The organism is Shewanella schlegeliana (assembly GCF_016765635.1).
Taxonomy (GTDB): Bacteria; Pseudomonadota; Gammaproteobacteria; order Enterobacterales; family Shewanellaceae; genus Shewanella; species Shewanella schlegeliana.
This window is the reverse complement of sequence record NZ_JAESVD010000001.1, coordinates 576,714-634,384: the sequence shown is the minus strand read 5'-3', so window position 1 is coordinate 634,384 and position 57,671 is coordinate 576,714. Positions and strand designations below refer to the sequence as shown.

Here is a 57,671-nt window from a genome sequence, read left to right as displayed (position 1 = left end):
GCCCAAACCCAATGGCAAGCACGACTAATAGTGATTTGTCTTGACTAACTAACACTTCATCAACAACCCATTGCATATAATAAGGCGCAGACAAAGCAAACAGTTGAAGTAAAATAGATAAAATAAATAGCGCGCTTAAGGTTTTTCCTAATCCTGATATTTTGCTCCAAAGTTGAGATAATCTCATTTGTTGGCGTTCGTCTTTCTTTATAAAGCCCTTAGTTGGTGTAAGCTCTAGAGCTATTCCTGTAAAATGCTTAGCAAACTCTTTTAGAGTCAATTTTCTTTTTCCTAAAGCAGGGTCATTTATGGTTACCCCTGATTTAGTCACTCCAGTCAGCACTACAAAATGGTTCATATCCCAATGAAGTACACAAGGAAGAGAAAGCATACCCACTTGCTCAATTGGACACTTTAGTGCTCGGCTAGCCAAACCTAGGTTATCGCTGACTGTAATGACTTGCTGTAAGTTCATCCCTTTTAAGTTGGCAGTAAAACGCCTTCTTAATACGGCCAGATCAAGCTTGTTACCATGAAAACTCGCGATCATTGCAATGCAAGCTAATCCGCACTCTGCCATCTCAGCTTGCAAAATCAATGGCACCCGCTTTCTACCTGAAAACTCTAATAGCTCTATAGGGTTAGTAAGTTGGTTTGCAGTTGAGTTTGTCATTAACCAACCCTCCCTCGTAAGCTATAAATTGGGTCTAACAACCAATCTAATAAGCTTCGCCTATCAAGAACAATGTCAGCTTCTAGCAACATGCCACTTTTAAGGGGGAACTTATCACCATAAGCCAACATGTCTTGTTTTGATAATTGAGTTCTAATTCGATACACCGGCTCAGATAAAGCAATAGGTAATTTAGCTTCTCCATCCAAGAGTAAAGCGTTATCAACTCTGGAAACTTGGCTTTTTAAAAAACCAAAACGCTGATAAGGAAAAGCATCAAAACGTAATCGAGCTTCATCTCCCAGCTTAACAAAACCAGCACTTCGAGTGGGTAACAACAATTCCGCAACTAATTCAGCTCCTTTAGGAATAAGGCTCATTAAGGGCCGATTTGTTATAATAAACTCCCCCTCTACCACTTGAATTGAAGTAACGGTTCCATCTTCTGCAGCACGAAGCACATAGCGATAATTATTTTCCGTTTCGTCTATCTGGCGTCTAACCTCAGAGCGTTGCCTTTTAATATCACTATCTTTAAGAGCATATTGATTAGGTAAAATTTCAAGCTCCGACTGCGCTGCGTTTAATTGACTTTTAATCTGCACTTGCTTTGCTTTAGCGTTCTGAATTTCCTGCCTCACTATGATCAACTTCTCCATTTGCTTTTGATAATCTTGAGTCGATAAAAATCCATCATCGAGTAATGCTTGATGTTGAGTTTGCTGTTTAAGTTGAAGTTCCAGTTTATCTGTTAGTAAAGAGGCTAAGCTTCGTGATATCAATAATGCATGACGGCTATCATTGATTGATGCTTCTAAACGCCGAATATCCTTCATTAATAAGGCACTATTTACCTCTTGTTCAGTATCGAGTAGTAACAGTTGCTGATTAAGTTCACTAATTAACGACTCACTCAGTTCCTCACCAGAAAGCATGCTACGGTTTAAAACTATTGTTGCTAAAGGTGAGCCTTTCTTAATCGTGTCCCCCTCTGAAACATGTAATGTTTCTACACTACCAGTACGATTAGCATAGGTCTTTATTAACCCTTTATCTGGAACCAGATAACCACGAACAGTCTCTTTACGGGCATAATGAGAAAAGGAAAGAAAAATGAGGATACTGCTAACGATTACCAGCAAAGTGAAGGCCGAGGTATAAACACTGAATGGCTGTGCTAGTGAAACATCCCCGTGTAGCCTCTGCTTTTGAGCCGCTACAGCTTCTTGGCGAAATAATGCTTTCATATAACTTCCATGTTATAAAAATGAATAACAACTCAGTAATCACGTTTTAATTTAAACCAGTGAAAAGGACGCATTCAAAATAGCCGTTTACAATTTAAATAAAGCACAACAAGTATTAAACTGCAAACAAAGTAAGCTTAAACAAACATTATAAAAATAGTGCCAAAGTTTTGACTCAACACCAACAAATAAACACCATCACTTAACTTAGACATTTATTCGACATTAACCTATTGAGAAAAACCAACTTATTTAAAGAAGGCGCAAATTTTAGTGGACATACATTAATCTTAATAATCAATTCTTTGACAGTTTTCGATTTCAGTTTCCATTCGAATAATTTTTTAATAAACCTATTGAAAGTGAATAGCTAGAAACTCTGAAAACTCCTTTACTCCTTTACTCCTTTACTCCTTTACTCCTTTACTCCTGCCTATTGAAATAAGCTAACGACTGCTTAGCAACAGAAAACAGCAAGATTGCAATACCTTATAACCGCTCAAAACATCTTATCTCCTCCGTATAAAGCCTGTTAACCTAGCCCTTATCTAGAATATTTTACTGCAGTTTAACTGGAATATACTCCAATAAACTCACTTAATACTTCCAATAAAAGCAAGATAACAATTGACAACATAGAAACCCTAACCCATATTTCCGGAAAAATGTAATCATAGGTGTTAGATTATGTATAACATTCAACAACTAGTGCGGTAATCAATGCAACCGAACGGAACCAAGCCCGAGGTAAGCATTAAAAATAAAGCCTTTTTAGCAAATGACACTGTATTTGGTTTTTCGCCGACGCCCACTCGCAAATGGGAGATTGGCATCTTCACCGTGCATATTGATGGCGATGATGCGATAGAAGACCAAAATCACGAGAAGCACAGTTATGCAGGATATTTTAGCCGCAGCAAATCCTCCCACACTATCGAAAGCGGCGTACGCAGCGGAATGGGGGTTCTGGATTCGCAGATATCTAATATTGATGTCTAATGTATTACTGAACAGCAAGGCCTAGAACGTTCTCTCTAGGGCTGTTCGCATAGACTCCTAAATATAACTTAGCTTTGTCATTTAAAATATTGCTTACTGCGTTTTGAGTTATGCTTCCAGCTCTTAGCCTCTTTATCCAAATAGGAAGGATAATCATCCCAAGGATCTGCTAATCCTGTTCCTCTCACGACTCTGAGCTTAATTGGGTAGCCTCTGCATTCAATTATGTGTAAAAAGTAACAACTCCTTTCTTGCTTAGTAGAAAAGCACTTGTGTAAACCACTGCGAAGCAGTGGATAAACCACCCGACTATGGCTATAGCCACTAACGCCATGAATTTGAATGCGTATTCGATATTGCTGCTTTAGTTTTTTCATTTCCCCTCCAGGTGACATTACCTAGAAAGGATCCTGTTCAAAATAATTCATAATCCTCTCGCTTCTCTGTCGTCATGAGTAGAAAGCTCTACCGCGTTTAAAAAGACAATATTTAAGCAATTGACAAAACATTATCACGACACTAGTATCTGACACAGGAACTGTCGAGATAAGCTGTCATGAAAAAATTAACCCAATATTCTTTAAATGAACTCTGCCAACTGGTCGAGCTGACACCTCGAACCGTTCGGTTTTATGTCCAGAAAACCTTGCTTCAGCCCCCAGAAGGTTCCGGTAGAGGCTCGCACTATACCCAGCAACATGTCGAGCGCCTGCTCGAGATCCGCAAGTGGCAAGATGCTGGCTTATCCCTTGAACGCATTAAAGAACTGCTATTCGACAATGACGAACACAAAACACTCCCTCCCCTAAAGCGCTTACAGCCTGGGGATATAGAAGTCTGTAGTCATATCCATATTGATGAAGGCATAACGCTAACACTCAATCCAATGAAAGCGGGTCTCACGCCCGAACAAGCAAAACAACTAACACAAGAAGTTATCTCTTTATATCAGCAGCTTAAATTGAGCTGTAAGGAATAAAAATGAACGACGAGATAGGTTTAAAAACATCCGGTGGTGAAGATGTAGCTTTAAAAGCGGTTGATGTAAAAGCAGTACTAAACGGCGTGTTATCACAAGTTAATATCGAGCAGACCTACATCAATACAGAACAGAGCAACATTGAGGCGGTTTATACGTTCCCGCTACCGTTGGATGCAGTGTTATTAGAGTTAGTTGTAGAAATAAACGGCGAGAAAATCTCGGGCCAAGTTAAACCCAAAATGATCGCAGAAACGCAATATGAGCAGGCAATTACTGATGGAGATACCGCATTATTACTGACAAAAATCAAAGAGGGTCTATATTGTGTCAATTTAGGTAATTTACTTGCGAACGAGACCGCCATAATCAAATTTAAATATGCGCAGCTCCATCAATGGCAAGGCGATTCACTACGTTTTTATCTGCCAACCACCCTCACCCCTCGATACGGAAATCCGACAAGTAGCGGCTTAGAACCCCATCAAGTACCGGAGCATAGCTTATCAACAGCTTATACTCTGAATTTTGAGTTAACCATTCAAGGCCAGCTGGCTAGCGCAGCAGTAAACAGTCCTACTCATGCAATAGCCAAGCACTATGACAATGAGGCCTTAAAAATCAGCCTCAAAAATCAAACTACAGCAATGGATCGTGACTTAATTGTCGAGTTCACCCAGCCAGAGCACTGTGTGGGCGAAGGACTGTGGAGCAAAGATGACGATAAAATTGTCGCGCTGACCTCATTCTATCCACAAATTGACTCATACGATGAAACCACGCCTAAATCAATAATAATGGTTGTCGATTGCTCAGGCTCAATGTCTGGTGATTCAATCGCCCAAGCAGGTATAGCACTAAAGCAGATCCTTGAATTGTTAGATGAAGATGATTGGTTCAACATCATACTGTTTGGTAGTCATCATAGGAGTTTGTTCTCCGAGTCTGTAAAGGCCAGCAGAACGAATCTTGACATTGCAGCCAAAGAACTTGCTAACTTAAAAGCAGATCTTGGTGGCACCGAGATGTTAACGGCACTGAATGCCGCCTATGACTCAGCCGCACCAGCCGAGCTTACATCAAACATATTGTTGATAACCGATGGTGAAATTTGGGGGGAGGAGCAACTGCTTCTTAAAGCGCAGCAGTCAAATCATCGCCATTTTGTTGTTGGTGTGGGCTGCGCCGTAAGTGAAGCTTTCTTAAGGCAGTTAGCCGATAAAACTGGTGGTGCTAGCGAGTTTGTCACCCCCAACGAAAATATGAGCAATAGAATTGTTCAGCATTTCTGCCGCATTAAACAGCCCAAATTGACCCAGAGTATTATTCGCTTTGGTGACGAATCGAATGACGACACTACCCTGTCGCAAACGTTAAGCCATCAAGCGACGATTTTTGCAGGAGATACAGTAAACAGTTTTGCGCAATTAAAGCTGCTTACAACTAAGCAAGCGACATTATCTTATGCGTATATTCGTGCTTCAAACACTGATCAAGGCAAGAGCAAAAAGCCAAGCCAAACCTACGAACAAAACATCGAATTACATCCATATTCCGATAGCATTAACACCTTAGCGCGACTGGCAGCCTACGCCAGACTCGCATCGCTCCCAAAAGAACAGGCTATCGAACTGGCTTTAAAGTATCAGCTTATTACCGATGAGACTCACTGTATCTTGGTCAAGACTAACCATAATGCAGTCGAACTCGGTTTGCCTGAAATGCGATCGGTTCCCCATCAAATACCAGCAGGTTATATGGGACTAGGAAGCGTTGTTTGTGAGGGGGACATCTCATTGTGTACTAACGAGCTCCCCGCTCAAATGCATCGTGAGCGTGACTACCTCGACATTCCTGCATTTTTAAGCTGTGACAGACCTATTTACAACAGTAGTGACGCGACTTCAGAGTCTATTGCAGAGCCGATTGAAGAATTATTCAAGGAGTCGATTGAGGAATTAGTCGCTGCCAGCACCAGCATCGCAGAAAAATTAAATGAAGAGTTCACACCAAGTAATCATATGGGACTCAGCGAATTTGATATTGTCGATCTTGAAGAGATGGGTGAAGATGAGGCTATTATCAATATCCTCACACAGCTTGAGCTACTCGGCTTTGATGAAATCGAACTGGTTGCAGCTTGGTTAAGTCTCTATAACGAATTTAATCCAACCAAGCCGTTATCCAGACATGTTACGCGGCTTGCACGAATGCTAGTGAAGGAGCTCGATATCAAACCGCTCCTGATACAAACCGTTAGAGAAGCGTTACAGGCAGAGCTGACTATGTCATAGCATAAGCTTATATATGAAACAGGCCGAGCATTGATAAATCTCTATGCTTGGCCTTTTTACCAAAAATAGGTTCAGCAGTTTATCGTTAACGAACGCTATATCGGTTGACGAAATGGTAAGAGGCATTCATGATGAATTTGAACAGGAAGTGAACTTACTCATCAAGCTGAATGAAAAACTAGCCAAGCTAATTCAATCGCTTATGGTAGAAAATTGAAAGCAAAACTAACGTAGGAGTCAATAATGACTGATTTATGCCAAGAAGAGCTCAAAGAAAATTTCGACCATTTCGATACTGACGGTGACGGGAGAATTGTACTTTCTGAGTTCAAACTCCTACTACTTGCTCTAGAAACAATTGAACCCGATGAAAGTGCCGAGATAGGTTTTGACGCAATAGATCTCGATGGAAATGGAAGTATTGATTTCGAAGAGTTTAGTCAGTGGTTTAACAGCCAATAGAATGCTTACAGCGCTTAAAACAAAGCGCTGTTCCCCAAACTCAAATGTAGTAGCTCAACTAGGCCATTATCTCGATGCAGAGCCATTCAAAATTAAGCAAATATTTTACTTTAGAAGATCTGCTTTATTGTAGCCAAACTTATGCAACACAAACTTACGCAACGCAAAAGCTAGCTAACATTCCAAGACAACGTTCATCTATCGAAGCCTTGAAGCGACTATCTGTTAACTTACTCGATCCTATTGTTGAGCAGTTTGGTCCAATCACCCTTACCTATGGCTTTTGTTCACCAGAGTTAGCCAGAGCGATTAAGAAGAATGATAACCCTCATATTGCGCCAAACCTAGACCAACACGCCAGCCACGAGCTCAATAGGAAAGGCAAATTGATCTGCCCTCGCCTTGGAGCGGCAGTCGACTTTTTTGTTGATGCCATGCCAAATCAAATGGATGAAGTCGCACTGTGGATTGCAGAAAACCTTAAGTTCGACCGTATCTACTATTATGGAAAATCACGACCACTGCATATCAGCTACGGGCCAGAGATGAACCAATTTGTTCAACTGATGAATACCAATGAAATCACGGGACGGCGAACGCCAGGTAAACGTGCTAACGGTAAACAAGCATGTGACTTATTTAAGCAAATTATATTTTAACAACTTAAAAACTAACCCAAATAAGATTGCAGGTTACACTAATTGTAACGATGAATATGAATCTGTTAACTCAATATTCCAATAAATAATACAGATCGCGATATAGCCGTAATGAATGATATCATTACAAACTAATAGAGCTATTACAGTGTGTTAACTAAAAAGGTACCACCGTTTGTGAATAACAATACAACCATTTCATTCTATAATGACAACGCAGACTCTTTCATAAACAATACATTAAACGTTGATATGACCAGTTTATATCAACGATTTCTACCTTTGTTGCCTCTTAATGCCCATATCCTTGATGCCGGCTGTGGCTCAGGCCGAGACAGTAAATATTTTATCGATAATGGCTATCAAGTTACTGCAATAGATGCGAGTAAGGCGTTAGCTGCAGCGGCAAGCAACTTAATAGGCCAACCTGTAACTACTTGCTTATTCCAAGAGTTTAATAGTTCTCAGCCGTTGGATGCGATCTGGGCTTGCGCCTCTTTATTGCATGTGCCAAGTGCAGAGTTGCCTTCTGTTTTTGCTAATTTGTCAAAACAGTTAACACACAAAGGCCATTTCTATTGCTCATTTAAATACGGTACTAACGATGTCGAACGCGACGGCCGTTATTTTACCAACGCAGATGAAAATCGAGTCCAGTTATTCATCAAAAATACCGATTTAAAGATCGCTGAGAGTTGGCTAACGGGTGATTTACGGCCTGAGAGAGAAAGTGAACAATGGCTCAACTTAATTTTGACTAAGTGATTCTATATGCATGACGTAAGTATGTTATCAAAAAATGAACTGTATACAGGGTTGAAGCTCACTACAGGAGGCAGTGAAGACCCTCTGCTACCGAAGCTTTTACACGCTATTAATAATGCCGATGAAATTGAAATTTCAGTATCATTTTTGCAGTTTTCTGGAATGTACTTGTTATTGCCAGCTTTGGAAGATGCTTTAGCAAGAACAAGTCGTATCAACATACTGACTTCTGATTATTTGTGTATAACCGATCCTCGAGCATTAAAGCAGCTGATGTTACTGCAGGAGCGCGGCGCTAATACTAAAATATTTCAATGCCGTCACGGCGAAAGTTTTCACATGAAGACTTACATTTTCATTAAAAATAAAAATGGTAGTTTGCATGATGGCTGTGCTTTTATCGGCTCAAACAATATTAGCGCCACAGCGTTACAGTACGCTCATGAGTGGTGTATTCGTTATGATTTTAACCCTGATGAAGCAAATATTGATAACGAATTTAGCCATATAAGATCTCAGTTCAATGCTATTTTCACCCACCAGCAATCACATGATTTAACTCATAACTGGATTAATGACTACCAGTCACGCCATGCAAAATTGAGAAAAGCGCCTTTAGCACTAGTCAGTAACGATGACCGTATCGAACAATTTGAGCCAGCGACTCCGAATGAAGTGCAACAACTTGCGTTAACGGCTTTATGTGACAGTCGTAATGCAGGTTTTAAACGTGGTCTAGTAGTATTAGCTACGGGGATGGGTAAAACTTGGTTAGCAGCGTTTGATGCACAGCAGTTTCAAGCTAAGAGAATATTATTTGTAGCTCATCGTGAAGAGATTTTATTGCAAGCGCAAAATACCTTCGTCACTCTAATGAATGAAACCTCTACAGGTTTATACAACGGAAAAGAAACAAATAAAGAAGCAAAATTTATCTTCGCTTCAGTGCAAACCCTCGGTAGAAAAGCACATCTTATGCATTTTAAGCCTGAGCATTTTGATTACATTATTATTGACGAGTTTCATCATGCAAGTGCACCGACATATAAGCATCTGTTAGCACATTTTCAACCGCAGTTTCTATTAGGTTTAACCGCAACTCCTGAGCGTACGGACCAAGCAGATATATTGTCATTAGTAGATAATAACTTAGTTTTTGAACGTAATTTAGTCCACGGTATCGAAGCAGGGATCATAGTACCTTTTGATTATCATGGGATTTTTGATGATAGTGTCGATTATCAGACTATTCCTTGGCGGAACGGAAAATTTGATCCTCATAGTCTAGATAATGCCTTTGCAACTCTCCAACGCGCTAACCATGTATTTGACCATTGGCAGCGTTTAAAGCAGACACGAACCCTTGCCTTCTGTATGTCTATACGACATGCAAATTTTATGGTGAAGCATTTTACCGCTAAAGGAGTAAAGGCAGCAGCCGTTTATAACGATTCACAGGTTAAACGTAATGAAGCTCTACTGAGTTTAAAAAACGGTGAGCTAGATATTATCTTCTCTGTCGATTTGTTTAATGAAGGTACTGACTTACCCTCGATTGATACCATTTTAATGATCCGCCCTAGTGAATCTAAGATTCTATTTTTACAGCAGCTAGGCCGTGGGTTACGTACATCTGCTACCACTAACAAAAATAAGCTAACTGTGGTCGATTACATAGGCAATCATCACTCCTTCCTAAATAAGCCGTTTGCTCTTCTTGGCGAGGAGGGAGCAGGCAGAGTTCTCAGTGGTAAAGAGGCCCCTACATTACCCGATGGTTGCTATGTTAATTTACCAATTGAATTAATTAATTTATGGCAAACGTTAAAAGACAAATTGAAATATAGCGCTGTAGAAGAGTTTAACACCCTGTACGAACAGCTCGGCCACCGACCTACCGCGACGGAGTTTTTCCAACACGGCTACGACTTAACAAAAGTCCGCAAGCAACATAAAAGTTGGTTTAACTTAGTGAAAAACAATTTACTTGATAGCGCTAGCGATGTACCGATGATGCCGATCATCGAAAAGTATCACGATTTTATGCTCGAAAGCATTGAAATGACATCAATGACTAAATGCTTTAAACCGATTTTATTAGCGGCTTTTTTAGAGCTTAATGGATTCAATAATTCGCCTACGACTCAAGCTTTATCCAAACGAAGTTGGTTGGTTCTTAACCGTCGACCTGATTTATTTAATTCCGAATTGCCCGAAAAGCAGCGTGGTTTAACGGCTGAAAGTGAAGCATGGCATAAATACTGGCTAGGCAATCCAATTAAGGCCTTTACCAATACTATCAAGTCCAATTCGCAGCAATGGTTCTCTGTTATAGATGGTTTCTTTGTTGCCAATATTAAACCTACAGCCCAAGAATTAGAGCTCTTACACGAACTGGTGCAGGAGTTAGTTGATTATCGGTTAGCTAAATATATCAATTCAAAACAACTTAATTTGCAAAGTTCAGCGATCCCGATTGAACAGAGTGTCACTAAGCCAATTGACAGTCTATCTACTGGCGACTCAGTATCTTTACCTTATTATCCAGACTTAAGGATCGCCTGCGGCAACTTTAAAACAGGAACTTATACCCATGTAGAGCAACTGTCGCTGCCTGCTTACTATGATAAATACGATCCAAAAAGATATTTTGTCGCCCCTGCATGCGGCAATTCTATGCACGGTGGAAAAAACCCCATTGCTAACGGAGACTTATTACTACTCGAATGGATAACCCCTGTTAACGCAGGCTCGATTTCTAGCCTCACATTGGCTATAGAACGAATCGATGATGCCGGAGATAGCGAATATTTATTGCGAGTAGTGAAAAAACAGCCTGATGGTCGCTACTTGCTAAAAGCAAATAACCCAGAATATGAAGATAAAGTCGCTACCGACAACATGAAAACTTTCGCTCGGTTGATTAAGGTAATTAAAAAATGACGCCCCTCCCTACAGTTTTATAGGAATGTATATAGTTCGACGTCAGTATAAGTAGTAGGTAACGAGTCTTGGCTTTCCCAATCCTCAATTATTCGGCTTGAATTTCTCATATCGAAGTTAGCGGTTCTATACCCAAACCGCTAGCTTCAGCTTAATTTTAAACAGGTTCTTCTGGCACTCTCACCCAGCCTTCCATTAAGATGCGGGCGCTGCGGCTCATGACCGCTTTATTCACCTGCCACTGACCATCGACTTGACTGGCCTCGGCGCCGACTTTTAAGGTGCCAGATGGGTGACCAAAGGTAACGAAGCCTTTGTTTACAGGCTGACGTTTTCCCTCGCCTGCCGCCAAGCTGACTAAGGTGCCGGGGATCGCTGCCGCAGTGCCGATGGCGACAGCAGCAGTGCCCATCATGGCGTGATGTAATTTGCCCATAGACAGTGCGCGCACATTTAGATCTATGCTGTTTTTATCAATCGCTTTGCCGCTAGATGATGTGTAGTCAATTGGCGCAGCTACTATCGCCACTTTTGGTGTGTGCTGACGGCTTGCGGCTTCTTCGATATGGTTAATCAGCCCCATCTGCACTGCGCCGTAAGCGCGGATAGTCTCAAACATCGCAAGCGCCTTTGCATCACCATTAATGGCTTCTTGCAGCTCCGCTCCGGTATAGCCCAGTTCTGCGGCATTGATAAACACGGTAGGAATACCTGCGTTGATCATGGTGGCCTGCAATACGCCACTTGGCACAATCTCTGTTGGTACTTTTAAATCATCGATTAAGTTGCCTGTTGGGAACATAGCCCCTTCACCATCGGCTGGGTCTAAAAACTCAACTTGTACCTCTGCTGCTGGAAAGGTCACACCGTCAAGTTCAAAATCACCTGTCTCTTGTACTTCGCCATTAGTAATAGGCACGTGGGCGATGATGGTTTTGCCAATATTTTTTTGCCAAATCCGCACCACCGCAATACCGTTTTCAGAAATGCGGCTACTATCGACTAAGCCGCTACTGATGGCGAACGAGCCGACTGCTGCAGACAGGTTACCGCAGTTACCGCTCCAATCCACAAAGGGTTTGTCGATAGCGACTTGGCCAAATAGGTAGTCGACATCGTGATCGGCCTTATCGCTTTTAGCAATAATCACGGTTTTGCTAGTGCTTGAGGTCGCGCCGCCCATGCCATCGGTTTGTTTACCGTAAGGATCTGGGCTGCCAATAACCCTAAGCAGCAGTGCATCCCGTGCAGCCCCTGTGACCTGCGCCTCAATTGGCAAGTCGGTTAAATTGAAAAACACCCCTTTACTGGTGCCGCCACGCATATAAGTAGCAGGCACTTTGATTTGTGGTGAAAATACTGGTTTTGAATCCGTTGTAGTGGTCATAATTAACACCGTTTTAATGCTGTTTGAGCCATTTATTAATATGTAAAATCAAACAACCTGTGCGTGAGGTTTTATATCGTTATAACGATGAGCTTTGGTGGCATGGATGCCACCGCAGAGCCTACAAGGATGTACTTGCGGCGTCTCATCAGGATAACGATATAAAAGTATCGACTTACAGCTGCTAGAGAAAAGAGTAAAGCTCTACTCTTTATCCGCTGAAGCCTTCCTTATTCGCTGAAGGCTCTCGTTGAAGACTCCTAGCCAGCTGAAGACTCTAAAAAATCTTGGGCGAAGCGCTGTAAAATGCCGCCTGCTTCATAGATAGATACCTCTTCTGCGGTATCGAGTCGGCACTTAACCGGGATCTCAACGGTTTCGCCATTACGACGCGTCATGATAACGGTAAGCAATGCGCCCGGCGTTCGCTCACCCAGTACATCATAGGTCTCGGTGCCATCAATCTGATAGGTGTGGCGGTTATCACCCTTGATAAATTCAAGCGGTAATACGCCCATGCCAACCAGATTAGTGCGGTGAATACGCTCAAATCCTTCGGCAACAATCACTTCAACACCTGCAAGGCGTACCCCTTTTGCTGCCCAGTCTCGGCTAGAGCCTTGACCATAATCGGCACCAGCAATAATGATCAGTGGTTGTTTACGCTCCATGTAGGTCTCAATCGCTTCCCACATGCGTGACTCAACGCCTTCTGGTTCGATACGAGCGTACGAGCCCTGCTTCACTTCAACTTCGCCGTTACTGTCAAGCTTAGTCACCATCTCGTTAAAGAGCTTAGGGTTGGCAAAGGTCGCTCGCTGGGCGGTTAAATGGTCGCCTCGGTGAGTCGCATAGGAGTTAAAGTCGACTTCGGGCAAGCCCATCTTGTACAGGTATGCCCCTGCTGCGCTGTCGAGCATAATCGCGTTTGACGGCGAAAGGTGGTCGGTAGTGATGTTATCACCCAGTACCGCTAACGGGCGCATCCCTTTCATGGTGCGCTCACCGGCTAATGCGCCTTCCCAATAAGGTGGGCGGCGAATATAGGTGCTCTGTGGACGCCAATCGTATTGAGGCTTATTTTGCAGTTGGTTATCTGTGCCATAGTCGACTTTGATGTCGAACATCGGCTCATACACTTGACGGAACTGCTCAGGCTTAACGCTCTGGCTGATCACGGCATCGATCTCTTCATCACTTGGCCACAGATCTTTAAGTAAGATATCGTTGCCCTTGCTGTCTTGGCCCAGTGCATCCTTTTCAATATCGAAGCGGATGGTACCTGCAATTGCATAGGCAACCACTAATGGCGGTGATGCCAAGAAGGCTTGCTTAGCATAGGGGTGAATGCGGCCATCGAAGTTACGGTTACCGCTGAGTACCGCCGTGGAATAAAGATCGCGGTCGATCACCTCTTGCTGAATTTTAGGATCCAGTGCGCCGCTCATGCCATTACAGGTGGTACAGGCAAAGCCGACAATACCAAAGCCAAGGGCTTCAAGCTCAGGCAGTAACTTGGCCTCCTCTAAGTAGAGCTGCACCGCTTTAGAGCCTGGTGCTAAGGATGTTTTAACCCAAGGTTTACGGGACAAGCCTTTAGCATTGGCGTTGCGAGCCAGTAGGCCTGCTGCAATCACGTTACGTGGATTAGAGGTATTGGTGCAGCTGGTAATTGCGGCGATGATACAAGCACCATCGGGCATTAATCCCGCTTTATCACCGCTCATATCCTCAAGTTCACCACTTATGCCTTTTGCCGCAAGATCGCTGGTTGCAACGCGGCGATGAGGATTGGATGGCCCCGCAATGTTACGGCCAACGCTTGATAGATCGAAGCGCAGCACGCGCTCGTACTCAGCCTCTTTTAATGTATCAGCCCATAGGCCTGCTTGCTTAGCGTAAGTTTCGACCAGCTTAACTTGCTTGTCGTCACGGCCAGTGAGCTTTAAGTAATCGATAGTTTTATCATCGATATAGAACATGGCGGCGGTTGCACCAAACTCTGGCGTCATGTTTGAAATTGTCGCGCGATCGCCAAGGGTTAAGTTACTCGCCCCTTCGCCAAAGAACTCTAGGTAAGTCGAGACGACTTTTTCATTGCGCAAAAACTCTGTAATAGCCAGTACGATATCGGTTGCGGTAATGCCGCTTTGACGCTCGCCCACCAGCTCAACACCAACAATATCGGGGAGTCGCATATACGAGGGGCGACCTAGCATCACGCTTTCGGCTTCGAGTCCACCTACACCGATGGCAATTACGCCCAGTGCATCAACATGAGGGGTGTGGCTGTCGGTGCCTACTAATGTGTCTGGAAAGGCAATGCCGTCACGGACTTGAATAACGGGCGACATCTTCTCTAAATTGATCTGATGCATGATGCCGTTACCCGGCTGGATCACATCAATATTTTTAAAGGCCGTTTTAGTCCAGTTGATAAAGTGAAACCTGTCTTCATTGCGTCTGTCTTCGATGGCGCGATTTTTCTCAAAGGCATCTTTTTCAAAACCTGCGTGCTCCACCGCTAACGAGTGATCCACAATCAGCTGGGTCGGTACCACAGGGTTTACTTTTGATGGGTCACCGCCCTTTTCTGCAATGGCGTCACGTAGGCCTGCTAAGTCAACCAGTGCTGTTTGACCAAGAATATCGTGACACACCACGCGCGCAGGATACCAGGGGAAGTCTAAATCACGTTTACGATAGATAATTTGGCTTAGGCAATCGTTAAGTGATTCTGGGCTACAACGACGTACAAGGTTTTCAGCATACACACGAGAGCTGTATGGCAGTTTGGCATAGGCGCCGGGACTGATGGCATTGACGGCCGCTTCGGTATCGAAAAAGTCTAACTCTGTGCCGGACAAGGGTTTACGGTATTGGGTGTTTACAGGACTCATAATGCATTCCAATTTAATTCGTACAGGTTCGAGGGCGCTTCGCTTCTAGGTACTAGCTACTAGGTTCTAGAGCGTTCGCAGCCTCACTGCTAGGACGCTTCGCGACTAGAGCGGGCTAATACCTCTTAAAAGAAGCCCTGCTATACAGTCAAAAGATAAGAGCTGTACTCATTTAAGCTTTTGACTGTATAGGATCTAGCAGGAGCGCAGCGACGCTCTCGCCGCGACCTTATCTATGTTTTAGTCGCGTTCTAGCTTCTATCTCTCACTAATAGGTGTGACCGTACGTGGCTCAGCGCCAGTATAATCTGCACTTGGGCGAATAATACGGTTGTTAGAACGCTGCTCCATCACGTGTGCTGCCCAGCCTGTAAGGCGAGAACAGACAAAGATAGGCGTAAATAACTTAGTTGGAATTCCCATAAAATGGTAAGCCGAGGCGTGGAAGAAATCGGCGTTACAGAACAGCTTCTTGCTGTCCCACATAAACTCTTCGCAAGCAACAGAGATATCGTAAAGTGAGCTATCACCAAACTCGTTAGCGAGCTTCTTAGACCATGCTTTAATGATGACGTTACGTGGATCTGACTCGCGATATATCGCATGACCAAAGCCCATGATCTTCTCTTTACGCTCAAGCATGCCAGCCATCTGTGCTTTGGCATCTTGTGGTGAAGTGAACTTTTGGATCATATCCATTGCCGCTTCGTTTGCTCCACCATGCAGTGGGCCGCGTAGGGTACCAATTGCGCCTGTAATACAGGAGAACATATCAGATAGGGTTGATGCACAAACACGGGCAGTAAAGGTTGAAGCGTTAAATTCATGCTCTGCATACAAAATTAGCGATACATCCATTACGCGGCGATGCTGCTCAGATGGCACCTTGCCATTAAGCAGGTGCAAGAAGTGGCCACCAATTGAGTCTTCATCGGTTACGCAGTCAATCTCTACACCTTCGTGAGAGAACTTATACCAGTAGCACATGATGGCTGGGAACGCTGCGAGTAAGCGGTTTGCTGCACGGTTTTGCTCGCTAAAATCATTTTCAGGCTCTAGGTTACCTAAGAATGAACAACCGGTACGCATTACGTCCATTGGATGTGCGTCCGCAGGAATGCGCTGCAGCACCTCTTTCAGCGCTTGAGGAAGATCGCGAAGGGCGAAAAGTTCAGTTTTATAGTGATCAAGCTGGGTTTGATTAGGTAGTTCGCCGTTAAACAGCAAATACGCCACCTCTTCAAAAGTGGCATTATCGGCTAAGTCTGATACGTCGTAACCGCAATAAGTCAAGCCTGAACCTGATTTACCTACTGTACATAAAGCCGTCTCACCTGCACTTTGACCACGAAGGCCTGCGCCGCCTAATTTCTTGTCAACCATAGCTCTCTTCCTTCTTGTTTTATACCCAGTCGCACTAGGGCGCAGGGCTTTTTATCGTTATACGTCAGCGCTATTCCGTCACGCTGACGCTTTTGTTATCGTCTTTTTTGTAAGGTACTGTTTTAACTCTTTTACTTAGCTTTTTACTTCTCTGTTTACTAACATCTTACTTAAGATTTGACTTAACTTGTGTGCTGAGCCATTTAAGCCTAATTACAAGTTCTTGCCTTCAGAAAACAGCTTATCTAGCTTCTGCTCGTAGTCGTGGTAACCAAGATAATCGTAAAGATCCATACGTGTTTGCATCGAATCGACCACGGCTTTTTGGTCACCATTCTCCAAGATAGAGGTGTACACCATCTCAGCGGCTTTATTCATGGCTCTAAAGGCGCTCAGTGGATAAAGCACCATAGATATCCCCCACTCTGCGAGTTGCTCTTTATTCCACAGTTCTGTTTGGCCAAACTCTGTAATATTGGCAAGAATAGGCACATCAAGGGCATCGGCAAATGCGCAATAATGCTCTTTAGTTTTTACCGCTTCGGCAAAAATACCGTCAGCACCTGCAGCCACATAGGCTTTAGCCCGGGCAATTGCAGCCTCTAAGCCTTCCTGCGCGAAAGAGTCGGTACGGGCCATGATGAAAAAATCAGGATCGGTACGGGCATCAACCGCCGCTTTAATGCGATCCACCATCTCTTCGGTCGAGACAATCTCTTTGTTAGGACGATGGCCACAACGCTTTTGCGCCACTTGATCTTCCATATGCACCGCTGCTGCACCGGCCTTTTCCATATCACGAATGGTTTTAGCGATATTAAACGCGCCGCCCCAACCGGTATCGATATCGACCATTAGCGGCAGATCGCAAGCAGAAGTAATGCGCTGCACATCAACAAGCACATCGTTTAGGGATGTCATGCCCAGATCCGGTAAGCCGTAAGAGGCGTTTGCGACACCGCCGCCAGAAAGGTAAATAGCTTGATGACCGATCTTCTTTGCCATCATGGCTGAGTAGGCGTTAATGGTGCCCACTATCTGTAGGGGTTTGTTATCGGCTAACGCCTCGCGAAACTTCTTACCTGCGCTCATGTGTTATTCCTTATGTTTATCTATTCATTTTCTGTGAGCATGCCGACTTCAAATTAGTTGCTGCTCAAATTGTTTTAGCTGTTTATTTCCAATAGTTTGTTTTCGATACTGTTCTTCGAGTACAAGATATGGCGACGCATCAACATTTCGGCTAGCTCGGCGTCACGGTTACAGATGGCTTGTACAATGTGCTTATGTTCATCAAAGGCAGTTGTGACTCGAGGGCCACTCATACCAAGCTGTACCCGATACATGCGCACTAAGTGATAAATGCCATCGAGCAACATAGAGATAAGGTGTTTGTTTTTACTGCCTAGAATAATGCGGTAGTGAAAATCGACATCACCCGCCTCTTGGTAATAGGACTGACCGGATCTGACCTCGTTGAAGTGGCTATTGAGCAAGTCTTGCAGATCCGATATTTCTTGATCGGACATATTTATCGCAGCCAATCTCGCCGCCATGCCCTCAAGGGACTCCCGCACTTGATAAAGTTCAAGTAAACCTTCAGCGGTTAAGCTAACGACTCTCGCGCCCACATTCGCTTTACGTTCAACCAAATGACTTGCTTCGAGGCGATTTATGGCTTCACGAACAACGGCGCGGCTAACGGCATACTTTGTCGACAACTCGGTTTCACTTAGCTTTGAGCCCTGCAACACCTCGCCCTCTACGATCGCTTTACGTAGTTGGAAAAAGGTCTTATCTGCTGTTGTTACTGGCTGTTCGCTAAAAAAAGTCATCTCTGAGCACAATATTAGTTTTCAATTGATTGTCGACAATCTAGCCAGATAAATATCAACAGTCAACATTTAACCAACAAATTGTCGACAAAGTAGGAGTAAAGTCTAAGGGACACTCGCGGACTAAATTGGCTAGCAAGGATGGAAATCTTTACGCTTTTATGTATCGGTTTGACCAACGATATAGACGGCTTAGCAAAATTTTAATGGGGTAAAGGCTCAATAATTCGAGGGTTAAATCCCATGATGAATAAAAATTAAGGCAATCATTTCGTCGATATAGAGAGTTTATTACTAATCACAATCAGCACACCAACTTCACTTATTAAGTCTGTTACACTCTAAAGTTGATAACAAATTTAAACGTATTTGAGATCATTAAAAACGACTATAAGCAATCACAGCTAAGTTCTACCCTATTTTATTTGCTTTTTTAAGCACTTAATTAAGAGCGGCAAACTATAAACTTATTCTCTCATTGCTAAAATTTTATTTTGTACTAACTAGGCATGTTCGCCGAAGTAACTTTACGAACTTGCCATGTTGTTAAAAAATATAATGTTTTACACTCTGTCATTGGTACATTCTACCGACTGATTGGCTGGTGTTCGCATGATAAATGAAAGAGTAACAGGACTTTATTTCAATGAAACCATTCATAGCGTGTGGATCATGTATACCGAGTTATACCCCGAGCGCATTGATAACATTGATAAAGCACAATATATGGGACTATTAACACAATTAAGTAAAACCAATGGAACGCGTTATGACCTTTACCAATTACTCTTACTCAAAAGGCAAGCAAAACCACGTCTTTTCAACATTCCTAAAAACTCTGCGCTTGAATAACTATTTATCCCAGGAACAGCTGTGTTTGCACCTAAGACAACATAGCAGTCTGTTTTACAATTTAGACTCAATAACTGTGAGCCGTTGGGAACGTGGAGTTAATATCCCCTCTCTTGCAAAACAAGCTGAGATTGTAGAACTGTATGATAAAGAACTGACTAACATTTACAGGAGCGATGAACAATTTCTAGAAGAGTGTAGCCATCTCGTCACAGCAAGTGATTCAGATAAACTTAAATCGAATCACCCATATTACAAAAATGATGATTACAAGATCGAAAGCATCGATATCAACGATGATAGCTTTTATTTAGTATTAAAAATGATCTTGCGTTACGAAGGGAATCCCAGTTTAAAGCTTAGGCCTCCTTTAGGGGAGTTTAACGGCCTATGTGATGTGAGAATTTCCATTGCAACGGCGTACAACGGTCAAATTATCGGTCATAGCCTTTATATTGAGACAACCGCTCAAAATGTACTTGAGTTAGTTAACATCAATAATAACTTAAGCCAAATTATCACCAGATGCGATAAAGATGGTCACGATGCAATGTTGATCCTGTCATCGGCTGGTGCTACTAAACAAGTCGAAAATAGCATTATGTCGACTTATATCAACAAGTTCTCACAGCAAAAACATCTGCGACATCTTTGCTTCAGTATCTGCGATGAAAATTTCATTAAGAAGCTTAATACAGCCAAACTAGAACCCTTTAAGATAAGAAACATGCAGGTAAACGACGACACCATCAAGATCCATTCATTCTTGCTCAGTCGCTCTGAATTAATGGCTAATCGCTTCCTATTACAACTGGCAGTGATCACGCCACAACAACTTGTGAACTTCCTAGCCTCTGATGAAAAAGGTGATAATTCATGAATGTTCTGATTGTTGATGATCAAACTTTTATAAGAGAAATAATCAAGCGTGAATTTTGTCAGGTTGCACCTGATACCGAATTTCATTTTCAAGAAGCAGATTGTGGTAATACCGCAATTAAAATACTCAGTGAAGCCCCGCTCAATGTATCCTACCAATTCGATCTGGTTATTGCCGATTTAAAAATGGAAAATGGTGATGGACTTGCCATTATCAACCACATGGCAACAACCCGGAGTCGTGAGATCCCTTTAGTGATAGTCAGCTCCTCTGATAAGCGTACCCTTGAGCTTATCGGAAATATTACTAACAGTTTTAGTTTAAACTTAGTGGGTGTGTTTCAAAAACCACTGGATATTCCTGAGATCTACGCTTCAGTAGCTGCGAAGAAAAAACGCACTCATTGCAGCCCAAATAAGCACATTGAAGTGCCCCTATGCAACTCTGGTAATATCACATCATTGCTGAACGAAGATAATCTATTTCTTTGTTATCAACCAAAAATTGAGATCGCAACAGGTAAGCTCATTGGTTTTGAGGTTCTTTCTAGGCTATGTATTCAAGGGGATGGTTTTATTTACCCGGATAAGTTCATACCTTTAGTGGAAGATGCAGGTCTCAATTGCCAATTAACGAAATTGGTTCTCAGTCAAGCCTTATCTCAGTGGCACCTGTTTGAATCTTTAAAAGATTATCGACTCTCGATTAATATCAGCGCCAGTGACCTTTTATCAGATGAGTTTATCAATTACGTTATTGATAAACACCTCGCCAATGCTGATATTAAACTCATGCTCGAATTGACCGAATCTCAGCAAACTATCAATGAAGATAGGTCGCTACAGGCCATAGCTAAATTTATTATTAATGATATTCCAATTTCGTTGGACGACTTTGGAAAAAGCTACTCAACTCTGGATCGCTTAGATTCCATTCCTTTTGACGAGATAAAAATCGATAAAGACTTCGTGTCAGACCTTGATAAAAATCATCAACACCAAGCTATCGTAGAATCAATTATAGCCTTAGCACAAAAGCTAAATGTAAAGGTTGTTGCAGAGGGTGTTGAAACCTTATCTATTCAAAACCACCTCCTTAAAATGGGCTGCCACAGTGCACAAGGCTACTTTATCAGCCCTCCTATAGAAGGCCGCTATCTAATGTCTTGGATCAATAGTTATAACCACAAAAGGGAGCAAAAATATGCGAACGGCTAGTCAATGTATTAGTGATAAGCTAACGCTTTTCTTTAACCAGTTCGATCCAAGCACCAAGTCTCATTTACACCAAGTGTTATCAGATGAGCTTAAAGCTTTACAACATGATACCTGCCAGCTATCGAGTAATGACTTCAATAGTATTAATGCATTACACCATAAGTACAAAGGGATCTGTCGCTATTTAAGAATAGAAAATGAGATCCTTTCAGAGCATACTGATAATAAAATCGTACTATTAGTAAATATTCAGGCTTTACAGCAATCACTTGAGGATGTGTAATTTGAAATTTAGTCATCTAACGTATATTGCTTTTACTTTCGGCCTGTTAATGACCATATTGATCAATATTGTTCTTTGGCAAAACTCACAAGATAAATTCAATCAGTTTTATGAAGATAAGGCAAATACAGTATTTAATTCATCAAGTGAAATGCTTCTACAGCATCGCATTATGATGGACGCATTACGTTCTTTTTTCAATGCATCGGAAGAGGTCACTAATTCTGAGTTTATTCTTTTTTCTAAAGATCTTTTAAAAATAAAATCGGCTATTGCATTCACTCTAGATCCAAATTTAAAGCCTAGATACTTATCTGATCTTGCTTTTAAAGAAGCAATAGAAAATGGCGAAGTGAGTCGCTCTGCATCCAGCGGTATCACATACCAAATGGATAATTTTGCGACGATTGTCATTCAAATCGATGAACCTAAACATCCCTATCTTGTATACGCAGTTTCTCATCAACGGGTTCAGGAACGGATTAACGAAATGGTGGGGATCTGTGAAAGATTTACCTTAGGGTCTAGTACGTTAATTAATCAAGAGTGCCAGAATATGAGTACTCGTCAGTTCAAATCTATCTTTGGCCATCACTCAGAGGTTTTTATCAATTTACCTGAATATAACACCAGTTATAACTTAACTGTTGATTATATTCCCACAGAAAAAGAGATATTCACTACAGTTAAAATATTATTTTCCTTTAGTCTACTCGGTATTATGTTCTCTTTCTTGCTCGCAATGATAATCCAGAGCCGAGTCGACAAAGAAAAACAAAAAATTGAAAGTAATTCAAAACTCGCTTTGCTTTCAACACTTAATCATGAGATCCGCACACCAATTAACGCCGTATTAGGCTACGCCAATATGCTCAAACAGCATGCGTGTTGCTCGAAAGATGAACTTAAAATCTTAGATAAAATGATCTGGTCAGCGAATTTGCTTAGTAACGTTGCTCAAAATACCCTTACGTACAGTAAAGCTAGCTCTGGTACACTATCATTACATTATGAAGAGGTTAACCTTGTCAGCTTCCTCGCTAAAATTAATGACTACTATCAAACATTTGACGATACACATAAAAAGCAATTGGTAATGCAACAATCTGGGCCATTTCCAGAATCTATTCAATTAGACAGCACTAAGTTTTTTCAACTATCCACAAATTTTATCAACAATGCGTTTAAATATAGCTCTGGTGATAAAGTCATTTATGATATAAAAATTTTACCTCGCATTGAACAAGCTCCTCGTATTTCAGGCTTTATCCGTGTCGCGATAAAAGACTTTGGTAAAGGCATGTCTAAACACTCGATGGACGCGATAAAAAGGCCTTTCACCATAGATAAAAACTCAACTACAGCGCTCAAGTCCGGCATTGGAATTGGGTTATACACCTGTAAATGTGTGATTGAAAGTGTTGGCGGAAGTATCAAAATCCGTAGTAAAAAAGGACGGGGCACGCTGGTGATTTTTCGCTTTCCCTATAAAGAATCAAACACGCATGTTGAAAACGCACCAACGCAAAATGAAATTAACGATTATATAGCTGAAACTAACCTTTCTATTACTTCTTCGCCAATGTTGTCGTCTAATGTTAATTCACTAGACCAATACCAACGATTTGCACTACTTGTCGATGATAATAGCTTCAACCTAGAAGTGTGTAAATCAATGCTAGAGAGGGTCGGCTATCAGGTTTTGACTGCAAAAAACGAAGCTCAAACATTTGCAGCTTTAAATTCTTATTATCAGTCGCTTAACGCTAATAACTCATCACTAATTGTGCTTATGGATTACATGTTAGATGATACTAATGGCTTAGCCCTAATCTCAAAGCTAAAAGAGGAAGATTTCACAAATGTGACTTACTTCATTTTATCTGCAAATTCTGAGGATGAAATTCCAGAAGCCAAAACTTATCACGACATAACCTATCTTCAAAAACCTTTCGAGATTGAACAGTTACAGCAATATGTATAACTATTATAAAACTTTGACCATCATATCGATTCATTACAATTTATATCAAAGGATTGCGCTATAAAGACTCACTTAAGCATAGATAACTGACTTACAGATGTGGTGCTTCTACTCTTTGAGTACATCTTTTCGACCATTATCCTATGGTAAAACCCTTGCGCTCATGTACACTCATAACATACTGACTTATAGGATAAGTTCATGAGCCAACGCACCCTTCATACCCTCTTCAAACCTAAATCAGTTGCTATTATTGGCGCCTCTAATAAGCCAAAACGTGCTGGTAATGTGCTGATGAAAAACCTGCTCTCTGGAGGGTTTTCTGGTCCTATCATGCCTGTGAGCCCCAAATATGAAGCGGTTATGGGGGTGTTAGCTTATCCGAGTATTCAAGCGTTACCGTTAAAACCCGATCTGGCTATTATCTGTACAGCTGCTAGCAGTGTGCCAGGGATCATCGAAACCTTGGCGCAGTTTGGCTGTAAAGTCGCTATCGTGATGGCGTCAGGCCTCGCCGATGAGTTTAATGAAGACGGGGTGAGTCTGTTAGCGCAAATGCAGCAGTTTGCAGACAGATATGGCATGCGAATTTTAGGTCCAAATAGTTTAGGGATGATCCTGCCAAACCTTGGCCTTAATGCCAGCCTTGCCCATACCAGTGCCCTGCCCGGCAAAATCGCTTTTGTTTCTCAGTCAGCCGCTATCTGTACCACGGTACTGGACTGGGCCAATAACAAAGGGATCGGTTTCTCCTCCTTTATCTCTTTGGGCGATGCCAACGATGTTGATTTTGATGAGTTGCTTGACTATTTGGGCCGAGATTCAAAAACCGATGCCATATTGCTCTATATCGATTCGGTTAACGAGAAGCGCCATTTCCTGTCTGCAGCACGAGCGGCATCGCGTAATAAACCTATCTTGGTGATTAAGTCGGGTCGCAGTATTGAAGGTGGCAGCGCTGCCAAACTGCACACAGGCGGGATCTCCGGCAGTGATGCGGTGTACGAGGCGGCTTTCAGGCGCGCGGGTATGCTACGAGTTAACGATCTTATCGAGCTGTTCGCCGCAGTTGAAACCTTAGCGCACTCAAGGCCATTACAAGGTGAACGCCTCGGGATTATCAGTAATGGTGGTGGCCCAGCCGTACTAGCATTAGATGAACTGATCTTAGGTGGCGGTAAGCTGCCCACACTATCGAATGAGATTTATCAGCGGCTTAATGCGCTACTGCCCAAAAGTTGGTCAGGCCAAAACCCAGTGGATATTGGCGGAGACTCGGATGCTAAGCGCTATGCTAAATCTCTCGAGATCTTAATGGATAGCGATGATTTAGATGCGATTTTAATATTGCACTCGCCATCGGCGCTCGGTGAAAGCGTCGAGGTGGCCCAAGCGATTGCAGACACCATTAATCAGCACCCCAATCGACACAAAATTAATATCTTAACCAACTGGAGTGGTGAGGACTCGGCCTATGAGGCCCGTAAACTGTTTTCTAAATCTCGTATTCCGACCTATCGTACCCCCGAAGGCGCAGTTGGGGCATTTATGCATATGGTCGAGTATCGCCGTAACCAAAAACTGCTACAAGAAGTACCGCAGTCAATTCCGGTTAATATCCCAGCCAATTCAGCCTTAGCGAGAGAGAAGCTACAACAGGCCATAGAACAAGGTAAGTCGGTATTAGAAACCCATGAGTCAAGCGCCATTCTCAATGCTTACGGACTCAAAACCATCGATACTTGGTTTGCAAGTACGCCTGAGCAAGCGGTAGAGTTTGCCACCGAGGCGGGTTATCCAGTGGCATTAAAAGTCCAGTCTCCAAATATTTTGCATAAGTCCGATGTCCATGGTGTGATGCTCAACCTAACCTCAGACATCGAGGTCAGCCAAGCAGCAAACGCCATGATTGAACGGGTGATCTCACTTAACCCAGATGCAAAAATTGAGGGTTTAATCGTACAAAAGATGGCGTTAACGGCTGGGGCACAAGAGATCCGTGTCGCCGTTGCCAACGATCCCGTGTTTGGCCCTGCAATATTGCTCGGTGAAGGTGGCTCAGAGTGGCAGCCGACTAAAGATGCAGCTGTTGCCCTACCACCACTGAATATGACGCTTGCACGTTATATGGTGATCCAGGCGCTTAAAACCCAGAAGCTGCGAGATAGGCATCTACCACGGGGGTTAAATATGCATGCCCTGTGTGTGTTATTAACACAGATCTCCCACCTCATTATTGATTGTCCCGAAATTGCCACTCTCGATTTAAACCCTGTGCTCTGCGCGGGTGAAGAGATCACACTTCTGGATGTGAATATTGGACTACAACAAGAGCCTGTCGACAACGCTTCAAGACTCGCTATCTTGCCCTACCCAAAGGAGTTAGAGCAGCTAGCAAGCCTTAAAAATGGCAGTAAAGTGATGCTAAGGCCAATTCTACCTGAAGACGAGCCCAAACATTTAGCCTTCGATAACTCGCTTTCGGATGAAGATCGATATAAACGCTATTTTGGTGTCCGTTCTAAGATGACACATGAGGAGATGGCTGTATTAACTCAGATTGACTACGCCAGAGAGATGGCCTTTATTGCCACGGCCATAGGTGAGGACGGTGAAGAAACCACCTTAGGTGCGATTAGAGCCTCAATTGATCCCGATAATACTGAGGCAGAATTTGCCATGGCGGTGCGCAGTAACTATCAAGGCCAAGGCATTGGAAAGTTGCTACTCGAGAAGTTAATACGTTACTACAAAGACAATGACACTTTAGTGCTTACCGGCTTTACCATGTTCGAGAACCGTAATATGGCAAGTCTGGCCAAGCACTTAGGCTTTACAGTGACCTTTGACATGGAGGAGCGTTTGATCAATATGCATATGGACTTAAAAGTGGATAAATAACCTTTTGGCATTTCCAAAGGTATTAACTAAAAAGCCATTCAGAAAAAAGCCATTAACATCATTCGTTAATGGCTTTTTCTTAGACTAAAACGGCACGTCATTCTAAATCGGTGTTTCAAAAACTCTTTCACCAACAACACAGTTGCGTCCAGATGACTTCGCACGATAGAGCGCTTCATCGGCGCGAATAAAGTAGCTGTCTTTATCATCACTTACCTTTAGCGATGCCACCCCAACCGATACGGTGATATTTCCAAGGGGCAGCTTCTTCTCTTTGCCAATGGTTAAATTACGGGCAGCGATCTTAACTCGCAGGTTCTCAGCAACTTTTTGGGCATCCTCTTGAGAAGTATTAGGCAGTAAGATCACAAACTCCTCACCACCATAACGCGCGACGAAATCATCACCTTTTACGGCATTCTTTAATGCTTGCGCCACATAAGTCAGCACCTTATCCCCTATCAGGTGCCCATGGACATCATTAAATTGTTTAAAGTAATCGATATCAACCACCAACAGGCTACTTTCAAAATTCGACTGATTAAAACTATTAATGTGGCTGATCACCTCTTTGTCAAAGGCGCGTCGGTTGTTTAATGATGTGAGCTGATCTGTCATCACAACGGACCTAAGGTCGTCCATCTCGGTCTTTAGGGCATCCACCTCTTTGTTCATACTGCTAAGGCTCTTGTCCATCTCAATATTCGCATTGATGATCTCATCGAGTTCAGAGGTGATGCCGTCAACGAGCTTCTGCAGTACGATGGGGTCGGACTCACCTTTTAATGCTGAGTCAAACTCAGTTAAGGAGTCTGAAAAACGGGATGTGCCTTTACTCATACTGGCAATTTTAGTCAATAAACCATTAATAAGTACTTGGGTTTCAACCTGGACTTTCTCTATCACTTCTGGCGAGTGTACCTGGATATAGGTCTTATAAAGATCTTTATTGACACTAGGGATAAAGCTGACGTTATTGGCAAGTAAGCCATCTATCGCCCGCTTTAGATCTAGGTTAATACCCTTATAATATTCATACCAAACCGCATAGTTTTCGGGAGTAACAGGAATGTTCAATTCTGACATTTTAGGTACCGCGTGGCGCAGTATTTTTGCCGACAACTCGGTATCTGACAAATGTTGTGCCATATCCATAAATTAACCCCCTTCCGTTCGATATCCCTAATTATCAATACTTTAAACAAAAAAGGGCATGTTGCCACCCCCTTTTGTTAATAAATTGCTCTATAAAGGCTATTTATTTTCTACAACCAGAAAAAATATCTGCATCTTGCCGATAAATACTGGTCTTAACGTTCATCAGTCCAAGCAAGCTATCAAATAAGTTGTCATGGGAAAATCCTCCTTTTTGAGCTTCTTTAGCCAAACAGGTTAAACTGAGATGATTTTGCTCAGCAAAGCCAGCAGAGAACCAGCCCAAGAAAGGCACCTTGGTTTGCTCATCCGGCGCTAATGAGTAAGGTGCACCATGTAAGTACATACCATTTTCACCCAATGACTCACCGTGATCGGATATGTAGAGCATTGCGGTATCGAATTCAGTATGCTCGGCTTTAAGTTTTTCCACTACTTGAGACAAAATGTAGTCAGTATATAAAATTGTGTTGTCGTAAGTATTAATCAGTTCTTCATGGCTACAGTTTTGGATATCACTTCGTTGGCAATCTGGCTTAAAGTGACGGTGCTGCTCAGGGTAACGCAGGTAATAGGTTGGCCCGTGAGAACCGATAATATGTAGCACCAGTAAGGTGTCTTGCTGCTTAATGGATTTTAAGCGTTTATCAAGCTCATTCAACAGAACCTGATCATAACAATATTCACCATTACAAAGCTTAGGATCACTGTCATGATCTATCGTGATGCTCTCAATATTTTGGCAAACCCCTTTGCAGCCACTATCGTTATCAAGCCAGTCGAGTTGAATTCCTGCGTGATTTAGTACATCGATAGCACTGTCTTGGAATTTTTCACGTCGAGCGTCGTAGTTGTCACGCCCCATTCTTGAGAACATACAAGGCAGAGATACCGCAGTGGCAGTACCGCATGAGCTAGTGTCTTTAAATACGATAAGATCTTGCTTGCTAGTGTACGCGTTGGTGTCTCGGTTATAACCGTAGTAGTGATAGTTTTGAGCTCTGGCGGTTTCACCTACCACTAATACCACTAAATTAGGCTTAGCTTTCTCTGTCGTTACTTTTGCATCTAAGCCTATCTGTTTATAAGCGAGAGGCTCTTGCAGGTAATTAACGTCTACATACTTAACGGTAGAGCCAATAAAGTAAGTAGGAATTATATAGCGCTTCATAATATCGTTATTACGGCCAAAAGAGACGTAATTCTGGTAATAAAACAGCCCAATAATCACAACACCAGCAAGCATAGAAAGCATAAATAGCGCTTTATGTAGCAGCTCTTTAGGGAGAGGCTTATATTGAATATTGACCTTGTAAATTAACAGAGCCGGTAGCGCACCAGTCATGGCAAAGTTAACCATCGATGCCCAATTTAGGTAGGTTGCCGCTTCAGATTGATTGGTCTGAAAGGTGTTTTCTATCATGCCATAGTCAAACACGACACCGTATTGTAAAGCAGCAAAAAACACACTCGATGACACCAAGGTTAGCAAGATAAAAAACGGTTTAGTCAGATACTTGAAACTGAAAATACTAAATAGAAAACACAGAGCAAACAGCAAAAAGAAAGGCATGGTTGCAATAAAGACCATGTTTACATCACTTTGTTTATCGACCCCCTGCTTAACAATTTGAAAAAGCGGAATATTAAACACGCAAACATAGTAAAGCGAAAGAATGAACGTAAATTGAATACTGTTTAAATTTTTAAGACGTGTTAACACTAGCTTACTCACTTAACTGATTGTTTATGGCTCTCCCTGCCTATAGTCCGTAATCGGAGGATACGCCGTATAATAGCACCTTAATAAAACGGCTAATACTGAATTAGGTCAATGAATGATACATTTTTGACAAAAACGTATCAATTGTATCTCACAAGCGAGGGCGAGTAGCAACACTTAAATAAGCTGTTGTAAATTGGTTAGCTCAATCAGAAAGTGGGTCATATTAGATAAGCTAACCTCAATAAACGAGATTAACGAATTAGCTTAAGAAGGTTTACAGCATTAGGCTAACGCGACATATTTTCATGCCGCCTTTAGCCTATCGAACTAATTAAAACTCGCGGTTAATTCTTTCAAAGAAATCTAATAACTGAGCGCGCTCTTGCTCATCAAACTTAGCGGTAAGATCTTGCGTCAACTGCATATGTAATTTGTCATGCTCTTCAAACATGCTGCGGCCGCTATCGGTAAGTTCGACTAAAATAGAGCGCCTATCATTGGCGTGGGGAATACGGATCACGAGACCGGCATCAACCATCTTATCGACTTGAACCGTTAAGGTACCAGTGGTAATACCGATCTTTTGCGCCAACTCTTTCATACGCATAGGGCCGTTTAGCCCCAAGATTTCGACAGTATGCACCTGGGGCAGACTAAAGCCTTTGTCTTTAACAACAGCCATCTCCCAAGACGACAATTTCTCGTAAAACTCGATCATCGCATGATTTAAATTCTCGTCTTGTTTTGCCATTAAATAAGTTCCTAGTCTGTATCGACTTATTGTGCCTGAGTAACAGGATTCACTTCAATAGTGACATGAGATAAGCGCTCAAAATCTGCTAGTTTCCCTCTAAAATATCCTGCGTCCTTGGGGCTTTCAACGTTAATAACCATACTTGCAGCATAATGGTCTGCACTGATTTTCCAAACATGTAGATCGATAAGCTGAGCACTCTCTTGATCTATCGTCTGTTTAATCTGTTGCATGTAGGTTTGCTCGATACTCGCATCTAGCAATACCGGGCCAGTTTGTTTTAAAAGCCCCCACGCCCAACGACTAATAATCAATGCACCTACGATTCCCATAACAGGATCAAGCCAAGTCAAACCAAAGTATTTACCCATTAACAACGCACCAATTGCCAGTAGCGACGTCAACGCATCTGCTAACACATGGAAATATGCCGCTTTTAGATTATGGTCTTCGCCGTGATGTCCGTTATGACAGTGATCGTGACTGTGGTTTTCATCAGAGTGATGGCAATGTTCGTGTGAATGACCATGGTCATGGCTATGGTGATCCTTCAATAAAAATACACTGACGACGTTCACAACAAGGCCAATAATCGCAACCAATATTGCCTGATCAAAATAGATCTCATGGGGGTTAAATATACGTACGCCTGACTCACCCAACATCACTAATGCAACTAAGCCTAATGCTATCGCACTCGTGTAGCCTCCAAGGACACTTACCTTTCCTGTCCCGTAGGAAAATTCCGCCGAATTTGCATGTTTACGCGCATATCGGTAGGCGAATAAAGTAATCATAAATGCGGCGGCGTGTGTGCCCATATGCCAACCATCGGCGAGTAAGGCCATAGAGCCATAAACAGTACCAGCAATAATCTCTGCCAGCATGGTTACTATCGTCAACACTAATACATAGGCAGTGTTACGCTCTCCTGCACTATTTTGAGTCGAAAACTTCTGCTTATGGGCACAGTTCGCTGCCGCCTGTTCACCATGGATCATAAATAACACCCTTGAATCATTTTAATTTTAACGTTTAGCCATCAATACCACGGCTATTGTTTGATACTTTGCAATCTTTCTATTTATTACTAAGCCTAGTCAACACGGAGTCGGTGGCTAGCAAGGTAAAATCAAAGTTTGACAATCAACTTACTCGTGTAACGAATAATTTGATTATCAAACTAAGTTTGCGCTTTTGAAGCTGGTAACACAAGGGAGGGAAAGTATTATGTGATCTTACGCAGTCTCTCGTTGATACAAACTGATACCGAACGGCGTATGAAGTTTTGCTTACTTGCTGTAAGTCAGGCGAACTTTAGCCAAACCTCACAGTCATAATGGGATAGCAATTCCTGAGAGCTAAAACAACACACTTTATATGTGTTGTCATCATCAGCGTTGTGCCTAGTTTAGGCCATATTATTTTTTTTTTTACTTTTTTAACCCTTTTTGAAAACGGCCACGTTTATAGAGGTATTGAACACAGACAATACCTTTTTATTTTGGAGATTTTATGACTTTATTCAATACTGGTAACACGCGTTTTGCTCGTACACTTTTGGCTTCTTCTTTGATTCTTTCAGCCTTTTCATTCAATGCCAGTGCCACTAGCCCTGCTCACCCATCTGGAGTTAATCAAAATATGATCAGTGCGCAAATGTATACCGTTAATGACTACAGTGCGACAGAAGAGACCAAGATGTTTCCTGCGCCACAAGCAGGTCAAGTCCAGCACATATTGACCCTACCTAAACTAGATAATGAAGCTGACTACAAGGTAGAGATCCAGATCGGACAAACAAAGATGGTCGACTGTAACAAGCATGGATTAAATGGTGAGCTCAAACAGCACTCAGTGAAAGGATGGGGCTATAACTATTATCAAGTGGACACGATTAGCGAAGGTCCTAGCACTATGATGGCCTGCTTCGATCAAGCTAAGACAGAAAAGTTCTTGCCGATCCGTGATGATCTGATGCTGAAATACGATAGCCGCTTACCTAAAGTATTCTATCTACCGGAAAATACTCAGGTGCGTTACCGCGTATGGAAAGTCGAGTCGCCATTTAGCTACTCAGGTGAAGCGGCTAAATAATCATTTTGCCCTAATGGCTTATTAGGACTTAGATATAAAAAAAGCTACCTTAGGGTAGCTTTTTTATGCGAGTGATTTGCTTTAGTAAATTAAGATAATTAAGACTTCAGTGCCCCAATCGCTTCTTTACATAAAGCGGTAATGCGGTCCCAATCGCCCTGCTCCATCGCATCTGTTGGCGCAATCCAGCTACCACCAATACAATCGACATTCTTAAGTGCCAAGTAATCTTTATAGCTACTTGGGGTAATGCCGCCTGTTGGACAGAAACGAATATCAGCAAGTGGGCCAGAGAAGGCTTTAAGCGCATTCACACCACCTGAAGCTTCAGCTGGGAAAAACTTAAAGTTTGTGTAGCCCAGTGCCATTCCTTTCATCACTTCTGAGATGCTAGCTACGCCAGGAATGAGCGGTGTTGTGCCTTGCATTGCGGCCTCTAGCAGCTCAGTGGTTGCACCAGGGGTAATAACAAACTGGGCACCGGCATTAATTGCCTGCTCAAGTTGCGCCTTATTTAAAATGGTACCCGCACCAACTAATGCTTCAGGCACTTCTTGAGCAATCTTAGTGATCGCTTCAAGCGCGCAATCGGTACGCAGTGTAACCTCTAATACCGAGATCCCACCCGCTACCAGCGCCTTAGCAAGCGGCACTGCATGTTCAATCTTATTGATCACCATGACAGGAACAATAGGGCTGCGTTTAAAAATATCTTGTGGCTGTATCGACCAGTTATTCTCAAGCATTGCGTTACTCTTCCTTAAACTCTAATAGTGTTCATCAATTGCACTAGTGCTTCGGGCACCAGTTTCAGGACTGCTTAAACTGGCGCGTAGTGCACCAAAAAGCTCTCGTCCCATTCCATAACTTGTTTTTTGCAGATCGACTTTATCAGCGACTCTTGCATTTAGCTCAGCTTCATCGACTAACAGTGATAGCTCACCCGTTGTCGCATTGACTCTAACTAAATCGCCACTATGGATCTTAGCAATCAAACCGCCATCTAGCGCTTCTGGTGTTAAATGAATCGCTGCAGGCACTTTACCCGATGCGCCAGACATACGGCCATCGGTTAGCAAGGCAACCTTGAAGCCTCTATCTTGAAGCGTACCCAGAATTGGCGTGAGCTTATGTAGCTCAGGCATGCCAATCGCTTTAGGGCCTTGGCCTTTAACCACTACTACACAGTCTTTATCTAGCTCGCCGGCTTTAAATAACGCTTCAAGCTTGTTCTGATCATCGATAACAACAGCGGGTGCTTCTACGATGCGATGCTGCTCTTGTACCGCTGAAACCTTAATAACGGCGCGGCCAAGATTACCTTTAAGTAACTTTAAACCACCATTATTTTGGAACGGTGCATTAAGCCCAGTAAGCACTTCGGTGTCTAAACTTGTGTGTGGTCCATCGACCCATTTTAGCTCACCATCACGAATTTGTGGCTCTTGGGTATAACGCTTAAGACCAAAGCCTGCGACGGTATCGACATCTTCATGTAGCAAACCACCATCAAGCAGTTCTTTTATTAAGAACGCCATGCCACCAGCGGCGTGGAAGTGGTTGATATCGGCATGACCATTAGGGTAAACACGTGCAAGCAGTGGTACCGCATCAGACAGCTCAGAGAAGTCGTCCCAGTTGACAATGATGCCAGCGGCGCGCGCCGCAGCGACAATGTGCATAGTCAGGTTTGTCGAGCCGCCCGTTGCCAATAGTGCAACAATGCCGTTAACAACAGATTTCTCTGATACGACTTTACCGATAGGCGTATATTGGGTGCCCATCTCGGTTAAACGGCAAACCTGTTTAGCCGCAGTCTTACTCAATACATCACGCAGAGGATCATCAGGGTTTACAAAAGAGGAACCCGGTAATTGAAGCCCCATGACCTCAAGCATCAACTGATTGCTGTTAGCCGTGCCGTAGAAGGTACATGTACCCGCACTGTGATAAGACTTAGACTCGGCCTCCAAAAGTGCAGCTCTGTCAACTTCACCTTGAGCGTATTGCTGACGAATACGTGCCTTCTCTTTGTTTGGAATGCCCGACTTCATCGGGCCTGCAGGCACGAAAAGCATAGGCAGGTGACCAAAACTTAACGCACCAATCAATAGACCCGGCACAATCTTGTCGCATATACCAAGTAGCAATGCACCGTCGAACATATTGTGTGATAAGCCTACTGCGGTACTCATAGCAATCACTTCACGGCTTAATAGACTCAGCTCCATTCCTGGCTGTCCTTGAGTCACACCGTCACACATTGCAGGCACGCCACCGGCAACTTGAGCCACACTGCCCACTTCATTACAGGCTTGCTTCAACATGTCTGGGTATTCACCATATGGCTGGTGAGCAGACAACATGTCGTTAAATGAGGTGACAATGCCGATGTTGGCCTTATTCAATTGCTTGATTGAAGACTTGTCACTTGGATTACAAGCGGCAAAGCCGTGAGCCAAGTTTCCGCAACTTAGCGCACTACGGTGAACCCCTTGGTTTTTAGCATCATCGAGCGCCGCTAAATATTTAGCGCGGGAATCTTTGCTTCGTTCAATAATTCTGTCGGTAACAGATTGTACAACGCTGTGCATAATTACTCCTTAAGCGCTCCAGTAAACATCAACAGGTGTTTTATGCTGTCCGAGTACGGCTCGGATCGGCATTTCACGACAGTCATCGTTTGCTAGTGCTTGTCGGTAAACATCAAGTTTTTGCTCACCAACGATATGTAGATAAATTTGACGGCTAGCTAAGATCGCAGATTTTGACAAAGAGATCCTCGAATGCGGTGCGTTGCCCGGTTTTACCGCAACACACAGATCACTTGTCGTTAATGCGTTATCGAGTTCAGCTTGTGCTGCGCAAGGAAACCAAGAGCAGGTATGGCCATCATTTCCCATGCCTAGTACAACGACATCAAATGGCTTTGGAAAACTGCCAAGTTGTTCAATGGTCATGTCACAGCCCTCTTCTGGCGAAGAGTACATATTCTTTAAACCGCGAAACTTTGCACTGGCAGCTCTGTTTTTAAGCAGATGATTTCTCACCAAGCGCTCATTTGAGTCGCTATGTTCAGGGCTTACCCAACGTTCATCGGCAAGAGTGATAAACACATCACTCCAGTCGATCGCTTTTTTGCTCAGTAGTTCAAACAACTTAAGCGGCGTTGAGCCACCGGATACAATCAGGCTAGCCTTACCGCGAGAATCCACCGCTTCTTGCAGTTGATTGGCGATACGCTCAGCCAGCTGAGCCTCCAGTGCTTCTTTATTATCAAATGATTTGAAAACCGTTTCTTTAATCATTGGATCCCCTTATTCGTCCCAAGAACGACCGTCTTTAGTGATAAGCGCAACAGAGGCTACTGGGCCCCAAGTACCAGCTGGATAAGGTTTTGGCTTTTCATCAGTCTCTTCCCATGCCTGAATAATGCCATCTACCCAGCTCCACGCTTGCTCAACTTCATCACGGCGCACGAATAACGCCTGATTACCAAGCATAGCTTCGAGCAACAAACGTTCGTAGGCATCAGCAATGCGCTCGTTCTTGAAAGTCTCAGAGAAACTTAAGTCGAGCTTGGTCGTTTGTAGACGCTGTTTTTCGCCAAGACCTGGCACCTTGTTTAACATCTGGATTTCAACCCCTTCATGAGGCTGTAATCGAATAGTCAATTTGTTTGGTGGCAGGTTACGGTAGTTCGAGCTGTACAAGTTATGTGGTGGGTTCTTAAAGTACACCACAATTTCAGAACTCTTAAACGGCATACGTTTACCACTACGAAGATAGAAAGGCACGCCAGCCCAGCGCCAATTATCGATGTCTACACGCAGTGCAACAAAGGTTTCAGCGTTTGACTGAACATTCGCGCCCTCTTCCTCTAGGTAACCCGGAACCGGTGCACCTTTTAGGAAGCCTGAACTATACTGGCCACGAACCGTATTTTCGTAGATATTGTCGGCATTAATTGGACGCAGTGACTTAAGTACTTTTACTTTTTCATCACGGATATTGTCAGCGTCTAAGTTAACTGGCGGATCCATTGCAACTAAGGTCAATACCTGTAGTAGATGGTTTTGGATCATATCGCGCATCTGACCCGCTTTGTCGAAATAACCCCAACGGCCTTCGATACCCACCTCTTCGGCAACAGTAAGCTGTACGTGATCGATAGTACGGTTATCCCATTTAGAGGCGAAGAGTGAATTAGCGAAGCGCAGTGCAAGGAGGTTTTGTACCGTCTCTTTACCTAAGTAATGGTCGATACGATAAACTTGGCTTTCTTCGAAATAGGCTGAGACTTGATCGTTAATGATGCGAGAGCTTGCGAGATCGGAACCGATAGGTTTTTCTAAAACGACACGAGAGTCTGGGAAAATGAGGTTTTGTTCGTGAAGGCAACGACAGATATCACCGAAAATAGCGGGCGGTGTGGCGAAATAGCTCACCATGACACGTTTTTCTGGCTCGAGAATATCATGGAAAGCTTGATAGCCTTCAGACTCGGTAAAGTTAGTGCCTACATAATGACAACGGTCTAAGAAACGATTCATCGTCTCTTCACAAAGCTCGTCTTTAACAAAAGTCGTTAAGGCGTTTACCACCAGTTCACGGTATTGTTCTTGACTAAACTCATCTTTTGCAACGCCTAGTATTTTTGTATCAACATTCAGCAAATTAGCTTTATCAAGCTGATATAAAGAAGGAAGTAACTTACGCTTGGCAAGATCTCCCTTGGTACCAAATAGAACAAAATCACAAGCTTTGGCTTTAGGTGTCGTAATGCCCATCGCTTCAAAATCTCCTTTTGACACTGTGCCCCATCATTTTTGATGAGTATTCACACGTTTGTTGTAATATAACAACACAAATCACTAATTGCATCTAAATTTTATAATAAACTTCAAGTTAGGCTATTAGGTATGTTACGCCATAATCTGATATGCTTTCGTGATAAAATTACTAAAAATTATCGTGTTTGTACCTGTTGTCATTATAAATTAATGTAGGCCATAGCGCTCTGTAATTAACGGTAATCAAACGACAAATTCAAAACTTCAGTAAAATATAATAAAGCTACATTACTATTGAGTGGACGTACGCATATGAATACCCTAGAAAAGGTGCAGAAAAGCCTTACCCATTTTAGTAAATCTGAACGTAAAGTTGCAGAAGTAATTTTATCCTCGCCGCAAACCGCGATTCACTCGAGTATTGCGACGCTGGCTAAGATGGCAGATGTGAGTGAACCGACTGTTAACCGTTTCTGCCGTCGCCTTGATACCAAAGGCTTTCCAGACTTTAAACTCCACTTGGCGCAAAGCCTAGCTAACGGTACCCCATACGTTAGCCGTCATGTTGAAGAAGATGATAGCCCTGATTCGTACACCACTAAGATTTTCGAATCTTCAATGGCCTCTTTAGATACCGCCAGACAAAGTATTGACACTGCTGCAATCAATAAAGCCGTCGATGTGTTAACTCAGGCTAAGAAAATCTCCTTCTTCGGCTTAGGGGCTTCAGCATCAGTGGCTCATGATGCACAAAACAAATTCTTCCGCTTTAATGTACCTGTCATCAGTTTCGACGATGTTCTTATGCAGCGCATGAGCTGTATAAACAGTAATGAAGGCGATGTCGTGGTATTGATCTCTCATACAGGTCGTACTAAATCGCTTATCGACATTGCTAAACTTGCTCGAGAAAACGGGGCAGCGGTTATTGGTATTACCGCGCGTAACTCACCACTATCAACCGTCTGTACACTTCCGGTAACAATGGAAGTACCAGAAGATACCGATATGTACTTACCTATGGCTTCACGTTTAGCACAATTAGTTATAATTGATGTGCTAGCGACAGGATTTACACTCAGACGAGGTCCTCGTTTCCGTGAGAATTTGAAGCGAGTAAAGGAAGTGTTAAAAGAATCAAGAATAGACAAAGATCCAGTTCTGTAACTGACTTTCTACATGATTTTAGGCAATTCAGCTTAGATTGAATTGCCTGTTTTCAGATTTATGTTGGAATAGGTCACAAAATTAAAAACTTGAGTTAGATCATTTTGTTCGTAATTTTACTACATTAAAGGGTATTGTCTGTTAATATAGGGTCAGAATTTTTTAAACTTAACGGAGTATGTCATGTTCCGCAGAACCAAAATTGTAACAACTTTGGGTCCAGCCACCGACCGTGATGACAACTTACGCCGCATTATTGCTGCCGGCGCTAACGTTGTTCGCTTAAACTTCTCTCACGGTGCACCAGAAGATCATAAAAAACGTGCAGACGATACACGAGCGATTGCAAAAGAGCTTGGTGTTCATGTTGCTGTTTTAGGCGATCTACAGGGTCCTAAAATCCGTATCTCAACTTTCAAAGACAACAAAAAGGTCATGCTAGAGCTTGGTCAAGCTTATACCCTTGATGGTGATCTTGCGAAAGGTGAAGGTGATGAGAACCAAGTCGGTATCGATTATAAAGAGTTGCCACAGGACGTGAGTCTTGGTGACATCTTAATGCTCGATGATGGCCGCGTTCAATTGCGCGTAGAAAGTGTTGAAGGTAACAAGGTTCACACTACTGTGACTGTTGCCGGCCCTTTATCAAACAATAAAGGCATCAACAAGCAAGGCGGTGGCCTTTCAGCTGCAGCGCTAACTGAAAAAGATAAGCAAGACATCATTACCGCAGCAGCGATTAATGTTGACTACCTTGCTGTTTCTTTCCCAAGAAGCGGTGCAGATCTTAACTACGCACGTGATTTAGCCCGTAAAGCTGGCAGCAATGCATTAATTGTTTCTAAGGTAGAGCGTGCTGAAGCCGTGGCTACTGATGAAGCGATGGATGATGTGATCATGGCATCTGATGCTGTGATGGTTGCTCGTGGTGATTTAGGCGTTGAAATCGGCGACCCAGCACTTGTAGCGGTTCAAAAGAGACTCATTAGCCGTTCTCGTCAATTGAACAAGCCTGTTATCACGGCGACTCAAATGATGGAATCAATGATCTCTAGCCCAATGCCAACACGTGCAGAGGTGATGGACGTTGCTAACGCAGTACTTGATGGTACAGATGCTGTCATGCTTAGCGCTGAGACCGCTGCCGGTGACTTCCCTGAAGAAACTGTGAAAGCAATGGCTCAGGTTTGTTTAGGTGCAGAGTCTCACCCAAGTGTTCAAGTATCTAAGCACAGATTGGATCAGCAGTTTACAACTATCGAAGAAACCATTGCGTTATCGACAATGTATGCTGCTAACCATCTTGAAGGTATTAAGGCGATCATTGCACTGACTGAATCTGGTGCAACCCCGCAGATGATGTCACGCATCAGCTCTGCCCTGCCAATTTTTGCCTTGTCTCGCCATGAGTCTACTTTGGCTAAGATGGCGCTGTACCGTGGTGTACAGCCTGTGTACTTTGATTCAACAACCCATGCTCCTGAAGCGGTTGCACAAAAGGCACTCGATACCCTATCACAAGCTGGTTACCTACAAAAAGGTGATATGGCGATGATGACTAAGGGTGATGCGATGGAAACCGTTGGTGGCACTAACACCAGTAAGGTTGTTGTCGTTTAAGCGACGACTCTAATGCCATAAACGATTATGGCTTTAGCTAAAACAAAAAAGGTACGCAATGCGTACCTTTTTTATTATCATTAAAATCTGCTAAAGTTTATCGAACTCATCAACGGCGATGGCCGCTAACCTTAACTCATCGGCTTTCACCAGCTTTTGATGCTCTTCATCGGTGATCAATGAGATCTCTAACGCAGCATCAAATAAGGCCAGAGGCTGCAACTTAGCAGACAAACTGCCCTCTTTCTGTGCACTCTTAAGCTTTTTATACAAGCTTTTACAAGCGTGCTTTGCGATAAATGCATTTTCGACTTCGGCGATACCACCGGTATCTCCCTCAAAATCTGGACAAAGAAATGTCAGTCTGTCACGAGCAGGACCTGGCTGACTCATCGCTTCAGCAAGCTCAATCGAAAGCTTATCACTGGCATCTTTAAAGCGATTACCCAGTGGAAAGATTAATGCTCGAAGCAGTAATGCCACGCCGCGATTAGGGAAGTTACGAATCGCTTCATCGAGCGCTTTGGCTGCTAAATGCAAGCGAGTCGCCATAACATGGCGCACCGCAGGCAAGTCATCAAACTGACGACCGTTATCTTCAAATAGCTTCAAGGTCGCAGAGGCTAAGTAGAGCTGACTTAGCACATCGCCCATGCGAGCGCTGAGCATCTCTTTACGTTTTAGGTCACCACCTAAGATCAACATAGACACATCTGTTATCAGGGCTAAACCTGCTGATAGTCGTGTCATATCTTTATAGTACTGCTTAGTTTCACCACTAACAGGTGATTGAGCGAAACGACTTCCGGTCAAAGCATTACCCAATGCACTAAAGGCATTTCGGCTTGCGTATCCAATATGGCCAAGCAACAAGGCATCGAAACGCTCAAGACCTGCACTGGTATCTTCCATGCCCGCCGCTTCCATCTCTGCCAATACATATGGGTGACAACGCGTTGCCCCTTGGCCAAAGATCATCAGGCTTCGAGTCAGAATATTCGCCCCTTCTACCGTAATAGAGATTGGCAGCGCCATATAACCGTGGCCCAAATAGTTCTTCGGCCCCAATTGGATCCCTTTACCCGACTGAATATCCATCGCATCATCGATCACTTTTCTACCAAGCTCTGTCATATGATACTTAGCAATCGCGGTCACCACAGAAGGTTTAACCTTTAAGTCGATTCCGGTTGCGGTGAGGCGCCTAGCCGCTTCAAGCTGGTAGGTATTGGCGATCACGCGAGCTAACGCTTCTTGTACGCCTTCAAATTTACCTATGTCTAAGCCAAACTGCTGACGAACGGCACTGTATGCGGTCGTTGTCTTGGTTGCCATATGGCCAGAAGCCGTCGATAGAGCTGGCAATGAAATCCCGCGCCCCGCTGATAAGCACTCTACCAACATTCTCCAGCCACGCCCCGCATATTGCGAGCCACCAATAATCCAATCCAGCGGGATAAACACATCTCTACCGCGAGTTGTCCCGTTCATAAACGCCATATTGAGCGGGTTATGACGGCTACCAATCTCAACGCCGTCATGATCGGTTGGGATCAAGGCGCAGGTAATACCGATATGTTTAATGTCACCAAGAAGGCCGTCTGGATCGTACATTTGAAATGCAAGACCCAATACATTAGCCACTGGCGCGAGGGTAATATAACGCTTGTCCCAGTTAAGCTTTAAACCTAGAGTGTCTACACCATTAAACTCTTGGCGACAGACAATACCGGCATCGGGAATGGCGCCCGCATCACTGCCCGCTTCAGGGCCTGTTAACGCAAAACATGGAATTGCACGGCCATCGGCAAGTTGCGGTAACCAGTAATCTTTCTGCTCGCTGGTGCCGTAATGAGTGAGTAGCTCACCAGGACCTAATGAGTTAGGCACCATAACCGTAACGGCTGCACTGACGCTGCGGCTGGCAATTTTACTGACGATGGTAGAGTTAGCGTAGGCGGAAAAAGCCTTACCGCCGTACTTTTTAGGGATGATTAACGCGAAGAAACCTTCTTTCTTGAAGTATTCCCAAAGCTCTGGCGGTAAGTCTTTTCTGTCATTAACGATGTTGTAATCATCAATCATAGTTAATGCGGTCATGACTTGGTTGTCGATAAACTCCTGCTCTTCAGAGCTCAGAGTCGGCTTACCGTAACTGTGCAGTACTTGCCAGTTAGGCTTGCCTCTAAATAGCTCACCCTCCCACCAAACATCACCCGCTTCCATCGCCTCTTTCTCCGTATTGGAGAGCGGTGGCAGCACTTTTTTGAAAAAACTGAAAACAGGACGCGTGATTAACTGCATCCTGATATTTTTAACACTGAATACAACCACTATTGCGATAAGCAATAGTACTAGTAATGTCGTAGCCATAAGTTTTACATTACATCCTTAGTAAGTGGAACGGACACTCCGGCAGACAAATACGGAATGACTTTTCTAATAACAGCTTCAATATCATTGTGCTCCCCAAAGTCAGCTTCTGCAATTTCAGTTAATGCATCGGCTGAGGCCATGGTGAAAACAATCGTACCTAAGGTAAAGTGTAGTCGCCAGAACATCTCCGCAGGCGGAATATGCGGTGCGCTTTGGGCGACAGCCTTCACAAATAGCCCCAAATACTCGCCATAATGGGTGGTGATAAACCAGCGAAGGTGACCTTGGCTTTCTATATAACCACGACCGAGTAACTGCAGGAAGGTTGTGGTACCTTCTGCTCTTAAACTATTAAGATCGAGCAGTGGTGCCACTAAACTTGAGAATATATCGTTTAACGATGCATCGGCATTATTTTTTTGAACTGAAATAATAGCTTCTGCAGCAGCAGGCATAAACACATCGAGGTAACGGGCCAATACCGCTCTAATTAGCTCTTTCTTAGAGCCAAAGTGGTAATTTACAGATGCAAGGTTTACCTCTGCTTTGCTAGTAATTAGTCTTAGAGAGGTCTCAGAGAAACCTCTTTCTGCAAATAATTTTTCCGCAGCATCGAGTATTCTTGTTTTTGTATCGGAGCGATTTGCCATTCCGTTGCCTTTATATCTATTTTAAACACTCGTTTAAATTAAACATTCGCTTGCCCATTGTCAAACAAAATCCCGATATCAGCCAAAACAGCCCCTTAGTTGACATGCCTGTTTTAATCCTCTGTTAATCAGCAACAAAATAAGTAAAATAAACAACACAATAATAACAATGGATGAAAACGATGAATAAAGGCCTAGTTCAGGTTTCTAAACTTTCAGCAGTCATAGCGCTAACACTTGGTGTTGCAGCCTGTAGTAATACCGACGTCGAGAGTACAGAATCAGCCAAGGATAAAACCGTAGAAGCACAGCAGTTTATCAAGGATGCAGAAGCTAAGATGGCCGATCTCTCCATTGAGATTAACCGCTCAGAGTGGATCTACAGTAACTTTATTACTCAGGACACCGCAGCACTTGCTGCCAGCGTCTCTGAAAAGTATACCGCGACCTCGGTCGAGCTCGCGACAAAGTCGGCTCAGTACGCCAACCTGCCCTTAAATGAGTCAGAAAGACGTAAACTCAATATCCTGCGAAGCTCGATCGTTCTCCCCGCTCCGCTTGATCCGGCTAAAAACGCAGAGTTAGCTAAGATCAGTGCTGAGTTAAATGGTTTATACGGTAAAGGCAAATATTGCTTCGAAGATGGCCGCTGCCTAACTCAACCTGAGCTGTCTGCCATTATGGGCGAGTCTAAAAATCCCGATGAGTTATTAGAAGTGTGGCAAGGCTGGCGTGAGATAGCCAAACCTATGCGTCCACTGTTTGAAAGAGAAATCGAGCTTGCTAACGAGGGCGCCAAAGATCTTGGCTACGCTAACCTCTCTGAACTGTGGCGTAGCAATTACGATATGAAGCCTGACGAGTTTTCAACTGAACTTGACCGACTCTGGAGCCAAGTCAAACCGCTATATGACTCACTGCACTGCTATGTTCGTGGTGAGCTTAATGAGCAATATGGAGATGAGGTTGCCCCTGCATCGGGCCCCATCCCCGCTCACCTGCTGGGTAACATGTGGGCTCAAAGTTGGGGCAATATATACAACCAAGTTGCACCACAAGATGCCGACCCAGGATATGATGTCACCGAACTGTTAGCTAAACATAATTTTGATGAGATAAAGATGGTTGAGCAAGCCGAAGGCTTCTTTACTTCTCTGGGATTCGAGCCGCTACCAGACTCTTTCTGGGAGCGTTCTTTATTTGTTCAGCCTGAAGATCGTGATGTGGTTTGCCACGCCTCAGCCTGGGATCTGGATAACCGTGATGATATCCGCATCAAGATGTGTATTCAAAAGACCGCCGAAGACTTTACCGTGATCCATCATGAGCTCGGCCACAACTTCTATCAACGCGCCTATAAAGAACAGCCATTTATCTTTAAAAATAGCGCCAACGATGGTTTCCATGAAGCGATTGGCGATACGGTTGCTCTATCGATTACCCCAAACTACCTAAAGCAAATTGGTTTGCTTGATGAGGTGCCTGATGCGTCTAAAGATATCGGCCTGCTTCTGAAACAAGCGCTTGATAAAGTCGCATTCTTACCCTTTGGCCTAATGATCGACCAATGGCGTTGGAAGGTGTTTAGCGGTGAAATCACCCCAGAGCAATATAACCAAGCATGGTGGGATTTGCGTGAGAAATATCAAGGTGTTAAAGCCCCTATCCCTCGTAGCGAAGCAGACTTTGACCCAGGAGCTAAATATCACGTGCCGGGGAATGTGCCTTATACGCGCTATTTCTTAGCTCATATCTTGCAGTTCCAGTTCCATAAATCTTTGTGTGAAATCGCTGGCGATAATGGCCCAGTCCATAGATGTAGTATCTACGGCAATAAAGAAGCCGGTGCCAAACTTAACACCATGTTAGAGATGGGCCAAAGTAAGCCATGGCCTGAAGCTTTAGAAGTCGTGACAGGCACCAAAGAGATGGATGCCAATGCGGTACTCGATTACTTTGCGCCGCTACAGACTTGGTTAGATGAGCAAAACAAAACGGCCAATCGACAGTGTGGCTGGTAAAGTCGCCAACTAGGCTGGTTATTTTTTGCTAATTGATTCTGAACAAAAATGCCATTTTACTCTCGGGTAAAATGGCATTTTTACATCTTAAAAGATTAGCGAATATTTACGCCTTTATGGTTGGCCTCTTTGGTTTCAATGCGTTTCTGCTCCGATTTTGCCAGCATCACATATAAGGCTCCCGCACCGCCGTGATGGGTCTGGGCACTATGAAATGCCAGCACTTCATCTATCTGTTCAAGCCAACTTGCCACAAAGGATTTCATCAGCGCTGGGATAGGTTTACTATTAGCCCCCTTGCCATGAATAACCAGAATACTTCTTTCGCCCTTTTGCCGACTCTTTTGGATCTCGTTATAGAGTACTTCCCGCGCCTGCTGTACTTTTAGCTGGTGTAGTAGGATCTCATGCTTAATCGGATAACCACCGCGACTGAAGCGATGAAAAACGGCGTCTTGTACCCCATCACGCTTAAATTCAATCATTGCATCTGGCTCAACGGATTCAATCATGTTGACGTCCGTCACTAACTTCGCCAACTGCTCGCTCATTTGCAACTGAGCTCTGCGTAAGTTTTGTGCCTGAGTCGAGACTTTCTGCTCCCCTATCGTGGAAGTCGTATTATTTTTTAGTGGCCGAACATTGGCCATCTCTTCGAGAAAAAGCGTCATTTCCTCTTCGCCCATAAGTACTCCCATCGGCTTAATGGCCAAACTACCTAGAATAACCAATCATTGGCCAATTACAGTTCTAAAAGAAGATTTCTACACATCTTGTAAAGATCTAGTACTTTAGTTGACCTTAACCATCTATTATAGTGATACTTAATATATTCTCGGTTTACCCTAATTAAATGCTCAAAAAAGTTGCTACAGCGCTTACATTAGTAAGCACATTATACTTCAGCCTCATTCAAGTCGCTTTCGCTAATGATAACGACGCGCTCAATGCCGTCTATAGCCATTTTAGCGCCGCCTTTAATGAGCTAGATGCTAATATTATGAAGTCTATTTACTCTGAAGATGCCTGCTATATCCCAGAGGGGCAAGATGAAGAGATCACCTTAGGTCGAGACAATATTGTTGCCCTATACGAGACCTTTTTCGGCAAAATCAAACATAAGAATGCCCGAATTGAGGTCGACTTTCGGGTCATTGAGCGCAATATTGAGGGCAATAGCGCAACCGATATCGGCTATTACCTTATCCGTTTCCATCCCCCCGTCGATGACGGAGAACCAAGCAGCGAATTTGCCGGAAAATTTGTCGGCGTTTCCAAAAAGAAAAGTGACGGCAAATGGTACTTAACGGTCGACACCAATAATCGAGCCGAAGCCTCTTTTTATTATAATGCCAAACCCAGCCCAAACCTTTATTATGGGCGTCAATTTCCAGCATTAAGCCAAAATACATTACCGAATAATCATGACAAACAATAAGTTTTCAGCTGATTCACTTTGCCCTTGTTGTTCAGGGGCAAATTACCAAGATTGTTGCCAACCACTTCACCAGCAAAAACAGATCGCGCAAACACCTGAGCAGCTAATGCGCTCAAGGTTTTGTGCTTTCTTTTTAAAAGAGTACCGCTACTTAATTGAAACTCATCATAGTGATCATTTAGATGGGCTTAACGAGCAAGCCTTAGCTCAAGATCCACTGCCACAATGGCTGAGTTTAGATATCATATCGAGTGAGCAAGATGGCGATACGGGGCAAGTGTGCTTTCAGGCGTGGTATAAGCTCGAAAATGAGCTAGATGCCATCCATGAGACATCTGACTTTATCAAGCAAGATGGTCGCTGGTTTTATACTCAAGGGGAACAGAAGACACCAATATTACCGAAACGCAACGACAAGTGCGTTTGCCATAGTGGTAAGAAGTTTAAACAGTGCTGTGCTAAGTAGTGATTTTAGTCACTTTACGCTAAAAAGTGAACTTAGGGCGTTTTAGTGAATTGAGGTTGGTTTTTGCAAAAACTGCCCGAATTCAGAGACCCTTAAAGCAGGGCTGTATAGGAAGCCTTGTGCCTGATGACACTGATGTTGTGCGAGAAATTGCTCTTGTTCTCGCGTCTCGACCCCTTCAGCCGTTAAAGAGATATTTAACGCCGATGCCATCGCGATAATCGCACTAACAATTTCGCGGCTTTCATGGCTTACAGAGAGATCGGAGATAAATGAACGATCTATTTTTAGCTTACTAATTGGGAACTGCTTGAGATAGCGCATCGAGCTGTAGCCTGTTCCAAAATCATCAATCGCCAGCCCAACTCCCAACTCTGACAACTCATGACATAAGTTTGTCGCTGAGCGGATATCTTCCATCAATTCTGTTTCGGTGATTTCAAGAATTAAACTATGGGGCTTTAAACGGTAACGGGTCACCAACTCCCAAACCTGCTCAAATAGCGTTCCGCTGAAAAACTGTCTCGCTGAAACGTTGACGTGCATAGAGATATCGATTTGATGTCGCTGCCATAAATTAAGCTGCTTACATGCGGCCTCTAACACCCAACTGCCGATGTCAGTGATCAACCCTGTTTGCTCTGCAATATCGATAAAGGCACCGGGATAGAGAACCCCCTTCTTAGGGTGATGCCAACGAATCAGTGCTTCCGCCCCTATGTAGGACTGCTTTTTAAGATCTTTAAGGGGCTGATAATAGAGTTCAAACTGACGTCCTTTCACTGCAACTGCGAGATCCCTCTCTATCTGAGCATCTTCTTTAAAGGCATTAAGCAGAGCAGAATTAAACACCTGAATCGCTTGACCCTGTTTGCTCTTCGCATATTGCAAACCAATATCGGCGCAAGTCAGTGCCGAAAACTGTTTCTCTATAGAGGCAAGATCGACTCGCGCTATCGCAGGTTTCGGCTCAATTTGTTCGATGCCGATGGTGATTGGCGCTTCAAGCTGACGATATAGGCGCTCAGTTGCTAGCTCAATTATCGACTCATCTTCTTCATTTTCAAATAAGATACCAAATTCATCACTACCAATTCGTGCCACTTCTGACAGTTGATTAACCTCGGCGAAATGGCGAATACGTCTAGCGACTTCCACCAACATCACATCGCCATTTGCGTGGCCATAGGTATCGTTAAAACGTTTAAAACCTCTAAGATCAACTAGGACTAAATGACCCGATGTTGCACGCTCCAGCACTCGACTAAAATGGGTACGATTATAAAGTCCAGTTAAGCCACAGCGCCAGGCAAGACGGACTAACTCACTCTGGTGATGATGCTCTTCGGTGCAGTTTTTGGCATTAACCAAGGCGAAATGGTTACCTCGACTCGAGATAAAACGCTTAACAGAAAAGCGCATCCAGTAGGAAGACCCATCATGACGAACGAGATTGACCTCCTCGGAGACCGCCTCTCCGGCTCGGGCTTTTACTAAAACCGCCTCAGCTAATAAAGGGTGCTGCTTGAACAGATCTAATACTTGAACTCTTCGGCCTAATATTCGCGCTTTTGGCACCTGAGTTAAATTAAAGTGTGCCCGATTGACGTACTCGATACAGTCTGACGCTAAGTTAACCACCATCATGATATGGTCGGATTGCTCGGCGGCGGACAAAAATAGTGTTAAGCGTTCATCTTTGTCATAGCCGTAATGAGTCGCTAAGGTCAATGCCAGTTGAGCGGCGACTTGGGAACACAGCTGAACCTCACTGTCGTTCCAAGGCGCTTGCACCTCACTTCGCTCTAGACTCAGGATCCCCTCTAACTGACCATTAATTCGAATAGCCACCTCTAAGACCGACAATACGCCATGCTCTTGATAATAAGGTTTCAGTTCGAGCAAACGGCTATCATCACAGCAGTTCTGTGCCGTAATGTATAACTCATCTTTGAGCTGGCGAATAAATAAGGGACATGATGATGGGTTTGGACGGGATATAGCGCCTGATGAAGACGAATCAACAGAGAGAGAAACCACTTGCTCAAGCGTGTCTGTTTCTGCCGACAGTGCAGAAACGACGATTCGAGATACGCTAAACAGCTTAGAGAGTAACTCAGATGCAATTTGTGCCGTGGCTCTAAAGTCGCCTCGCTGCTTTGCATCAGAGTTAACAATATACTCTAACAGTTGCTGAGATTTATGCTTCTTCACGCGCTATCCTAAATAAGGTAGACAAAACCTCTACCAATGGCTTTATAAATTAAAGCAAAAATTATATTTTTATAGGGTACAAGACTACACGAGTTAATCTATTTTCAGCAAGGTTTTCTAGGCTATTTTATAGACCGTTTTCCAGTTGAAATATCATTTTTTCAGCGCTAAATGAAAAAGTTAGACTAACCTTTGCGTTTTGCCCTTCAAACTGAGTCTGTGCAGTCACACCATCGAAACGCTGCTGTGCTTTTTCAATTACTTCGCTTGCCAATTGCTCACAGTTTTCGCCGTTTAATTCCAGCTCTAGTACTGTATCGTGCTCGTCGATAATTGCGCCAACATCGACGAAGCTACCACAGTCATTACAGGTATCATTAACTAAATCTGATTGTGCCTTTTGAATATTTTTCATCTTAACGTGTCTCACTATGGATCATTTGAATGTTTGATTATATATCAGCAATTCAAAATAAAGCAGGCTCATCTTCAAGCTTGGGCTATTAATTCACCCATTTGACGCTGCATGACCAATTGATCGACAAAATGGGTGAGTTCCACTTTGGGCGCTACTGACACTTGGCTATATCGCTGACGCACAGACAGAGCACAGTTAGCCAACACCTCTTGCATCTCTAACGATTCATTGTGACGTATAACCAAAGCCTCTTCATTGAGTACATTTGCTAAACGAAAAGCGATGGCACCGTTTTCTTGGTGAACTTGGCTATTATCTGTCACCATCAAGTCACTATTGAGTTGTTCAACTAGCGCCTGCGGAGTCGGTAGCTCGAATTTAGCTCGCAAATCATGGCTAAGATGAGCCGCAGTCTGAAACTGAGCCATATCTCGGGCATCTTCAGATAGCATAGAAAGCAATAGACCAAACTCACCCCGTCGGTTAGAACCAACAGCATGATTGAGTCTCGAACCTAACTGAGATTCGTTGATTAACGTACTTTCTAACTGCGAAATACCCATTTTGAGCAAAAATAAACCTATAAAACAACTCGTTGATAGTTAATCGACCGTTGAAACGAATACTTTAGGTTTAATTTCATGTTTAAGCCCACCACACGCCAATGGCCGAAATTCAGCCACTAGCTATATGGTGTGAGTTCGCAATATGCTTAAGTCGCTTCCCATTGCTGACGCATTAAGTTAAACGCTAATTACTTCGCCATATCGAACAAGAATAAACCGCCAAAACAAGCCGTTGTAAGTTAATTGACCAAACAGTCAATTACTTTAGGGTTTATTTCATATTTAAGCTTTACAGCAGAAAAAATTCTGACTACTATTGCCGCCGCAATTGAGGAGGGGTTCCCGAGTGGCCAAAGGGATCAGACTGTAAATCTGACGGCTCAGCCTTCGAAGGTTCGAATCCTTCTCCCTCCACCATTTGCGCACAATTTGTAGAAAGATATTCGTGGAGGGGTTCCCGAGTGGCCAAAGGGATCAGACTGTAAATCTGACGGCTCAGCCTTCGAAGGTTCGAATCCTTCTCCCTCCACCATTTCTATCAAATTGAGCAAGATGTAAAAGCTGGAAACACAATAGGCCAATATTGTGTGCAAGACGAAGTAAGAAAATGTGGAGGGGTTCCCGAGTGGCCAAAGGGATCAGACTGTAAATCTGACGGCTCAGCCTTCGAAGGTTCGAATCCTTCTCCCTCCACCACTTCTTAACTCGCTAATATTTTTCTATTAGTGGTTTTGAGGTAAAAGCGGTAAACACAATAGGCCAATATTGTGTGCAAGATGAAGTAAGAAAATGTGGAGGGGTTCCCGAGTGGCCAAAGGGATCAGACTGTAAATCTGACGGCTCAGCCTTCGAAGGTTCGAATCCTTCTCCCTCCACCACTTCTTAACTCGCTAATGTATTAGACTAATATTTAATGTATTAACGGTTTTGAAGTAAAAGCAGAAACACAATAGGCCAATATTGTGCGCAAGACGAAGTAAGAAAATGTGGAGGGGTTCCCGAGTGGCCAAAGGGATCAGACTGTAAATCTGACGGCTCAGCCTTCGAAGGTTCGAATCCTTCTCCCTCCACCACTTCTTAACCTCAGCTCAATCTCATTCTCGATATTCCGTAAAAACGCCCTTATCTCAGTTCCCTTAAAGTCTTAATGATATTGCATCGACAAGAAGAATATTAACACCTAGTTAATCATACTGTTATCAGCACTATCGAAACTAAACGTCTCACTTTTTCACCATCATTTGCACTATCATTGCCCACGTCTTTTCTCTATGATTTAGCATCATTGTTTCTAACAGAGGTGACATCGTGACGAACTCTTGGGTAAATCAAGCAATCGAAAAAATTGAAGCAGACTTCCAACGAAGCGCTGACACGCATTTGATCAAACTAGATACTCCTAATTTGCTGGGTATTAATATTTACCTGAAAGATGAAAGCACTCACCCGACGGGGAGTTTAAAACACCGCCTCGCGCGTTCTCTGTTTCTCTATGCCCTGTGTAATGGATGGATAAAAGAAGGCACAACTGTCATCGAGTCCTCTTCTGGCAGTACTGCAGTATCGGAAGCTTATTTTGCTCGACTACTCGGCTTGCCCTTTATCGCCGTTATGCCAAGCACTACAGCGAAGAAAAAGATTCAACAGATCGAATTTTATGGCGGCCAATGCCATTTCGTTGACCACTCAAGCAAGATTTATGCGGAATCAGAGCGGTTAGCACAGCAGCTAGATGGCCATTATATGGATCAATTTACCTACGCGGAGCGCGCAACCGACTGGCGTGGTAACAACAACATCGCCAACTCTATCTTTGACCAGATGGAAAAAGAGCAATTTCCTATCCCAACTTGGATAGTGATGAGCCCTGGTACTGGCGGCACCTCAGCCACTATTGGTCGCTATATTCGTTATCAAAGGCTGAACACTAAACTCTGCGTCGTCGATCCTGAAAACTCGGTATTCTACGATTTCTTCCATAGCGGTGATCAAAACATCAGCTGTTGTAACGGCAGTAAGATTGAGGGCATAGGTCGTCCCCGCGCCGAACCCTCATTTATTGCTGGTGTAGTGGATGAGATGCGTAAGATCCCCGATCCGGCCTCGATAGCCACTATCAACTGGCTAGAAAAAATTATTGGTCGCAAAACGGGGGCTTCTACAGGAACAAACCTCTACGGTGCGCTACAACTTGCCAGCGAAATGGCAGCAAAAGGCGAGACGGGCTCTATCGTCACTCTCATTTGTGACTCGGGTGAGCGCTACCTAGATACTTATTATAATAGCGAATGGATCGAGCAAAATATCGGTGACCTAACACCATACCAAGAGGCTTTAGAGCACTTTAGCTCGACATCGGTCTTAAACTGTCCAAATTCGAACTAGTCTAGGCAGCCGTTAAGCGATTAACAGCCACTAGTTTAAAAGTGAACATAAAAAAGCCCTTGTGATGCTAACATCCAAGGGCTTTGTAAAAGTAATACCGATACGAGCTTAGTCAATATCGAGGTATTTATGGGTTTGAATCGATAAGCGCCAATTACGCTCGATACAGGTCTTCATCGCCAATTCGGTCGCTCTAGGCTTTTGGCTGATAGGCTGTAGACAGACTGTTTTTCCGCTTACGTCAATTTCAGCGAGTAGAGCATCTAACTCATCGATATGTTTTTGCGTCGCGATAGGATGCTTGATCTCATTGGCACGATTCAGCGCTTGGGCTAATACTGGGTAGCCGCCTTTCATATTGACCTTTGGCGATACCGTGACCCAAGTGTCTTTGCTGCACAAAACCTCGAAAGTACCACTGGTTTCAATCTGCGTCTGATAACCTTGGCTATGCAAATATTCTGTTAACTCACTCAAGTTATATAGGCAAGGCTCACCACCAGTGATCACCACGTGCTTGGCATTAAAGCCCTTCTCTTCAAATGAGCTGACTAGCTGCTCTGGCGTTAACTCTGCCCAACGCCCTACAGTCCCATCAACCTGAATAACTAACTCTGGGGCGACGCGATTTGCCTCTAACAGCTCCCAGGTTTGCTTGGTATCACACCAAGAGCAACCAACAGGACAGCCCTGAAGTCTAACAAACAGCGCTGGTACTCCAGTATAAGTCCCCTCACCTTGTATTGTTTCAAACACTTCATTAACTGGATATTTCATTATCAGACCTCTTGATTAGCTGGGCCGCATTTATAGTGGATTTTGCTCATAGTCGCAAGTAGTTTAAAAGCATTCTCAGCTGCGCTAAACTACTCAGTCTTATTTATTGAAAGATTAAAGCTTAATTATGTCAAAAGCCGTTGTAGTTTTTAGTGGTGGTCAAGATTCGACAACCTGCCTCATTCAAGCCCTTCAACAATTCGATGAAGTGCACGGGATCACCTTCGATTATGGACAGAGACATAGAGAAGAGATTGAAATAGCCAAAGATCTCGGCAAAAAGCTCAAGCTTGCCAGTCACAAGGTCATGGACGTCACGCTTCTTAATGAGTTAGCCATCTCCGCCTTGACCCGTGATGCAATACCTGTGTCCAACGAACTGATGGACAACGGCCTACCGAACACCTTTGTGCCGGGAAGAAATATCCTGTTTCTGACACTCGCCGGGATCTATGCCTATCAACTGGGTGCTGATGTGGTAATTACTGGTGTGTGTGAGACCGACTTTTCAGGCTACCCCGATTGTCGTAATGACTTTGTCAAAGCGATGCAAGCGGCGCTAGAACAAGGCATGGATAAGCAGCTCACGATTCAGACCCCACTGATGTGGTTAGATAAAGCGGAAACTTGGGCCTTGGCAGATAAATACCAAAGCCTAGAGCTGATCCGCGATGAAACCTTAACCTGTTATAACGGCATTAAAGGAGATGGCTGTGGTACTTGCCCAGCGTGTCTACTAAGAAAGCGTGGTTTAGAAGAATATCTTGCCGATAAAGATGCGATACAAGCAAGACTTGCCGCTAAATGCTAAAACTCAAATTAGGGGTTAATAGCCCCTATACATTTGCGTTTATTATTACGCTCGTTTGTATCTGCCTATTTTACCTTAAGCTTGATCAGCAACTGGCCTATCAGAGACCACTCATCCTTGATGGCCAATGGTGGCGGCTACTAAGCGGTAACCTTTTACATACCAATGCTTGGCATCTGTATATGAACCTCGCTGGCTTTTGGGTCATCGTTGCTCTGCACGAACAACACTATCGTGCTTGGGGGCTTGGCGTACTGTTTTTGGTGTTATGCCTCATGCAAGGCATAGGCTTACTGGTGTTTTACCCAAGCCTTATTGGCTATGTTGGCTTAAGCGGTATGCTTCACGGCCTCTTTACTTATGGTGCGGTGATGGATATTCGCGGAGGATTAAAGTCCGGCTACCTATTGCTGCTAGGTGTGATCTTAAAAGTTGCCTATGAACAAATCTTTGGTGCGAGCAGTGAAATGACTGAGCTTATCGGCGCCAGAGTGGCAACAGAGGCTCATTTGGTTGGTCTTGTCAGTGGGCTTATCTGTGCTGGTGCACTCATCGCTTTCAACCACCTAGTTTATAAACCCCACAGCTTAAAAAGCAAATGAGTTAGCCCCCAACAGAAATAATGCTAGTTGCATTAAGCTTGAATAAAAAAGGAGAGTCAGCTTGAGCTGCTCTCCTTTTCTCGTCTAATGACTTATTACTGATTTATTACCGCTAAGCCTTAACAAATCTAGCCTAACTAAACTAAGCCTTGATAAATTGCTCTCGGAGTCGGCTGACTTTATCACGGATCGCAGCGGCCTCTTCAAACTCAAGGTTCTTGGCGTGTTCGTGCATCTGCTTTTCTAGCTTATCGATGTCATGACTGATATCTGACGGTTTAGCCACATGATAGTCAGCTCCAGGTTCCGCCACGCCTCGTTCACTATCGACATATTCGTGATCGCCCACATCCATGACATCGGTAATGCGCTTAACCACACCTTTTGGCGTGATCCCATTATCCAAATTATACTGATGCTGCTTTTCTCGACGACGATTAGTTTCGGTTATCGCTTTGTCCATCGACTTGGTAATGCGATCTCCATAGAGGATCACCTTGCCATTTACGTTACGTGCAGCGCGACCGATTGTCTGAATAAGCGAACGCTCCGAACGTAAAAAGCCCTCTTTGTCTGCATCGAGAATACATACCAGAGAGACCTCAGGCATATCTAAGCCTTCTCGAAGCAGGTTAATACCAATAAGCACATCAAACACACCTAGTCTCAAATCTCTGATGATCTCAACGCGCTCAACAGTATCAATATCAGAATGCAAATACCTCACTTTCACACCATGCTCATCGAGGTACTCGGTAAGATCTTCAGACATGCGTTTAGTCAATGTCGTCACTAGCACGCGCTCATTGACTGCTACGCGCTTACCTATCTCAGATAGTAGGTCATCGACTTGACTGGATACCGGACGCACTTCGATCTCAGGATCTAACAGTCCTGTAGGCCTAACGACCTGCTCTGCTATTTCACCATCCGACTTATTGATTTCGTACTCGCTTGGCGTTGCAGAAACAAAAATGCTCTGCGGCATCAAGGCCTCAAACTCCTCAAACTTAAGCGGACGATTGTCTAGTGCCGAAGGCAGACGAAATCCATACTCAACAAGATTCATCTTTCTTGAGCGATCACCTTTATACATGGCACCAATTTGCGGCACAGTGACATGGGACTCATCAATAATAAGTAAGCCATCATCAGGTAGATAATCGAGCAGCGTCGGAGGTCCATCGCCAGGTGCACGCCCCGACAAGTAACGTGAGTAGTTTTCGATACCGGAGCAGTAGCCAAGTTCTGTCATCATCTCGACATCATATTGTACTCGTTCAGTAATCCGCTGCTCTTCGATCAGCTTATTTAAGTCGAGCAGCTGCTGCTTACGCTCCCGTAATTCCTCTTTAATATCTTCTGTCGCGGCTAAAATAGACTCTCGTGGCGTCACATAGTGACTCTTTGGATAAACGGTGATCCTTGCAATACGTTTCACCTCATGCCCGGTAAGGGGATCGAACAAACTTAATCGCTCAATCTCATCGTCAAATAGTTCGATGCGGATGGCATTCTTATCAGAGTCGGCAGGATAGATGTCGATCACTTCGCCTCTAACCCTATAGGTACCACGCTGCAGCTCGATATCATTACGGGTATATTGCAATTCACTGAGGCGCTTTAAAATATCACGCTGCTGCATAATCCCGCCTTCACGCAGGTGCAATAGCATTTTCATATAGGACTTAGGGTCGCCCAAGCCATAAATCGCCGACACAGATGCAATCAGTACCACATCTTTGCGCTCTAACAGAGCCTTAGTCGCCGACAAACGCATCTGCTCAATATGTGCGTTAACCGATGCATCCTTCTCAATAAAAGTGCCAGTAGAAGGTACATAGGCTTCTGGTTGATAGTAGTCGTAATAAGAGACGAAATATTCAACCGCATTATGGGGAAAGAACTCTTTCATCTCTCCGTAGAGCTGAGCAGCAAGCGTCTTATTGGGCGCCATAATAATGGTTGGCCGTGACATTTTAGCGATAACATTCGCTACAGTGAATGTTTTACCGGACCCTGTAACACCCAGTAATGTCTGGCATGCAACGCCCGACTCTAGCCCATCAACTAATTTTTGAATTGCCGTAGGCTGATCGCCTGCTGGCTCATACATGGACTCTAATTGAAATACAGATTCTGACACTCAGATATTCCCTCGAAAGATGAGCCACTATTTTACCTTAATTTGCTCAAAAATGGTGCGTAATCGATAATTTATCGCTAGGTATAGCCAGTAGAAACAGATGACACTATTGATTGGTGTAAATTTGAAACTGGAATTTAGTTAAGCCTGCTTTCCCTATAGGTCCACTTTTACGACCACAACCTCATCTGTGAGGCGTTGCTAAACGCCCTAACTAATGCCCTGTACTCTTGCATAGCTCTATATGCTCTGCCTTTGCATATAAGAAAATGACCATAAACGTTTCATCCAGTAACTTATTACACCATATCGCTGCCATATGAAACTTTATAACGCCGCGAAATATGCTCATATTTCGACATTGCCACAGCCAAAGCCAGTAGAATCGGCGTTTTAATTCACAAGAATCACCGACAAAACAGTTACACTTGAGTAACACTTTTGAAAACCCCTCAATAAATTGTTGCTTTTTCCATCATATTGTTTTTATTGCTTAAAAAAAACAATCAATAAATTCGGTCAATTTAAGTTCAACGCCCATTCCATCGGCATTTGCCGTGGATTTTCCGGCTTAACCCACAGGCTTATCCACAGAAACAGTGGATAACTCTTACAAAGCTTGTCTACTGGGGCTTGTAGCACTTAGTACAACTAAAGTATGAAGTCGTGAATATTTGAAAGTTTCCTACATTTGTAATTATTACAGCATAACTTAAGGCCGCTTTAATGAGTAAAGGATAGAAAATAGTGATGAACTCATATACTTGCATTTATAACTGTTCATATTTTAACAAAAACGCTGCATCCACCAGCATTATGTGCACTAGGTGAGCACTTAAGCGTATA

The 57,671-nt window shown here is 43.5% G+C and carries 46 protein-coding genes and 5 tRNA genes (1 of these 51 only partly in view); 27 read left to right on the top strand and 24 right to left on the bottom strand.

Annotation, left to right across the window (positions count from 1 at the left end; genetic code table 11):
• Both JMA39_RS02845 and JMA39_RS02840 read right to left on the bottom strand, forming a co-directional pair.
• Positions 1 to 673 carry the beginning of a peptidase domain-containing ABC transporter gene (locus tag JMA39_RS02845; protein ID WP_202720303.1) on the bottom strand. It extends 1,487 nt beyond the left edge of the window, so the window shows 673 of its 2,160 coding nt (coding positions 1-673); it begins with the start codon at positions 671 to 673; the stop codon falls past the left edge of the window.
• Entirely contained in the window at positions 673 to 1,920 is a 1,248-nt protein-coding gene (locus JMA39_RS02840) for an HlyD family efflux transporter periplasmic adaptor subunit (protein ID WP_202720301.1), read from the bottom strand. The genes JMA39_RS02845 and JMA39_RS02840 overlap by 1 nt, the downstream gene beginning before the upstream one ends.
• A 720-nt stretch (positions 1,921 to 2,640) precedes the next feature.
• On the opposite strand from JMA39_RS02840, the gene JMA39_RS02835 reads away from it, so the two are divergent.
• Complete coding sequence (locus JMA39_RS02835; protein ID WP_202720300.1) at positions 2,641 to 2,919, top strand: hypothetical protein; 279 nt, start codon at positions 2,641 to 2,643, stop codon at positions 2,917 to 2,919.
• A gap of 77 nt (positions 2,920 to 2,996) precedes the next feature.
• Here the strand turns inward: JMA39_RS02835 and JMA39_RS21130 are convergent, their stop codons facing one another.
• Positions 2,997 to 3,296, bottom strand: coding sequence for a hypothetical protein (locus tag JMA39_RS21130; RefSeq protein ID WP_220741576.1), 300 nt, complete (start codon positions 3,294 to 3,296; stop codon positions 2,997 to 2,999).
• A 179-nt stretch (positions 3,297 to 3,475) separates the two neighbouring features.
• On the opposite strand from JMA39_RS21130, the gene JMA39_RS02830 reads away from it, so the two are divergent.
• The 6 genes from JMA39_RS02830 to JMA39_RS02805 all read left to right on the top strand — a co-directional run bounded on the left by JMA39_RS02830 (position 3,476) and on the right by JMA39_RS02805 (position 11,021).
• The gene (locus tag JMA39_RS02830; protein ID WP_202720299.1) at positions 3,476 to 3,898 is read left to right on the top strand and encodes a MerR family transcriptional regulator; all 423 of its coding nucleotides are present in this window, start codon (positions 3,476 to 3,478) and stop codon (positions 3,896 to 3,898) included.
• A 2-nt stretch (positions 3,899 to 3,900) separates the two neighbouring features.
• Positions 3,901 to 6,192 (top strand): VIT domain-containing protein, encoded by a 2,292-nt coding sequence (locus tag JMA39_RS02825; protein WP_202720298.1) that lies wholly within the window; start codon positions 3,901 to 3,903, stop codon positions 6,190 to 6,192.
• A gap of 243 nt (positions 6,193 to 6,435) precedes the next feature.
• Entirely contained in the window at positions 6,436 to 6,654 is a 219-nt protein-coding gene (locus tag JMA39_RS02820) for an EF-hand domain-containing protein (RefSeq protein WP_202720297.1), read from the top strand.
• A 74-nt stretch (positions 6,655 to 6,728) separates the two neighbouring features.
• Entirely contained in the window at positions 6,729 to 7,313 is a 585-nt protein-coding gene (locus tag JMA39_RS02815; RefSeq protein ID WP_202720296.1) for a hypothetical protein, read from the top strand.
• Between the two features lie 177 nt (positions 7,314 to 7,490).
• The gene (locus tag JMA39_RS02810; protein WP_244999899.1) at positions 7,491 to 8,078 is read left to right on the top strand and encodes a class I SAM-dependent methyltransferase; all 588 of its coding nucleotides are present in this window, start codon (positions 7,491 to 7,493) and stop codon (positions 8,076 to 8,078) included.
• A 6-nt stretch (positions 8,079 to 8,084) separates the two neighbouring features.
• Entirely contained in the window at positions 8,085 to 11,021 is a 2,937-nt protein-coding gene (locus JMA39_RS02805; protein WP_237732545.1) for a DEAD/DEAH box helicase family protein, read from the top strand.
• Between the two features lie 157 nt (positions 11,022 to 11,178).
• Here the strand turns inward: JMA39_RS02805 and prpF are convergent, their stop codons facing one another.
• The 5 genes from prpF to JMA39_RS02780 form a co-directional block, all read right to left on the bottom strand.
• The gene (prpF, locus tag JMA39_RS02800; protein ID WP_202720295.1) at positions 11,179 to 12,408 is read right to left on the bottom strand and encodes a 2-methylaconitate cis-trans isomerase PrpF; all 1,230 of its coding nucleotides are present in this window, start codon (positions 12,406 to 12,408) and stop codon (positions 11,179 to 11,181) included.
• A gap of 260 nt (positions 12,409 to 12,668) precedes the next feature.
• Positions 12,669 to 15,308: a Fe/S-dependent 2-methylisocitrate dehydratase AcnD gene (gene acnD / locus JMA39_RS02795; RefSeq protein ID WP_202720294.1), complete on the bottom strand. Its 2,640-nt coding sequence runs from the start codon at positions 15,306 to 15,308 to the stop codon at positions 12,669 to 12,671.
• A gap of 258 nt (positions 15,309 to 15,566) precedes the next feature.
• Positions 15,567 to 16,691 carry a bifunctional 2-methylcitrate synthase/citrate synthase gene (gene prpC, locus JMA39_RS02790; protein WP_202720293.1) on the bottom strand — a complete coding sequence of 375 codons (1,125 nt, stop codon included), beginning with the start codon at positions 16,689 to 16,691 and terminating at the stop codon, positions 15,567 to 15,569.
• A 213-nt stretch (positions 16,692 to 16,904) separates the two neighbouring features.
• Positions 16,905 to 17,783, bottom strand: coding sequence for a methylisocitrate lyase (prpB, locus tag JMA39_RS02785; RefSeq protein WP_202720291.1), 879 nt, complete (start codon positions 17,781 to 17,783; stop codon positions 16,905 to 16,907).
• 74 nt (positions 17,784 to 17,857) lie between these two features.
• Positions 17,858 to 18,526 carry a GntR family transcriptional regulator gene (locus tag JMA39_RS02780; RefSeq protein WP_202720289.1) on the bottom strand — a complete coding sequence of 223 codons (669 nt, stop codon included), beginning with the start codon at positions 18,524 to 18,526 and terminating at the stop codon, positions 17,858 to 17,860.
• 612 nt (positions 18,527 to 19,138) lie between these two features.
• On the opposite strand from JMA39_RS02780, the gene JMA39_RS02775 reads away from it, so the two are divergent.
• The 6 genes from JMA39_RS02775 (at position 19,139) to JMA39_RS02750 (ending at position 26,643) form a co-directional block, all read left to right on the top strand.
• A complete protein-coding gene (locus tag JMA39_RS02775; protein WP_202720285.1) occupies positions 19,139 to 19,378 on the top strand; it encodes a hypothetical protein in 240 nt (79 codons plus the stop codon).
• Positions 19,379 to 19,454: 76 nt separating this feature from the next.
• Positions 19,455 to 20,258, top strand: a complete 804-nt coding sequence (locus JMA39_RS02770; RefSeq protein ID WP_202720284.1) for an XRE family transcriptional regulator — start codon at positions 19,455 to 19,457, stop codon at positions 20,256 to 20,258.
• On the top strand, positions 20,255 to 21,475 hold the full coding sequence (locus JMA39_RS02765; RefSeq protein WP_202720283.1) for an EAL domain-containing response regulator: 1,221 nt from the start codon (positions 20,255 to 20,257) through the stop codon (positions 21,473 to 21,475). Before JMA39_RS02770 ends, JMA39_RS02765 begins: the two co-directional genes overlap by 4 nt.
• Positions 21,462 to 21,758 carry a hypothetical protein gene (locus tag JMA39_RS02760; RefSeq protein WP_202720282.1) on the top strand — a complete coding sequence of 99 codons (297 nt, stop codon included), beginning with the start codon at positions 21,462 to 21,464 and terminating at the stop codon, positions 21,756 to 21,758. Before JMA39_RS02765 ends, JMA39_RS02760 begins: the two co-directional genes overlap by 14 nt.
• A 1-nt stretch (position 21,759) precedes the next feature.
• On the top strand, positions 21,760 to 23,742 hold the full coding sequence (locus JMA39_RS02755) for a hybrid sensor histidine kinase/response regulator (RefSeq protein WP_202720281.1): 1,983 nt from the start codon (positions 21,760 to 21,762) through the stop codon (positions 23,740 to 23,742).
• Between the two features lie 201 nt (positions 23,743 to 23,943).
• Positions 23,944 to 26,643 carry a bifunctional acetate--CoA ligase family protein/GNAT family N-acetyltransferase gene (locus JMA39_RS02750; protein WP_202720280.1) on the top strand — a complete coding sequence of 900 codons (2,700 nt, stop codon included), beginning with the start codon at positions 23,944 to 23,946 and terminating at the stop codon, positions 26,641 to 26,643.
• Between the two features lie 102 nt (positions 26,644 to 26,745).
• Here the strand turns inward: JMA39_RS02750 and JMA39_RS02745 are convergent, their stop codons facing one another.
• The 4 genes from JMA39_RS02745 to dmeF form a co-directional block, all read right to left on the bottom strand.
• Positions 26,746 to 27,798 carry a GGDEF domain-containing protein gene (locus tag JMA39_RS02745; RefSeq protein ID WP_202720279.1) on the bottom strand — a complete coding sequence of 351 codons (1,053 nt, stop codon included), beginning with the start codon at positions 27,796 to 27,798 and terminating at the stop codon, positions 26,746 to 26,748.
• A gap of 103 nt (positions 27,799 to 27,901) precedes the next feature.
• On the bottom strand, positions 27,902 to 29,521 hold the full coding sequence (locus tag JMA39_RS02740; RefSeq protein WP_202720278.1) for a phosphoethanolamine transferase: 1,620 nt from the start codon (positions 29,519 to 29,521) through the stop codon (positions 27,902 to 27,904).
• A gap of 334 nt (positions 29,522 to 29,855) precedes the next feature.
• Positions 29,856 to 30,275 carry a MarR family winged helix-turn-helix transcriptional regulator gene (locus JMA39_RS02735; RefSeq protein WP_202720277.1) on the bottom strand — a complete coding sequence of 140 codons (420 nt, stop codon included), beginning with the start codon at positions 30,273 to 30,275 and terminating at the stop codon, positions 29,856 to 29,858.
• A gap of 26 nt (positions 30,276 to 30,301) precedes the next feature.
• A complete protein-coding gene (gene dmeF, locus JMA39_RS02730) occupies positions 30,302 to 31,279 on the bottom strand; it encodes a CDF family Co(II)/Ni(II) efflux transporter DmeF (protein WP_202720276.1) in 978 nt (325 codons plus the stop codon).
• A gap of 514 nt (positions 31,280 to 31,793) precedes the next feature.
• Here dmeF and eco point away from each other — a divergent pair.
• On the top strand, positions 31,794 to 32,375 hold the full coding sequence (gene eco, locus JMA39_RS02725; protein ID WP_202720275.1) for a serine protease inhibitor ecotin: 582 nt from the start codon (positions 31,794 to 31,796) through the stop codon (positions 32,373 to 32,375).
• A 98-nt stretch (positions 32,376 to 32,473) separates the two neighbouring features.
• Here eco and JMA39_RS02720 read toward each other — a convergent pair whose 3' ends face one another.
• From JMA39_RS02720 to zwf, 4 genes are read right to left on the bottom strand one after another with little or no spacing between them, the layout of a single operon-like run.
• Positions 32,474 to 33,121 carry a bifunctional 4-hydroxy-2-oxoglutarate aldolase/2-dehydro-3-deoxy-phosphogluconate aldolase gene (locus JMA39_RS02720; RefSeq protein WP_202720274.1) on the bottom strand — a complete coding sequence of 216 codons (648 nt, stop codon included), beginning with the start codon at positions 33,119 to 33,121 and terminating at the stop codon, positions 32,474 to 32,476.
• Positions 33,122 to 33,142: 21 nt separating this feature from the next.
• Positions 33,143 to 34,969 (bottom strand): phosphogluconate dehydratase, encoded by a 1,827-nt coding sequence (edd, locus tag JMA39_RS02715; RefSeq protein WP_202720273.1) that lies wholly within the window; start codon positions 34,967 to 34,969, stop codon positions 33,143 to 33,145.
• A gap of 9 nt (positions 34,970 to 34,978) precedes the next feature.
• Positions 34,979 to 35,683 carry a 6-phosphogluconolactonase gene (gene pgl / locus JMA39_RS02710; protein WP_202720272.1) on the bottom strand — a complete coding sequence of 235 codons (705 nt, stop codon included), beginning with the start codon at positions 35,681 to 35,683 and terminating at the stop codon, positions 34,979 to 34,981.
• Between the two features lie 9 nt (positions 35,684 to 35,692).
• Entirely contained in the window at positions 35,693 to 37,165 is a 1,473-nt protein-coding gene (gene zwf, locus JMA39_RS02705) for a glucose-6-phosphate dehydrogenase (protein ID WP_202720362.1), read from the bottom strand.
• 315 nt (positions 37,166 to 37,480) lie between these two features.
• On the opposite strand from zwf, the gene JMA39_RS02700 reads away from it, so the two are divergent.
• Together JMA39_RS02700 and pyk are read left to right on the top strand one after the other, a co-directional pair.
• The gene (locus JMA39_RS02700; RefSeq protein ID WP_012277045.1) at positions 37,481 to 38,335 is read left to right on the top strand and encodes a MurR/RpiR family transcriptional regulator; all 855 of its coding nucleotides are present in this window, start codon (positions 37,481 to 37,483) and stop codon (positions 38,333 to 38,335) included.
• Between the two features lie 183 nt (positions 38,336 to 38,518).
• Positions 38,519 to 39,955 (top strand): pyruvate kinase, encoded by a 1,437-nt coding sequence (gene pyk / locus JMA39_RS02695; protein ID WP_202720271.1) that lies wholly within the window; start codon positions 38,519 to 38,521, stop codon positions 39,953 to 39,955.
• A 90-nt stretch (positions 39,956 to 40,045) separates the two neighbouring features.
• Here the strand turns inward: pyk and JMA39_RS02690 are convergent, their stop codons facing one another.
• Positions 40,046 to 42,328, bottom strand: a complete 2,283-nt coding sequence (locus JMA39_RS02690; RefSeq protein WP_202720270.1) for an acyl-CoA dehydrogenase — start codon at positions 42,326 to 42,328, stop codon at positions 40,046 to 40,048.
• Between the two features lie 5 nt (positions 42,329 to 42,333).
• Positions 42,334 to 42,981, bottom strand: coding sequence for a TetR/AcrR family transcriptional regulator (locus JMA39_RS02685; RefSeq protein ID WP_202720269.1), 648 nt, complete (start codon positions 42,979 to 42,981; stop codon positions 42,334 to 42,336).
• Between the two features lie 182 nt (positions 42,982 to 43,163).
• Between JMA39_RS02685 and JMA39_RS02680 the strand changes: the two genes are divergently transcribed.
• Positions 43,164 to 45,002, top strand: a complete 1,839-nt coding sequence (locus JMA39_RS02680) for a M2 family metallopeptidase (RefSeq protein ID WP_202720268.1) — start codon at positions 43,164 to 43,166, stop codon at positions 45,000 to 45,002.
• A 95-nt stretch (positions 45,003 to 45,097) separates the two neighbouring features.
• Here JMA39_RS02680 and smrA read toward each other — a convergent pair whose 3' ends face one another.
• Positions 45,098 to 45,688, bottom strand: coding sequence for a DNA endonuclease SmrA (gene smrA / locus JMA39_RS02675; protein WP_202720267.1), 591 nt, complete (start codon positions 45,686 to 45,688; stop codon positions 45,098 to 45,100).
• 167 nt (positions 45,689 to 45,855) lie between these two features.
• Here smrA and JMA39_RS02670 point away from each other — a divergent pair, with 167 nt between their 5' ends.
• Positions 45,856 to 46,440 (top strand): YybH family protein, encoded by a 585-nt coding sequence (locus JMA39_RS02670; protein ID WP_202720266.1) that lies wholly within the window; start codon positions 45,856 to 45,858, stop codon positions 46,438 to 46,440.
• The gene (locus JMA39_RS02665) at positions 46,427 to 46,906 is read left to right on the top strand and encodes a YchJ family protein (RefSeq protein WP_202720265.1); all 480 of its coding nucleotides are present in this window, start codon (positions 46,427 to 46,429) and stop codon (positions 46,904 to 46,906) included. Before JMA39_RS02670 ends, JMA39_RS02665 begins: the two co-directional genes overlap by 14 nt.
• Positions 46,907 to 46,948: 42 nt before the next feature.
• On the opposite strand, the gene JMA39_RS02660 is transcribed toward JMA39_RS02665, so the two are convergent.
• From JMA39_RS02660 to JMA39_RS02650, 3 genes are all read right to left on the bottom strand, one after another.
• On the bottom strand, positions 46,949 to 49,120 hold the full coding sequence (locus JMA39_RS02660) for a sensor domain-containing phosphodiesterase (protein WP_202720264.1): 2,172 nt from the start codon (positions 49,118 to 49,120) through the stop codon (positions 46,949 to 46,951).
• A 127-nt stretch (positions 49,121 to 49,247) separates the two neighbouring features.
• Entirely contained in the window at positions 49,248 to 49,535 is a 288-nt protein-coding gene (locus JMA39_RS02655; protein ID WP_202720263.1) for a DUF406 family protein, read from the bottom strand.
• 74 nt (positions 49,536 to 49,609) lie between these two features.
• Entirely contained in the window at positions 49,610 to 50,101 is a 492-nt protein-coding gene (locus tag JMA39_RS02650) for a VC2046/SO_2500 family protein (RefSeq protein ID WP_202720262.1), read from the bottom strand.
• Between the two features lie 335 nt (positions 50,102 to 50,436).
• Here JMA39_RS02650 and JMA39_RS02645 point away from each other — a divergent pair.
• From JMA39_RS02645 to JMA39_RS02620, 6 genes are all read left to right on the top strand, one after another.
• Positions 50,437 to 50,521, top strand: a tRNA-Tyr gene (locus JMA39_RS02645).
• 30 nt (positions 50,522 to 50,551) lie between these two features.
• Positions 50,552 to 50,636, top strand: a tRNA-Tyr gene (locus JMA39_RS02640).
• Between the two features lie 79 nt (positions 50,637 to 50,715).
• Positions 50,716 to 50,800, top strand: a tRNA-Tyr gene (locus tag JMA39_RS02635).
• 97 nt (positions 50,801 to 50,897) lie between these two features.
• Positions 50,898 to 50,982: transfer RNA gene (locus JMA39_RS02630), tRNA-Tyr, on the top strand.
• A 110-nt stretch (positions 50,983 to 51,092) separates the two neighbouring features.
• Positions 51,093 to 51,177, top strand: a tRNA-Tyr gene (locus JMA39_RS02625).
• A gap of 235 nt (positions 51,178 to 51,412) precedes the next feature.
• Entirely contained in the window at positions 51,413 to 52,489 is a 1,077-nt protein-coding gene (locus tag JMA39_RS02620) for a PLP-dependent cysteine synthase family protein (RefSeq protein WP_202720261.1), read from the top strand.
• Between the two features lie 108 nt (positions 52,490 to 52,597).
• On the opposite strand, the gene queE is transcribed toward JMA39_RS02620, so the two are convergent.
• Positions 52,598 to 53,266 (bottom strand): 7-carboxy-7-deazaguanine synthase QueE, encoded by a 669-nt coding sequence (gene queE, locus JMA39_RS02615; protein ID WP_202720260.1) that lies wholly within the window; start codon positions 53,264 to 53,266, stop codon positions 52,598 to 52,600.
• 127 nt (positions 53,267 to 53,393) lie between these two features.
• Between queE and queC the strand changes: the two genes are divergently transcribed.
• Positions 53,394 to 54,077, top strand: coding sequence for a 7-cyano-7-deazaguanine synthase QueC (queC, locus tag JMA39_RS02610; protein ID WP_202720259.1), 684 nt, complete (start codon positions 53,394 to 53,396; stop codon positions 54,075 to 54,077).
• Positions 54,071 to 54,679, top strand: a complete 609-nt coding sequence (gene rrtA, locus JMA39_RS02605; RefSeq protein ID WP_202720258.1) for a rhombosortase — start codon at positions 54,071 to 54,073, stop codon at positions 54,677 to 54,679. The genes queC and rrtA overlap by 7 nt, the downstream gene beginning before the upstream one ends.
• Positions 54,680 to 54,821: 142 nt before the next feature.
• On the opposite strand, the gene uvrB is transcribed toward rrtA, so the two are convergent.
• Positions 54,822 to 56,825, bottom strand: coding sequence for an excinuclease ABC subunit UvrB (gene uvrB, locus JMA39_RS02600; RefSeq protein ID WP_202720257.1), 2,004 nt, complete (start codon positions 56,823 to 56,825; stop codon positions 54,822 to 54,824).
• Positions 56,826 to 57,671: the final 846 nt, after the last annotated feature.

Coding starts and splice junctions, on each gene's coding strand:
- JMA39_RS02745 (WP_202720279.1), bottom strand. CDS start 27,798: ATGGATATGGCACAACATTTGTCAGATACCGAGTTGTCGGCAAAAATA.
- JMA39_RS02775 (WP_202720285.1), top strand. CDS start 19,139: ATGATAAATGAAAGAGTAACAGGACTTTATTTCAATGAAACCATTCAT.
- eco (WP_202720275.1), top strand. CDS start 31,794: ATGACTTTATTCAATACTGGTAACACGCGTTTTGCTCGTACACTTTTG.
- edd (WP_202720273.1), bottom strand. CDS start 34,969: ATGCACAGCGTTGTACAATCTGTTACCGACAGAATTATTGAACGAAGC.
- JMA39_RS02685 (WP_202720269.1), bottom strand. CDS start 42,981: ATGGCAAATCGCTCCGATACAAAAACAAGAATACTCGATGCTGCGGAA.
- smrA (WP_202720267.1), bottom strand. CDS start 45,688: ATGGGCGAAGAGGAAATGACGCTTTTTCTCGAAGAGATGGCCAATGTT.
- prpB (WP_202720291.1), bottom strand. CDS start 17,783: ATGAGCGCAGGTAAGAAGTTTCGCGAGGCGTTAGCCGATAACAAACCC.
- JMA39_RS02760 (WP_202720282.1), top strand. CDS start 21,462: ATGCGAACGGCTAGTCAATGTATTAGTGATAAGCTAACGCTTTTCTTT.
- pyk (WP_202720271.1), top strand. CDS start 38,519: ATGTTCCGCAGAACCAAAATTGTAACAACTTTGGGTCCAGCCACCGAC.
- prpC (WP_202720293.1), bottom strand. CDS start 16,691: ATGGTTGACAAGAAATTAGGCGGCGCAGGCCTTCGTGGTCAAAGTGCA.
- JMA39_RS02690 (WP_202720270.1), bottom strand. CDS start 42,328: ATGGCTACGACATTACTAGTACTATTGCTTATCGCAATAGTGGTTGTA.
- JMA39_RS02735 (WP_202720277.1), bottom strand. CDS start 30,275: ATGGCAAAACAAGACGAGAATTTAAATCATGCGATGATCGAGTTTTAC.
- JMA39_RS02720 (WP_202720274.1), bottom strand. CDS start 33,121: ATGCTTGAGAATAACTGGTCGATACAGCCACAAGATATTTTTAAACGC.
- JMA39_RS02680 (WP_202720268.1), top strand. CDS start 43,164: ATGAATAAAGGCCTAGTTCAGGTTTCTAAACTTTCAGCAGTCATAGCG.
- JMA39_RS02750 (WP_202720280.1), top strand. CDS start 23,944: ATGAGCCAACGCACCCTTCATACCCTCTTCAAACCTAAATCAGTTGCT.
- JMA39_RS02815 (WP_202720296.1), top strand. CDS start 6,729: ATGCAGAGCCATTCAAAATTAAGCAAATATTTTACTTTAGAAGATCTG.
- rrtA (WP_202720258.1), top strand. CDS start 54,071: ATGCTAAAACTCAAATTAGGGGTTAATAGCCCCTATACATTTGCGTTT.
- JMA39_RS02820 (WP_202720297.1), top strand. CDS start 6,436: ATGACTGATTTATGCCAAGAAGAGCTCAAAGAAAATTTCGACCATTTC.
- JMA39_RS02805 (WP_237732545.1), top strand. CDS start 8,085: ATGCATGACGTAAGTATGTTATCAAAAAATGAACTGTATACAGGGTTG.
- JMA39_RS02765 (WP_202720283.1), top strand. CDS start 20,255: ATGAATGTTCTGATTGTTGATGATCAAACTTTTATAAGAGAAATAATC.
- pgl (WP_202720272.1), bottom strand. CDS start 35,683: ATGATTAAAGAAACGGTTTTCAAATCATTTGATAATAAAGAAGCACTG.
- zwf (WP_202720362.1), bottom strand. CDS start 37,165: ATGGGCATTACGACACCTAAAGCCAAAGCTTGTGATTTTGTTCTATTT.
- JMA39_RS02650 (WP_202720262.1), bottom strand. CDS start 50,101: ATGGGTATTTCGCAGTTAGAAAGTACGTTAATCAACGAATCTCAGTTA.
- JMA39_RS21130 (WP_220741576.1), bottom strand. CDS start 3,296: ATGAAAAAACTAAAGCAGCAATATCGAATACGCATTCAAATTCATGGC.
- JMA39_RS02830 (WP_202720299.1), top strand. CDS start 3,476: ATGAAAAAATTAACCCAATATTCTTTAAATGAACTCTGCCAACTGGTC.
- JMA39_RS02655 (WP_202720263.1), bottom strand. CDS start 49,535: ATGAAAAATATTCAAAAGGCACAATCAGATTTAGTTAATGATACCTGT.
- acnD (WP_202720294.1), bottom strand. CDS start 15,308: ATGAGTCCTGTAAACACCCAATACCGTAAACCCTTGTCCGGCACAGAG.
- queE (WP_202720260.1), bottom strand. CDS start 53,266: ATGAAATATCCAGTTAATGAAGTGTTTGAAACAATACAAGGTGAGGGG.
- JMA39_RS02840 (WP_202720301.1), bottom strand. CDS start 1,920: ATGAAAGCATTATTTCGCCAAGAAGCTGTAGCGGCTCAAAAGCAGAGG.
- JMA39_RS02825 (WP_202720298.1), top strand. CDS start 3,901: ATGAACGACGAGATAGGTTTAAAAACATCCGGTGGTGAAGATGTAGCT.
- dmeF (WP_202720276.1), bottom strand. CDS start 31,279: ATGATCCATGGTGAACAGGCGGCAGCGAACTGTGCCCATAAGCAGAAG.
- JMA39_RS02835 (WP_202720300.1), top strand. CDS start 2,641: ATGCAACCGAACGGAACCAAGCCCGAGGTAAGCATTAAAAATAAAGCC.
- JMA39_RS02670 (WP_202720266.1), top strand. CDS start 45,856: ATGCTCAAAAAAGTTGCTACAGCGCTTACATTAGTAAGCACATTATAC.
- JMA39_RS02780 (WP_202720289.1), bottom strand. CDS start 18,526: ATGACTTTTTTTAGCGAACAGCCAGTAACAACAGCAGATAAGACCTTT.
- JMA39_RS02700 (WP_012277045.1), top strand. CDS start 37,481: ATGAATACCCTAGAAAAGGTGCAGAAAAGCCTTACCCATTTTAGTAAA.
- prpF (WP_202720295.1), bottom strand. CDS start 12,408: ATGACCACTACAACGGATTCAAAACCAGTATTTTCACCACAAATCAAA.
- JMA39_RS02665 (WP_202720265.1), top strand. CDS start 46,427: ATGACAAACAATAAGTTTTCAGCTGATTCACTTTGCCCTTGTTGTTCA.
- queC (WP_202720259.1), top strand. CDS start 53,394: ATGTCAAAAGCCGTTGTAGTTTTTAGTGGTGGTCAAGATTCGACAACC.